The organism is Acidimicrobiales bacterium (assembly GCA_040219085.1).
In the GTDB taxonomy this organism is placed as follows: Bacteria; Actinomycetota; Acidimicrobiia; order Acidimicrobiales; family JAVJTC01; genus JAVJTC01.
In genome coordinates, this window is sequence record JAVJTC010000012.1 from 1 (window position 1) to 57,671 (window position 57,671).

The 57,671-nt window shown below is 69.8% G+C and carries 58 protein-coding genes and 1 pseudogene (1 of these 59 running past the window's edge); 16 read left to right on the plus strand and 43 right to left on the minus strand.

Translation table 11 applies throughout. The annotated features are described in order from the left end of the window. Window positions 1-162: 162 nt before the first annotated feature. Window positions 163-1,386 (minus strand): annotated as a pseudogene (locus RIE08_05520) (IS110 family transposase). Window positions 1,387-1,597: 211 nt separating this feature from the next. On the opposite strand from RIE08_05520, the gene RIE08_05525 reads away from it, so the two are divergent. Further along, complete coding sequence (locus RIE08_05525; GenBank protein MEQ8717052.1) at window positions 1,598-2,731, plus strand: IS630 family transposase; 1,134 nt, start codon at window positions 1,598-1,600, stop codon at window positions 2,729-2,731. 74 nt (window positions 2,732-2,805) lie between these two features. Here RIE08_05525 and ligA read toward each other — a convergent pair whose 3' ends face one another. Beyond that, a complete protein-coding gene (gene ligA, locus RIE08_05530) occupies window positions 2,806-4,875 on the minus strand; it encodes an NAD-dependent DNA ligase LigA (protein ID MEQ8717053.1) in 2,070 nt (689 codons plus the stop codon). Window positions 4,876-4,982: 107 nt separating this feature from the next. Between ligA and RIE08_05535 the strand changes: the two genes are divergently transcribed. Further along, window positions 4,983-5,879: a hypothetical protein gene (locus RIE08_05535; GenBank protein ID MEQ8717054.1), complete on the plus strand. Its 897-nt coding sequence runs from the start codon at window positions 4,983-4,985 to the stop codon at window positions 5,877-5,879. 45 nt (window positions 5,880-5,924) lie between these two features. Here the strand turns inward: RIE08_05535 and RIE08_05540 are convergent, their stop codons facing one another. From RIE08_05540 to RIE08_05555, 4 genes are read right to left on the minus strand one after another with little or no spacing between them, the layout of a single operon-like run. Next, window positions 5,925-7,508, minus strand: coding sequence for a hypothetical protein (locus RIE08_05540; GenBank protein MEQ8717055.1), 1,584 nt, complete (start codon window positions 7,506-7,508; stop codon window positions 5,925-5,927). A gap of 47 nt (window positions 7,509-7,555) precedes the next feature. Next, a complete protein-coding gene (gene mnmA / locus RIE08_05545) occupies window positions 7,556-8,590 on the minus strand; it encodes a tRNA 2-thiouridine(34) synthase MnmA (GenBank protein MEQ8717056.1) in 1,035 nt (344 codons plus the stop codon). 3 nt (window positions 8,591-8,593) lie between these two features. After that, complete coding sequence (locus RIE08_05550) at window positions 8,594-9,778, minus strand: cysteine desulfurase family protein (GenBank protein MEQ8717057.1); 1,185 nt, start codon at window positions 9,776-9,778, stop codon at window positions 8,594-8,596. Between the two features lie 9 nt (window positions 9,779-9,787). Then, entirely contained in the window at window positions 9,788-10,582 is a 795-nt protein-coding gene (locus RIE08_05555) for an RDD family protein (protein ID MEQ8717058.1), read from the minus strand. 100 nt (window positions 10,583-10,682) lie between these two features. On the opposite strand from RIE08_05555, the gene RIE08_05560 reads away from it, so the two are divergent. Next, entirely contained in the window at window positions 10,683-11,747 is a 1,065-nt protein-coding gene (locus RIE08_05560; protein ID MEQ8717059.1) for a stage II sporulation protein M, read from the plus strand. On the opposite strand, the gene RIE08_05565 is transcribed toward RIE08_05560, so the two are convergent. The 5 genes from RIE08_05565 to RIE08_05585 are packed head-to-tail and all read right to left on the minus strand — an operon-like array spanning window position 11,714 to window position 16,943. Continuing rightward, the gene (locus RIE08_05565; GenBank protein MEQ8717060.1) at window positions 11,714-13,027 is read right to left on the minus strand and encodes a DUF58 domain-containing protein; all 1,314 of its coding nucleotides are present in this window, start codon (window positions 13,025-13,027) and stop codon (window positions 11,714-11,716) included. The genes RIE08_05560 and RIE08_05565 overlap by 34 nt on opposite strands. Next, window positions 13,024-14,130, minus strand: coding sequence for a MoxR family ATPase (locus tag RIE08_05570; protein MEQ8717061.1), 1,107 nt, complete (start codon window positions 14,128-14,130; stop codon window positions 13,024-13,026). Before RIE08_05570 ends, RIE08_05565 begins: the two co-directional genes overlap by 4 nt. After that, the gene (locus tag RIE08_05575) at window positions 14,127-15,263 is read right to left on the minus strand and encodes a DUF4350 domain-containing protein (protein MEQ8717062.1); all 1,137 of its coding nucleotides are present in this window, start codon (window positions 15,261-15,263) and stop codon (window positions 14,127-14,129) included. Before RIE08_05575 ends, RIE08_05570 begins: the two co-directional genes overlap by 4 nt. Next, a complete protein-coding gene (locus RIE08_05580) occupies window positions 15,256-16,005 on the minus strand; it encodes a DUF4129 domain-containing protein (GenBank protein MEQ8717063.1) in 750 nt (249 codons plus the stop codon). The genes RIE08_05575 and RIE08_05580 overlap by 8 nt, the downstream gene beginning before the upstream one ends. Then, window positions 16,002-16,943 (minus strand): hypothetical protein, encoded by a 942-nt coding sequence (locus RIE08_05585; protein ID MEQ8717064.1) that lies wholly within the window; start codon window positions 16,941-16,943, stop codon window positions 16,002-16,004. Before RIE08_05585 ends, RIE08_05580 begins: the two co-directional genes overlap by 4 nt. A 91-nt stretch (window positions 16,944-17,034) precedes the next feature. Between RIE08_05585 and RIE08_05590 the strand changes: the two genes are divergently transcribed. Beyond that, the gene (locus RIE08_05590) at window positions 17,035-17,775 is read left to right on the plus strand and encodes a methyltransferase domain-containing protein (protein ID MEQ8717065.1); all 741 of its coding nucleotides are present in this window, start codon (window positions 17,035-17,037) and stop codon (window positions 17,773-17,775) included. Window positions 17,776-17,924: 149 nt separating this feature from the next. Here RIE08_05590 and RIE08_05595 read toward each other — a convergent pair whose 3' ends face one another. Next, a complete protein-coding gene (locus RIE08_05595; protein ID MEQ8717066.1) occupies window positions 17,925-18,533 on the minus strand; it encodes a hypothetical protein in 609 nt (202 codons plus the stop codon). Window positions 18,534-18,879: 346 nt separating this feature from the next. Here RIE08_05595 and RIE08_05600 point away from each other — a divergent pair, with 346 nt between their 5' ends. The 6 genes from RIE08_05600 to RIE08_05625 all read left to right on the plus strand — a co-directional run bounded on the left by RIE08_05600 (window position 18,880) and on the right by RIE08_05625 (window position 22,541). After that, complete coding sequence (locus tag RIE08_05600) at window positions 18,880-19,125, plus strand: ribbon-helix-helix protein, CopG family (GenBank protein ID MEQ8717067.1); 246 nt, start codon at window positions 18,880-18,882, stop codon at window positions 19,123-19,125. Further along, window positions 19,119-19,442, plus strand: a complete 324-nt coding sequence (locus tag RIE08_05605) for a type II toxin-antitoxin system PemK/MazF family toxin (protein MEQ8717068.1) — start codon at window positions 19,119-19,121, stop codon at window positions 19,440-19,442. The genes RIE08_05600 and RIE08_05605 overlap by 7 nt, the downstream gene beginning before the upstream one ends. Window positions 19,443-19,636: 194 nt before the next feature. Beyond that, a complete protein-coding gene (locus RIE08_05610; protein MEQ8717069.1) occupies window positions 19,637-20,416 on the plus strand; it encodes a TauD/TfdA family dioxygenase in 780 nt (259 codons plus the stop codon). Between the two features lie 69 nt (window positions 20,417-20,485). Continuing rightward, window positions 20,486-20,758 (plus strand): hypothetical protein, encoded by a 273-nt coding sequence (locus tag RIE08_05615; protein MEQ8717070.1) that lies wholly within the window; start codon window positions 20,486-20,488, stop codon window positions 20,756-20,758. A 107-nt stretch (window positions 20,759-20,865) separates the two neighbouring features. Continuing rightward, window positions 20,866-22,023, plus strand: a complete 1,158-nt coding sequence (locus tag RIE08_05620; protein MEQ8717071.1) for an RtcB family protein — start codon at window positions 20,866-20,868, stop codon at window positions 22,021-22,023. 65 nt (window positions 22,024-22,088) lie between these two features. Then, window positions 22,089-22,541 (plus strand): SRPBCC family protein, encoded by a 453-nt coding sequence (locus RIE08_05625; GenBank protein MEQ8717072.1) that lies wholly within the window; start codon window positions 22,089-22,091, stop codon window positions 22,539-22,541. 44 nt (window positions 22,542-22,585) lie between these two features. Here RIE08_05625 and RIE08_05630 read toward each other — a convergent pair whose 3' ends face one another. Further along, complete coding sequence (locus tag RIE08_05630; protein MEQ8717073.1) at window positions 22,586-23,464, minus strand: rhomboid family intramembrane serine protease; 879 nt, start codon at window positions 23,462-23,464, stop codon at window positions 22,586-22,588. Window positions 23,465-23,549: 85 nt separating this feature from the next. Between RIE08_05630 and RIE08_05635 the strand changes: the two genes are divergently transcribed. Beyond that, window positions 23,550-23,744: a hypothetical protein gene (locus RIE08_05635; GenBank protein ID MEQ8717074.1), complete on the plus strand. Its 195-nt coding sequence runs from the start codon at window positions 23,550-23,552 to the stop codon at window positions 23,742-23,744. 26 nt (window positions 23,745-23,770) lie between these two features. Here RIE08_05635 and murA read toward each other — a convergent pair whose 3' ends face one another. Beyond that, the gene (gene murA / locus RIE08_05640; GenBank protein ID MEQ8717075.1) at window positions 23,771-25,036 is read right to left on the minus strand and encodes a UDP-N-acetylglucosamine 1-carboxyvinyltransferase; all 1,266 of its coding nucleotides are present in this window, start codon (window positions 25,034-25,036) and stop codon (window positions 23,771-23,773) included. A gap of 80 nt (window positions 25,037-25,116) precedes the next feature. On the opposite strand from murA, the gene RIE08_05645 reads away from it, so the two are divergent. Beyond that, window positions 25,117-26,655: an MFS transporter gene (locus RIE08_05645; protein MEQ8717076.1), complete on the plus strand. Its 1,539-nt coding sequence runs from the start codon at window positions 25,117-25,119 to the stop codon at window positions 26,653-26,655. 33 nt (window positions 26,656-26,688) lie between these two features. Here the strand turns inward: RIE08_05645 and RIE08_05650 are convergent, their stop codons facing one another. Genes RIE08_05650 through RIE08_05660 form a run of 3 tightly spaced genes read right to left on the minus strand, consistent with a single transcriptional unit; the run spans window position 26,689 to window position 28,815 of the window. Continuing rightward, entirely contained in the window at window positions 26,689-27,255 is a 567-nt protein-coding gene (locus RIE08_05650; protein ID MEQ8717077.1) for a dienelactone hydrolase, read from the minus strand. Beyond that, window positions 27,252-27,977 (minus strand): hypothetical protein, encoded by a 726-nt coding sequence (locus RIE08_05655; protein MEQ8717078.1) that lies wholly within the window; start codon window positions 27,975-27,977, stop codon window positions 27,252-27,254. Before RIE08_05655 ends, RIE08_05650 begins: the two co-directional genes overlap by 4 nt. A gap of 37 nt (window positions 27,978-28,014) precedes the next feature. Continuing rightward, window positions 28,015-28,815, minus strand: a complete 801-nt coding sequence (locus tag RIE08_05660; GenBank protein ID MEQ8717079.1) for a hypothetical protein — start codon at window positions 28,813-28,815, stop codon at window positions 28,015-28,017. A gap of 57 nt (window positions 28,816-28,872) precedes the next feature. On the opposite strand from RIE08_05660, the gene glpX reads away from it, so the two are divergent. Continuing rightward, the gene (glpX, locus tag RIE08_05665) at window positions 28,873-29,865 is read left to right on the plus strand and encodes a class II fructose-bisphosphatase (protein MEQ8717080.1); all 993 of its coding nucleotides are present in this window, start codon (window positions 28,873-28,875) and stop codon (window positions 29,863-29,865) included. 18 nt (window positions 29,866-29,883) lie between these two features. On the opposite strand, the gene RIE08_05670 is transcribed toward glpX, so the two are convergent. Continuing rightward, a complete protein-coding gene (locus tag RIE08_05670) occupies window positions 29,884-31,404 on the minus strand; it encodes an alpha/beta fold hydrolase (GenBank protein ID MEQ8717081.1) in 1,521 nt (506 codons plus the stop codon). Continuing rightward, complete coding sequence (locus tag RIE08_05675; protein ID MEQ8717082.1) at window positions 31,401-32,189, minus strand: SDR family NAD(P)-dependent oxidoreductase; 789 nt, start codon at window positions 32,187-32,189, stop codon at window positions 31,401-31,403. The genes RIE08_05670 and RIE08_05675 overlap by 4 nt, the downstream gene beginning before the upstream one ends. 42 nt (window positions 32,190-32,231) lie before the next feature. Between RIE08_05675 and RIE08_05680 the strand changes: the two genes are divergently transcribed. After that, the gene (locus RIE08_05680; protein MEQ8717083.1) at window positions 32,232-33,035 is read left to right on the plus strand and encodes a polyphosphate kinase 2 family protein; all 804 of its coding nucleotides are present in this window, start codon (window positions 32,232-32,234) and stop codon (window positions 33,033-33,035) included. Window positions 33,036-33,041: 6 nt separating this feature from the next. On the opposite strand, the gene RIE08_05685 is transcribed toward RIE08_05680, so the two are convergent. The 24 genes from RIE08_05685 to RIE08_05800 form a co-directional block, all read right to left on the minus strand. Further along, window positions 33,042-33,503, minus strand: a complete 462-nt coding sequence (locus RIE08_05685) for a hypothetical protein (protein MEQ8717084.1) — start codon at window positions 33,501-33,503, stop codon at window positions 33,042-33,044. A gap of 67 nt (window positions 33,504-33,570) precedes the next feature. Further along, the gene (gene atpC / locus RIE08_05690) at window positions 33,571-33,978 is read right to left on the minus strand and encodes an ATP synthase F1 subunit epsilon (protein ID MEQ8717085.1); all 408 of its coding nucleotides are present in this window, start codon (window positions 33,976-33,978) and stop codon (window positions 33,571-33,573) included. Beyond that, the gene (gene atpD / locus RIE08_05695) at window positions 33,978-35,429 is read right to left on the minus strand and encodes a F0F1 ATP synthase subunit beta (protein ID MEQ8717086.1); all 1,452 of its coding nucleotides are present in this window, start codon (window positions 35,427-35,429) and stop codon (window positions 33,978-33,980) included. Before atpD ends, atpC begins: the two co-directional genes overlap by 1 nt. Window positions 35,430-35,466: 37 nt before the next feature. Continuing rightward, window positions 35,467-36,423, minus strand: coding sequence for a F0F1 ATP synthase subunit gamma (locus RIE08_05700; GenBank protein MEQ8717087.1), 957 nt, complete (start codon window positions 36,421-36,423; stop codon window positions 35,467-35,469). Next, entirely contained in the window at window positions 36,423-38,057 is a 1,635-nt protein-coding gene (gene atpA / locus RIE08_05705) for a F0F1 ATP synthase subunit alpha (protein MEQ8717088.1), read from the minus strand. Before atpA ends, RIE08_05700 begins: the two co-directional genes overlap by 1 nt. Before the next feature lie 12 nt (window positions 38,058-38,069). Further along, complete coding sequence (atpH, locus tag RIE08_05710) at window positions 38,070-38,591, minus strand: ATP synthase F1 subunit delta (protein MEQ8717089.1); 522 nt, start codon at window positions 38,589-38,591, stop codon at window positions 38,070-38,072. After that, window positions 38,588-39,115, minus strand: a complete 528-nt coding sequence (locus RIE08_05715; GenBank protein ID MEQ8717090.1) for a hypothetical protein — start codon at window positions 39,113-39,115, stop codon at window positions 38,588-38,590. Before RIE08_05715 ends, atpH begins: the two co-directional genes overlap by 4 nt. A gap of 2 nt (window positions 39,116-39,117) precedes the next feature. Then, on the minus strand, window positions 39,118-39,693 hold the full coding sequence (gene atpF, locus RIE08_05720) for a F0F1 ATP synthase subunit B (GenBank protein ID MEQ8717091.1): 576 nt from the start codon (window positions 39,691-39,693) through the stop codon (window positions 39,118-39,120). A gap of 43 nt (window positions 39,694-39,736) precedes the next feature. Continuing rightward, complete coding sequence (gene atpE, locus RIE08_05725; GenBank protein MEQ8717092.1) at window positions 39,737-39,964, minus strand: ATP synthase F0 subunit C; 228 nt, start codon at window positions 39,962-39,964, stop codon at window positions 39,737-39,739. A 142-nt stretch (window positions 39,965-40,106) separates the two neighbouring features. Continuing rightward, window positions 40,107-40,889: a F0F1 ATP synthase subunit A gene (atpB, locus tag RIE08_05730; protein ID MEQ8717093.1), complete on the minus strand. Its 783-nt coding sequence runs from the start codon at window positions 40,887-40,889 to the stop codon at window positions 40,107-40,109. Beyond that, window positions 40,886-41,374, minus strand: coding sequence for an ATP synthase subunit I (locus RIE08_05735; GenBank protein ID MEQ8717094.1), 489 nt, complete (start codon window positions 41,372-41,374; stop codon window positions 40,886-40,888). Before RIE08_05735 ends, atpB begins: the two co-directional genes overlap by 4 nt. Continuing rightward, window positions 41,371-41,640 (minus strand): AtpZ/AtpI family protein, encoded by a 270-nt coding sequence (locus RIE08_05740; protein MEQ8717095.1) that lies wholly within the window; start codon window positions 41,638-41,640, stop codon window positions 41,371-41,373. Before RIE08_05740 ends, RIE08_05735 begins: the two co-directional genes overlap by 4 nt. 129 nt (window positions 41,641-41,769) lie before the next feature. Further along, window positions 41,770-42,966 (minus strand): MraY family glycosyltransferase, encoded by a 1,197-nt coding sequence (locus RIE08_05745; GenBank protein MEQ8717096.1) that lies wholly within the window; start codon window positions 42,964-42,966, stop codon window positions 41,770-41,772. A 34-nt stretch (window positions 42,967-43,000) separates the two neighbouring features. After that, window positions 43,001-44,251 (minus strand): serine hydroxymethyltransferase, encoded by a 1,251-nt coding sequence (gene glyA / locus RIE08_05750; protein MEQ8717097.1) that lies wholly within the window; start codon window positions 44,249-44,251, stop codon window positions 43,001-43,003. Window positions 44,252-44,365: 114 nt separating this feature from the next. Beyond that, the gene (locus tag RIE08_05755; GenBank protein MEQ8717098.1) at window positions 44,366-44,899 is read right to left on the minus strand and encodes a hypothetical protein; all 534 of its coding nucleotides are present in this window, start codon (window positions 44,897-44,899) and stop codon (window positions 44,366-44,368) included. A gap of 29 nt (window positions 44,900-44,928) precedes the next feature. Then, window positions 44,929-45,552 carry an L-threonylcarbamoyladenylate synthase gene (locus tag RIE08_05760; GenBank protein ID MEQ8717099.1) on the minus strand — a complete coding sequence of 208 codons (624 nt, stop codon included), beginning with the start codon at window positions 45,550-45,552 and terminating at the stop codon, window positions 44,929-44,931. Then, on the minus strand, window positions 45,549-46,466 hold the full coding sequence (gene prmC, locus RIE08_05765; protein MEQ8717100.1) for a peptide chain release factor N(5)-glutamine methyltransferase: 918 nt from the start codon (window positions 46,464-46,466) through the stop codon (window positions 45,549-45,551). Before prmC ends, RIE08_05760 begins: the two co-directional genes overlap by 4 nt. Next, window positions 46,456-47,526 (minus strand): peptide chain release factor 1, encoded by a 1,071-nt coding sequence (gene prfA / locus RIE08_05770; protein MEQ8717101.1) that lies wholly within the window; start codon window positions 47,524-47,526, stop codon window positions 46,456-46,458. Before prfA ends, prmC begins: the two co-directional genes overlap by 11 nt. 25 nt (window positions 47,527-47,551) lie before the next feature. Then, a complete protein-coding gene (locus tag RIE08_05775) occupies window positions 47,552-48,577 on the minus strand; it encodes a hypothetical protein (GenBank protein ID MEQ8717102.1) in 1,026 nt (341 codons plus the stop codon). Window positions 48,578-48,600: 23 nt separating this feature from the next. Further along, on the minus strand, window positions 48,601-48,882 hold the full coding sequence (locus RIE08_05780; protein ID MEQ8717103.1) for a type B 50S ribosomal protein L31: 282 nt from the start codon (window positions 48,880-48,882) through the stop codon (window positions 48,601-48,603). A gap of 95 nt (window positions 48,883-48,977) precedes the next feature. Beyond that, entirely contained in the window at window positions 48,978-50,828 is a 1,851-nt protein-coding gene (rho, locus tag RIE08_05785; protein ID MEQ8717104.1) for a transcription termination factor Rho, read from the minus strand. Window positions 50,829-51,086: 258 nt separating this feature from the next. After that, window positions 51,087-52,229, minus strand: a complete 1,143-nt coding sequence (locus tag RIE08_05790; protein MEQ8717105.1) for a cofactor-independent phosphoglycerate mutase — start codon at window positions 52,227-52,229, stop codon at window positions 51,087-51,089. Window positions 52,230-52,328: 99 nt separating this feature from the next. Then, entirely contained in the window at window positions 52,329-53,723 is a 1,395-nt protein-coding gene (gene thrC, locus RIE08_05795) for a threonine synthase (protein ID MEQ8717106.1), read from the minus strand. Then, window positions 53,723-55,015 (minus strand): homoserine dehydrogenase, encoded by a 1,293-nt coding sequence (locus RIE08_05800; protein ID MEQ8717107.1) that lies wholly within the window; start codon window positions 55,013-55,015, stop codon window positions 53,723-53,725. Before RIE08_05800 ends, thrC begins: the two co-directional genes overlap by 1 nt. Window positions 55,016-55,084: 69 nt before the next feature. On the opposite strand from RIE08_05800, the gene RIE08_05805 reads away from it, so the two are divergent. Then, complete coding sequence (locus RIE08_05805) at window positions 55,085-55,399, plus strand: hypothetical protein (protein MEQ8717108.1); 315 nt, start codon at window positions 55,085-55,087, stop codon at window positions 55,397-55,399. Window position 55,400: 1 nt separating this feature from the next. Continuing rightward, window positions 55,401-57,671, plus strand: partial view of an FtsK/SpoIIIE domain-containing protein gene (locus tag RIE08_05810; protein ID MEQ8717109.1) — the 5' portion only. The gene runs 1,710 nt beyond the window's last position; only the first 2,271 of its 3,981 coding nucleotides appear in the window; it begins with the start codon at window positions 55,401-55,403; the stop codon falls past the right edge of the window.

The following is a 57,671-nucleotide window of genomic DNA, read 5'->3' on the forward strand; positions in this document are numbered from 1 at the left end:
GCGATCGACGAGTGGACCTCACACTGGAACGAGGACCCGCGACCGTTCGTGTGGACCAAGCCGGCCAACGACATCATCACCAAAGTCCGACGAGGCCGCGCCGCCCTGACCCACCAGACCAATTCCGCGACGGACCACTAGACACCCCAGGGTTGTAGTTCGTCAAGCGGCTATGGGGGTGTGTTGTTGTCGGTGGGCCCAGGCGGTGTGTTCGTTGTAGCGGGTCCGGCTGGCGAGGCAGCCGTGGAGGTAGCCGACGAGTCGGTTGCCGAGGGCTCGAAGGGCTTGGTGGTGGAGGTCGCCTGCGGCTCGTCGAGCGTCGTAGAAGTCGCGGCAGCCGGGGCTTGCTTGGAGTGAGCAGAAGGCCCATTGGTCGATGGCGTCGTAGAGGCGCCGGTTGCGGACGTGGCGGGCGAGCACGGCGCGTTTGCGGCCGGAGGCGACGGTGAGGGGTGACGTGCCGGGGTAGTTTCGGCGAGACTTGGCGTCGCCATAGCGGTCGGGGTCATCCCCGAACTCGCCGAGCACCCGGGCGCCGAGCACATCACCGAGTCCTGGCAGGGAGAGGTAGATGTCGGCGTCCGGGTGCTGTTCAAAACACGACGCGAGCTCGGTCTCGAGTTCCGCGATCGCGTGGTTGAGGCCGGCGATCACCTCGACGAGCGCTTTGGTCGTGGCGGCGAACGCGGCGGCGACAGGGCCAGGAGCGGCGAGTTGGGGGGATCGCAGCGCGGTTCGGATCTCGACGGCTCGGGTGTCGAGGTTGCGTTGGCGGCCACCCCGGCGCAGCACGGAGCGGATCTGCGCGATCGAGAGCTGTCGGGCCTGGTCGGGGTGCGGGGCCTTGGCCAGCACTGCCACAGCGTCGGGGTGGGCGAGATCGTCGAATGCGGCGAGCGCTGCGGGGAAGAACTCGCGCAGGTCGTTGCGGAGCCGGTTGGTGTGGCGGGTCCGGTCCCAGATCAGGTTCTGATGGGCCCGAGCCAGGACCTTGATGCCCGCGACATCTGCGGTGTCGCCGGCAACAGGGCGGTGGTTGTGGCGGTCGGTGCGAACCAGATCTGCCAGGACTTTGGCGTCACCGGGGTCGGACTTCGCTCCGGCCACGTTGTGGCGGTCCCGATAGCGGCTCACCGACAACGGGTTGATCGCATACACCTGATAGCCCGCTGCGATCAGGGCCTGGACTCACATGCCTCGCTCGGTCTCGATCCCTACGATCACCTCATAAGGATCCGAGGCGTGATCGGCGACCATGGCATGGAACCCGGCGATCCCATCGAGGCCCTCGGCCAGTCGCTTCCGGGCGAGCTGTTCGCCCGCCTCGTTCATGAGATGGACGTCGTGATGGGCCTCGGCCCAGTCGTCGCCCACGAACACGCTCATCGTGATGGCCTCCTCGAGTCGCTTCTCAAACGGGTGAGCCGGCGGGCGTCCCAGCGGCGACCTAATGGATCAGTGCTCAAAGCACGACACCCCATGAGCGCTTCACGGGCAACCCGAACCAACCGCCCGGGGCACGATCTAGTGCCGTGACCGGCAACGTCGGGGGTGGCGCGTCCACCACTTGAGTGTCGAAGTCGCGTTGGATGTGGGTATGGCTGAACGCGTCCGGGTTCGAGAGATCACCAACGATGAGGGGAATCGTCTGCTCAAGATCGTGCGGCGGAGTTCGGGCTCGATCGTGACGTGGCGAAGAGCCCAGGTCGTGTTGTGGTCGGCCCAGGGCATGGATGTCGGCCAGATCGCCCCGCTCGCGTTCACGTCCGAGGACCGGGTGCGTGAGGTGATCCACAACTTCAACGCGGATGGCTTCGACTCGCTGTACCCGAAGTACTCCGGCGGGCGTCCCCCGAAGTTCACCGCCGAGCACCGCTCGCAGATCAAGAAGATCGCGCTGGGCCGCCCCGGCGACTACGGACTGCCGTTCTCGACGTGGTCGCTCACCAAGCTGGCCGAGCACCTCGTCGCCAAGGGGGTGGTCGACGACATCAGCCATGAGGGCCTGCGGGTTCTGCTCCGAGAGGAGGGCGTGTCGTTTCAAGCGGTGAAGACGTGGAAGGAATCGAACGATCCGGACTTCGAAGCGAAGAAGAACCGGATCCTCGAGCTCTACGACATCGCCGACGGCAAGGCCGAGCCTGGGCCCGGTGATCCGCTGGTAGTGATCTGTTTCGACGAGTTCGGGCCTCTCAACCTTCAACCCCATCCCGGAAAGCAGTGGGCCGGCGTCGGCGGGAAAGCCGCGGACCCCGACCGGGCGCCGCGTCGTCGACGGCGCGCGACCTACAAGCGCCCCCATGGTGTGCGCCATCTGCTCGCTGCCTATGACCTCACCGCCGACAAGGTCTACGGCCACGTCAAGAAGAAGAAGGGCCGGACCGAGTTCTTGGCGTTCTGCCGCTACCTACGCCAGCTCTACCCACCCGAGGTGCGCATCGCCATCGTGCTCGACAACTTCTCCCCGCACCTGTCAACGAAGAAAGACCAGCGCGTCGGCGAGTGGGCAGCAGCGAACAACGTCGAGTTGGCCTACACGCCGCACTACGCGTCGTGGCTCAACCGCATCGAAGCCCAGTTCCAGGCGCTGCGCTATTTCTGCCTCGACGGCACCGACCACGGCTCGCACCGCGAGCAGGCCTCAATGATCCGCCGCTACATCATCTGGCGGAACCGCAACGCTCAGGACCGAGCACTACGAGAACTCGTCAACCGCGCAAACGTTGCCTGACACGGCACTAGCAGTGCCGCGCCGGTAGCCCGCCGATCACCGCGGTCCCTTCAAGCCGGCAACAGCCGACCCGGTCAGTCCTCGACCGGTCCGGTCACCGCCGAGTCCGGGATCTCACCGGTCTCGAGCAGCGCGTCGAAGTCCTGCGGTCCGATCCTCGGGATTGCGAGGTCCACCGCCTTGGTCAGCTTCGACGCCCCGGCGTTCTCGCCCACCACCACGACCGCCGTCTTCTTCGAGACGCTTCCCGGCGAGGTGCCTCCCCGTGCCTTTATTGCCGCCGTCACGTCGTCACGGGAGTAGCCGGGTACCCCGCCGGTGACGACGACCGCCATCCCCGCGAGGGTCTGGGGGACATCGGGCGCCTCGGGGCCCTCGAAGTTCACCCCCGCCTCCCGCAGCCGTTCCACGATGGCCCGGTTCTCCCCGTTGGCGAAGAAGGCGTGGACGGCTTCAGCGGTGGTGGGTCCGATGCCGTCCACCGCGGCGAGGTCCTCCACCGTGGCGTCGAGGATCCGGTCCAGGTGGCCGAAAGCCGAAGCGAGCACCTCCGAGCCGGCATCGCCGAGGTGGCGGATGTTCAGGCCGACGAGCAGGTTGGCGAGCGGCATGGACCGGGACGCGTCGATGGCGGCCGCGAGGTTCCTCACCGACACTTCGCCGTATCCCTCCACCTCCGCGAGTCGGTCGAAGTCGATCGAGTACAGGTCGGCGATGTCCGCGATGAGGCCGAGGTCCAGGAACTCCCGCACCCGGCGCTCGCCGAAGCCCTCGATGTCCATGGCGTTGCGTGCCGCGTAGTGCTCGATCCACCCGGCCAGCTGGAAAGGGCAGACCGGGTTCAGGCAGTAGTGGGCGGCGTCGCCCTCGTCCCGGGTGATGGGGTAGCTGAAATGGCACGGACAGGTCTCGGGGAACACCCACGGTTCCAGGCCCTCGGGCCGTTCGGACAGGACCGGGCCCAGCACCTCGGGGATCACGTCACCGGCCTTGCGGACGATGACCGTGTCGCCGGGACGGACGTCCTTGAGCGCCACCTGGTCTTCGTTGTGCAGAGTGGCCATCTGCACCGTCGAGCCGCCGACGAACACCGGCTCCAGCACGGCGAACGGCGTGGCCTTGCCCTTGCCGCCTATGGAGACGGAGATGTCACGCAGAAGCGTCGTGCGCTCCTCGGGCGGGAACTTGAAGGCGATCGCCCAGCGGGGGTGGTGCGTCGTGGAGCCGAGGTGGGACTGCAGCGCGAGGTCGTCCACCTTGACGACGACGCCGTCGGTCTCGTAGTCGTGGTCGTGGCGGGAGGTCTCCGCCGCGTTCACGTATTCGATGACCCCGGCGTGATCCGGGACCGTACGGACCTCGGGGTTGACGGGGAATCCGAGCGAGGCGAGGAACTCGAGCGTCTCGGAGTGCCGCTCGAACGCGGGTCCACCCTCCACCTGGCCGAGCTGGTAGGCCCACCACGTCAGTTGGCGGGACGCCGTCACCGTCGGATCCTTCTGCCGCAGTGATCCGGCCGCCGTGTTGCGGGGGTTGGCGTAGCGGTTCTGACCGGCCGCCTCCTGCGCGGCGTTGAGTTCCTCGAAGGCGGAGATGGGCATGTAGATCTCCCCCCGGACCTCGAGGACCGGCGGAGCGCCCTTCAGCTCCCGCGGCACGTCGGCGATGGTCGCGACGTTGCCCGTCACGTCCTCACCCACCCGTCCGTTACCGCGGGTGGCGGCCTGAACGAGTGTCCCGTCCTCGTAGCGGACCGAGATGGCGAGTCCGTCGAACTTCAGCTCGCAGACGAACGGGCCGGGGGCGGCGTCGTTCTCCATGCGCCGCGCGAGGCGCCCCATCCAGGCGTCGAGCTCCTCGAACTCGAAGGCCTTGTCGAGCGACATCATGGCGATGGCGTGCTCGACCGGGGCGAACGTGACAAGCGGTTCGCCGGCAACGCGCGCCGTTGGTGTGTCGGCGGTGACGAGCTCGGGATGGGCCGCCTCGAGCGCCTGGAGCTCCCGCAGCAGGGCGTCGTAGTCGGCGTCGGGAATCGTCGGCTCGTCTAGCTCGTAGTAGAGCCGGTCGTGATGTTCGATCAGCTCACGGAGCTGCGCGACACGGGCGACCGGATCGGTCTGGGCGCTGTCGGAGGTGGCCACCGGCGAGACCATACCGGCCCCCTGTGACGAGGTCTCCGCCGACCGGGGACGCCACCCCCGGGCCCGTTCGGTTGGCGGCCGCGTCGGGGGTCTGGGAACCTCGGGCCGTGTCGAAGACCCTGTCACCGTGGGCGCCGCGCGTCATGTCACCGTGGATCCTCCGTGTGCTGTGGCTGGCCGTCGGTGCGGTCGGCGCGCAGGCCGTGTCCGACGCCACCGACGGCACGGGCCGCGGGTGGGAACTGACGGTGACCATCGGCGCGCTCGCGCTGTGGGGCGTGGCGCTCGTGGCGATGCTGGTCCCGCTGCCGTCGACCCTGACGGTGACGCGCATCGTCGTGCCGGCCGGCGCCGTCGCGCTGGTCTGGGTCCTGGCGGCCGACGACACGTCGGTGTCGGGTGTGATCGCGCTCGCGTGCGCGGCCGGGGCTGCCGTCGTCGCCCTGACACCGCCGGTGGGCGACCGTTTCGTGGACGGGGCGAGCTACGGCGACGAGCGCCGGATGCCACTGCGTCCCCCGGCGGCCCTGATGCTCGGGCCGATCCCGCTGGCGTGGGCTGTCGCCGTGGCCGGGACGTGCGCCGGGCCGCTGCTCCTCGCCGACGAGCGCTGGGTCCTCGGCATCGCCGTCACCGCTGTGGGCCTGCCTGCCGCGGCGCTCGCCGCCCGGTCGCTGTACTTCCTCACCACGCGCGTCGTCGTCTTCGTCCCGAACGGCCTCGTTCTCGCTGACCGGTCGGTCCTCACCGACCCCGTCCTGTTCCACCGTTCACGGATCGCCATGCTGGGGCCGGCCCTGGCCGACACGGCCGCACAGGATCTGACCGGCGGTGCGCCGGGGCTCGCGCTCGAACTCGCGGCGTCGGAACCCACGGAGATGGCCCTGCGAACCGGACGCTCCGGCTCGGGCCGGACGCTGAGCGTGGACGCCATCCTGTTCGCCCCGACATCGCCGGGTGAAGTGCTCGCCGAGGCCCAGCGGCGGCGCATCCCCGTCGGCTGAGTCCGGGGCCGATCGGGCCTTCGCCGCGACGGCAAGCCGGGAACGTCAGCCGAGGCGGACTGCGCGCAGTTGCCGGTCGGGCCCGATCCAGGTCACCCACGAGGCTGTGCGGACGAAGCCGACGCCGTCGGGATCCAGTTCGCCCGCTTCGAGCTGAGCCCCCACCGCACCGGCCGGGATCTCTCCGAGAGCCGCGGTGCACGGGTAGACGGCGGGTGCGACGCGGTGCTCACGACGCGCCCCGTCGGCGGAGGTGACACGGACGACCGCGTCCGCTTCGTCACCCGCCACACACCACTCGAGGCGACCGGGCTGTTCGTCACGGACCTCGCCGGCGAAGAGGTCGATCACGATGCGGCCCCCGCCGACATCCACCGAGAACACTCCCTCCTCGACGAGCAGCACCCGTGCCCCGGGCGACAGGTCGTCGAACGGTGCGGTCGGGATCTCGGACACGACCTCGCCGGTTGCGAGGTCGACGAGGCGCACGGCGGTCGTCGGCGAGACCCGCCGGCCGGCGCCGATGGACCAGCCGCCGTCACATACCGCCACGGTCGACAGCCGCTCGTCGGCGTCGACCAGCAGGGACCGACACAGCGAACCTTCGACGACCCCCAGGGTCGAGCCGCGTGCGTCGACGATGGCCACCGCCCCCGCCGGATGGCTCTCGCCTTCGGCGTAGGGGACGAACGTCTCCCCTGCAGGCGGATCGGTCGGGCGGCGGGCCGCCACCCACAGAGCCCACGTGCCGTCCGCGCCCCGTGTGCCACGACGGGCGCGTGCCGGTGAGACATCGTCACGTCCGAACACTTCGGTGACGGTGGACTCCCAGACGACCGTCGAGCCGAAGTCCGCGGTGGCCATGACCGGGCCGCTGTAGCCGTCGGTCACGGTGTCGCCCATCGAGACGGCATCCGCGCCGGCGACGGCGACCGTGCGGAAGAGCCCGTCGGGGATGACCTCACCGGTCCCGGCGACCGGGTCGATGCGGGCGAGGTCCTTGCGGCCGCTCTCGTTCACGTCGATGCAGACCCGGTCTCCGCAGATGGTCGGCAACTCGATCGGGACGACGTCGAGGGGGACCTCCGTGATACCGAAGCCGTCGGATGCGTCGATCCCCACGAGCACGAGAGCCGGCTCGACGTCAGGATCCGGCGTCGGCTCGGGCGTGACGTCGGGTTCCTCCTCGCCGGGCAGCGGCTCGTCAGGGGCGCGGAACGTCTCGTCGACGATGACGTGGATCAGATTCTGTTCGGCCTGGTACGCGGGTGGCGGCAGGGGCAGGCTCCGCACGCGGGGAGGGACCTGGACGCTGCGACGCCAGTTGACACGCGCCTCGGCGAGATCGACCACCACCACCTGCACCGATCCGTCGGGTTCGACGGTGTGGTAGGCGACCAACTGGCCCCCGACGGGCACGATCTCGCTGTAGACGCGCGGCAGTCCGGCGAAGTCCGCGGCCTCCCACGGCCCGACCGTCGTCGTGGTGGACGGCGGCAGCGTGGTCGACGGGATGGGAGCCTCGTCGTCGTCGCCACCGGCGCTGGCCAGCGCCGCGAGAACGCCGATCACGATCGCTGTGATGGCACCCGCTGTCCACCGGCCCCGCCGGGGCGGCCCGGGTCGCATGCCCGGCTCCGTGTCCCCCCCGCCGTCACGGGGGGGTCCGTCCGCGTTCACGCGGGCGGACGCGCCGCGATCCCGCCGCCCACGACGACATCGCCGTCGTAGACCACGACGCTCTGCCCGGGCGCCACCCGGCGCTGAGGCCGGTCCCACACGACGCTGTCACCGTGCACCACGGCAGCGGCCGGGGTGCCGTGTGCGCTGGTCTGCACGGTGACGGGTCCGGCCGGCGCCTCGCCGGTCCAGGCGAAACCCTCGACCGGCGTGCGGTCGCAGAGAAGGTCCTCGCGACGGCCGACGGTGACCGTCGTGGTCGCCACGTCCACGTCGACGGCGAAGCGACGTTCGCCGTTGCCGCCGGTTCCCAGGCCGCGTCGCTGGCCGATCGTCACCAACTCGACGGCGTCGACGGCGCCGATCTCGTTGCCGGCGGTGTCGACCACCCGTCCCGGGGTCGGTGAGAACCGCTTGGCGAGGAAACCGTCACGCCCGACGGTGGATGCGACGAAACAGACGTCCTGGCTGTCGGGCTTGTCGGCGGTGCGCAGATCGAGTCGGGAGGCTTCGGCCCGCACGTCGTCCTTTGTCATGTCGCCGACGGGGAACTGCAGACGCGCCAGTTGCGCCGCGTCGAGCATCCACAGAACGTAGGACTGGTCCTTGGCGGCGTCCGCGCCGCGGGCGAGCCGTGGTCCGTCGGCCGTGTCCACGAGCCGGGCGTGGTGCCCGGTAGCCAACCGGTCGAAACCGAGCGCGACCGCGCGGGTCAGGAGGCGGTCGAACTTCAGATGCCGGTTGCACTCGACGCAGGGGTTCGGTGTCCGGCCTTCGCGGTGGGCCCGGACGTAGGGGCCGATCACGTCGCGTTCGAAGTCGTCCCCGAAGTTGAACACGTGGTGGTCGATACCGAGGTGGTCCGCGACACGGCGGGCGTCGGCCACGTCCGACGCGGAACAGCATCCGCTGTCGGACTCACCGCCCCACAGCTTCAGGGTCACGCCCGTGACGTCGTGGCCGGCCTCCACCGCACGCGCCGCGGCCGCCGAGGAATCGACACCACCGGACATCGCGACGAGAACTCTCACAGCTCAGACCTCGACGGGGCGGCGCAGGCGGGCGACGGCGTCGGGGATGACCGTGAGAGCGTGGTCGACATCGGCGTCGGTCGAACACCATCCCAGCGACAGTCGCAACGAGCCCGCAGCGGTGGCGCGGTCGTAGCCCATCGCGGCGAGGACGTGCGACGGATCCTGGGCTCCGCTCGTGCACGACGACGCGGCGGACGCACAGACCCCGTCGCCCTCCACCAGGAACAGCAGCGCTTCGCTCTCGATGCCCTCGATGCACAGATGACACGAGGCCGCGACCTTGCGTGACCGGTCGACGGTCCCGTCGGGTCGGGTCGTAACCCCGGTCTCGATGACGCCGTCGATCCGGGAGCGCAGGCCGTCCGCAAGCCGGTCCCGCAGGGCACCGACGCGGGCCACCGTCTCGGCGCGGGTGGCGACGGCCTCCTCGGCCGCGACACCGAGGCCGACGATGGCGGGAACGTTGTGGGTTCCGCTGCGCAGACCCCACTCCTGGCCGCCACCGACGATGCGCGGGGACACCCGCACCCCGCGGCGAACGACGAGCACGCCCGCTCCCTTGGGCCCGCCGAACTTGTGACCGGTGATCGAGATCAGGTCGGCCACCTCGGCGGCCGCGGCGACGTCCAGCCAGCAGAACGCCTGGACGGCATCGGTGTGCAGGACGGCATCGGTTGCCCGGCGACGGACGACCTCGGCGACGGCTTCGAGTGACTGAACGACGCCGGTCTCGTTGTTGGCGAGCATCACCGACACGAGCGCGACGTCAGAAGTGGACGCGAGGACCGAGTCCAGTTCGTCGAGATCGAGCGCCCCCGAGGCATCGACGCCGACGACACGTCCGCCGATCTGTTCCACGGGCTCGAGGACCGCGTGGTGCTCGACGGCGCTGCACACGGCCACACCGGCGCGCCGGGCCATGGTGCCGAAGACGGCGAGGTTGTCGGACTCTGTGCCCCCCGAGCAGAAGACGATCTCATCGGGCCGGGCGCCGAGCGCAGCCGCCACGCTGTCGCGGGCGTCGTCGACGGCGCGCCGGGCCTCGCGGGCGACGACGTGGCTCCCGGACGGGTTCCCGCACGCATCGCGCAGCCACGGAACCATCGCCTCGAACGCGGCTGGCCGCACCGGCGTCGACGCGGCGTGGTCGAGGTAGGCCGACAGGGCGGGAGCGGCACCATTCACGACTCAAGCCTACGGTCGGGTCGTCGTCTCGGTCGGCACCGGCGTGAGCGCCACGCCCGACGCCTGGCTGCGCTGGTAGGCGGCGGCGACCGACGTGAGGAACAGCTCACGGGAGGTCTGGCCGAGCGGCACCCGCAACTCCGCGGCGACGGCTTCGGAGATCCGCCCGGCGAGATGGTCCCGGGCACCGCTCTCGAGCGTGTCCCGGCGCAGCAGGAAGTTGCGTATCAGGACGTACTGGGCGGGGGTCAGCGCCGACACGTCGAGGCGGGCCACCCACTCGAACCAGCCGGCCGGTGGGTCGAACCGTTCCGAGGCGGTCCCCGTCGACGCCACGAGCCGCTCACGCAGGACGACGGTGCCCGCCGCCATGTCCCCCAGGCGTTGGCGACGGGTCGAGACCAGCGTCGCCACGATCGCCGTCGCACCGCCCGGCGGAATGATGAAGTCGACGAGGGTGAGGAGAGTCCGGATGACGGCGTGGCGCAGGGAGATCGGCCCGCCGTCGGTGGTGCGGACCCGCAACCCGAGGGCGGCCTTGCCGGGCGTGCGGCCCTGCCAGACCGTTTCGACCACGATCGGCAGGACGAACAGCACGACGAAGAAGCTGATGACGACGGTCACCACCAGGGGCGGCTCCGTGTCGACGAGGAGACCGACGGGAAGGATCGTCCCGGTCAGGATCACGGCCTGGATCAGACCGTCGATGATGCGGGCGAAGGCCCTGGACCCGACGTCGGCAGCCGCGAAGTCGAGAACCACCCCCTCGTCGGTGACGAGCCCACCGTGACCGCTGTCGCTCACCCGGGGAGTATCGCAGGGCGACCAGCCGCGCCGTGCCCGACACCGGACCGGACCAGGCTGCCACGGCCCGGGGTGACCCTGGGCGGTACGGTCTGCGGCGGTGGATCTCGACCGCTACATCGCCGATCGTGAGCCGCAGTGGGAGCGCCTGGCGGAACTCGCCCGGCACGCCCGGCGGGGGCGCACGCTGACCGTCGCCGAAGTCGACGAACTCGTCTCGCTGTACCGCCGCACATCCACCCACCTGTCCCACGTGCGCACCTGGTACGGCGACGCTGCGCTCGAGAGCAGGCTCACCCGGCTCGTCGCGGAGGCAAACGCGACGTTGACGGTGCGCTCCGGGGGCGGCGCCCGGGGCCTCGCGCAGTTCTTCACGGTCGCGTTCCCCGCGGCCGTGTGGTCGAGCCGACGCTTCGTCGGGATCTCCGCCCTTCTGGTGCTGGTGCCGGCCCTGGCGCTCGGTACCTGGATCGCCAACTCCGAGTCCGCGCTCGAGGCCACCGCCGACGAGGCCGTGCGTGAGGCCTACGTCACCGAGGACTTCGAGGAGTACTACTCGTCGGAACCGGCCGCGCAGTTCTCCACCGAGGTGCTCGTCAACAACATCCAGGTGTCGTTCCTCGCCTTCGCGCTCGGCATCGTTGCCTGCGTCGCGACCGGCTACGTCCTCGCGTTCAACGGCGCCAACATCGGCGTTGCCGCCGGGCTGTTCCATGCGGCGGGCGAACCGGGGAAGTTCTGGGGTCTGATCCTGCCCCACGGACTCCTCGAGATCACCGCCGTGATCGTCGCGGGCGCGGCGGGGCTGCGGATCGGCTGGGCCGTCATCGCGCCCGGGGACCGTCGGCGGGGAACCGCCGTGGCCGAGGAGGCACGGGTGGCGGTGACGATCGTGCTCGGCCTCGTCATCGCGTTCATCGTCGCCGGGGTGATCGAGGGTTTCGTCACGCCGTCGTCGCTGTCCACGTGGCAACGCGTCGGGATCGGCGTGGCCGCCGAGGCGGTCTTCGTCACGTGGGTCCTCGCCCGTGGCCCTGCTGCGGTTGCGGCAGGATGGTCGGGGCGCCTCGGCGAGACGGCCGAGGACCTCGCCGCCGGACCGGACGGCAGCGGCGACAGCGACGGCGACGCTCAGAGCCGGCCGGTGGCCTTGATCGCCAGATAGGACTCGACGATCTCGACGGCGAAGCGGTCGGGCGCGGCGTCGATCACCTCCACGCCGAGACCCTCGAGTCGGGCGGCCGACCGGTTGCGTGCGGCCAGCGCTCGCTCCCCGGCCACCCGTTGATGGAGGTCGGCGGCGGCATCGACCGAGCCGGTCGGCGACCCCGGGGCGACGGCCACCTCCCGTGTGGCGGCGACGACGAGCAGGTGGCGGCCCAGGACGGTCGGCAGCGCCGGCAGCAGCGAGTCCTCGACGGCCCCGTCGACGAGGTCGGTGAACAGGACCACGAGCGTGCGCCGATCCAACCGGGACAGGGCGCCACGGACGGCGCCGGCGTAGTCGCTCTCCACGAGCGCCGGTTCCAGATCGAAGAGCCCCTCGGTCACGGCCCGGACGTGAGCCGGGTCCGACGACGGCGCGACGACCCCCCGGATCCGCCGATCGAAGGTGACCAGACCCACGCGGTCGCCCAGGCGGGTGGCGAGGGTGCTCAGCGCGAGTACGCCTTCGATCGCGTGCTCGAGTCGTGGTGATCCGGCGACGGCGGTGGACATGACCCGGCCGGCGTCGAGCAGGCACACCACGCTCTGGTACTGCGGCGTGCGGTAGGTGCGCACGATCGGTCTGCCCCGCCGGGCGGTCGCCGACCAGTCGATGCGGCGGTACTCGTCTCCGGGGGTGTACTCACGCAGAGACTCGAACTCGGTCGCCCCGCCGATCACCACCGGACGCTTCTCCCCCAGTTCCATGCGTCGGGCGGCCGCGATCGCCTGTTCGACCATCGCCCGGTCCCGGAGTCGGGGAACCACCCGGATCTCGGCGGCGGCGCGGACGTTCCACTGTCGGCCGACGAGTCCGAGCGGCCCGGGGCAGCGGACGGCAATGGCCTCGAGGCGGTGGCGACCTCGCCGGTGCGGGCGGACCGGGAGCGTCACCGTGACCGTCGAGCGGGCCGGCACGGTCACCGAGATCCGTCGACGCGCGGCGGTGAACGACGGAGGGAGGGCGTCGGCGAACATGACCCGGACGGAACCTCCACCAGCGTTGGCGACCGTCCAGACCAGATCGGCGTCGGCGTCCACGGTGAGGGCTCCACCGGGTACCCGCCCGACCGTGATGCGGCGGGGGCCTGCCGACGCGACGAAGTCGCCGAGTGCGACCGTGACGAGAGCGCCGTTCACGAGGAGGATCCCCGCCACGAGCGAAACGGGCAGCACGAGCGCGACGCCCGCGGATACGAGCGCGACGAGCGCGAACCGGGCGGTGGGGACCGGTGTCAACGGGGCGTGGCCACCGACGCCAGGACGTTGTCGACTATGGCATCGGCGGTGACGCCGTCGAGGGCGGCGTCGGGCCGCAGCTGGAAGCGGTGACGCAGCGCGGGGCGTGCGACCGCCTTCACCTCGTCGGGGGTCACGAAGCCGCGCCCCGACAGCCACGCCCACGCCTTTGCGGCGTGCAGGACCGCCGTGGCGCCACGCGGGGACACGCCGACACGGACATGGGGATGGCCGCGGGTGGCCCGGACGACGTCGACGATGTAACCGATCACCTTCTCGTCGACGGCGATCTCGTCCACCTCCTCACGGGCGGCAGCCACGTGGTCGGCGGTGATCACGGCCCTCACCCCGGCGGTCGCCAGGTCATGGGGGTCGAGGCCCCGGTGGTGGCGGCCGACGATGTCGGCCTCCTCGCCACGGCCGGGGTAGTCCATCGTCAACTTGAAAACGAAGCGATCCAGTTGCGCCTCGGGCAGCGGGTAGGTGCCCTCGAACTCGATCGGGTTCTGGGTGGCGACGACGAAGAACGGCCGCGGCAACGCCCGCGCCGCACCCTCGACGGTCACCTGGTTCTCCTCCATGGCCTCCAGCAGCGCCGCCTGAGTCTTGGGTGGTGTGCGGTTGATCTCGTCGGCGAGCACCACGTTGGCGAACACCGGTCCTTCGCGGAAACGGAAGGTTGCGTCGCGGGCGTCGAAGACAGACTGCCCGACGACGTCGCTGGGCATGAGGTCGGGGGTGAACTGGATCCGGGAGTAGCGCAGGTCCAACGCCGCCGCCATGGTCTTGACGATCAACGTCTTGGCGACGCCGGGCACGCCCTCGACGAGGACGTGACCCCCGGCGAGCAGCCCGGTCACGAGTCCCGAGACGACGGCGTCCTGGCCGACGATCGCCTTCGCGATCTCGGCCCGGGCAGCCGCGAACCCCTCCCGTGCCGGCGATGCCGGAGGTACCGACGCGGACGTCGCGGAAGGCGGAGCGGGTGCCGAGGCCGGGGGTGGCGGAGCCGGGGCCGGTGGAGGGGGCGCCGGGGCGGGGGGCGGTGGCAGTGGCCGGCCCGTCGCGTCGGCACCGTCGGGCGGCGGCGGAAGATCTGTCACGATCGCGGGTCCTTGTCGTGGTCGGGTGGTTCGGCGGACGGGTTCCGGCTCGGGGCGAACTCCGCACCGTCGGTCGCTGCGACGGGAACGGCCAGCATGGCGTCACGCAGGCGGTCGAGGTCCGCGGCGAGGGCGACGAGACCGTCGTCGTCGGCGACCGGGCGGGAAAAGAGTTCATCCACGTCGTCACGGTCGAATCCGTGTTGCCGGGCCAATGCGGGGGCGAGGCGGGGGTCGACACCGATATCGGCGATGGTGCGCTCCCTGAGTTCCGCGGCGAGAGCGTCGACGGCGACCGTGCGCCCGAGGAGCCGGCCGGTCGATCGGACGAGGGCGGCTCCGTCGGCGACCACGGGCCGGGTCTCGTCCACGACGGCGCCGAGGCGACGACCCCTCGCCCAGGCGAAGAGCACGAAGGCCACACCGAGTTGGATGACCGCAAGCCACACGGGGTCGGCCACGAGGTCGAGCAGGCCGCGGTCGCCGCTACCGACTGCACCCCGTGCGATCACCACGCTGCCACCGTCGACGGGCGCGAGCAGCGCGAGCACGAGCGCGGCGTTGTCGGCCTCGGCAATCCGGGCGTTGATGAACGGGCCCGGGTCGGCGATTGCGACGACGGTGCCGTCTCCCCAGTCGGTCGCGACGAGCCAGGCGGCGTCGCCGTCGCCGAAACAGCTCCGGTTGCCGGCGGCGACCTCGTAGCGGCCCACGGTGTCAGCGGAGATCGTGGTCAGGGCGTCGAGAGCGCCCACGTCACAGGTTCCACGCCCGGGAGTCAGGTCGAATTCGAGGATGCGGGAGGCGGGCTCCGGCGCGAGCGGGCTCGACGCATCGGCCACGACCAGGGTTCCCCCGTCTGCGACCCAGTCACGCACCTCGGCACGCTGGTCGCCGGTGAGGCGGTCACGGAACACGGCCACGACGGTCGTGTCGTCGCGGGGGCCGATCGACTCGTCGACCTCGCCGTCGGCGGTCTCGACGAGACGGACCAGGGCACGCAACCCCGCAGGTCCGGTGCCGTCGGGATCGAGCACTCCCCCGTCGTCGTCCTGACCGGCGATGGCAGCGAGAACGAGCGCTACAACGAGGACGAAGCCCCCGATGATCACGAGTGGGCGCCGTTCACGCATCGGTCGGCTCCCCGCCGCCTGACGAGTGGGCGAGCGACCTGTGCCCGGCACCGGACCTCACGGCTCGTGCCACCTCGGCACTTCGCGAGGCCTGCTCCTCGTCGGCGGTGCGGCCGGCGTACCAGACGGCCTCGAAGGACTCCGCGAGAGCCGAGAAGTCGCCGGAGAGTTGTTCGGCGTCACCCGCAGGGTCGGCGCGCAGGGCAGCCATGGCACGTCGCTGCTCGCCCGCGGTGACCCCGGGCCGCTCGCGCACGAGGCCGGCCCCGGCCAGGCTGCCTGCGCCCGCGCGGTAGTCCGCCCTCACTGCGTCGCCCCAGCGGCATTCGCGACGTGCCCGCTCGGCTTCGGCCCACCAGTCCACGTCACGCTCCTGGGTGGCGGTCACCACCGCGGACGGTTCGACCGGGCGGTTCGGAGCACGGCGGGCCACACGGACGCGCCGCCGGAAGGACCACACGGCGAGGACGACGAGACCGACGAGCGCCGCCAGGACCAGCAGGCCGAGAACCGTCTGGCCTCCTTCGGCCCCGAGGCCCTCGGCCAGGTCACCGAGCCGGGCGCCGATCCAGTCCAGTATCCGCTCCGGGACGGTGCGGGAGTCGCTGAACTCCGAGGACGCCAGGATGTCGGCCGCGCGGTCCCGGGCGGTGTCGGGATCCCTTCCGGGGCCGGGCTCGGGCAGGACCGCCGCGTCGATGCGCAGCGCCGCGAGCGCACCGGTGAGCGCGCCGACGCTCACGGGGTGGGCCGCGCGGCGAAGACCTCGGCGACGCGCATCTCCACGTCCATGCCCTCGCGTCGGATCCGAAGGTCGAAGTACATGACGACAGCCGTCGCCGCGACGAACGATGTCGTCAGCAGGCTCGTGATGATCCCGGCGATGGCCGAGATGATCCAGCCGACGTCGAAGCCGACGAACAGGCCCACGGCGACAGGCAGCACGGGCAGGACCCACCCGAGCACCGTCGCGACCGTCGCGACGGCGAGCACCCGCCACAGCGTGGGGAAGAAGCGGCTCGAAACGAGTCGGAAGGACCGCCCCACGGCCTTCAGCGGGCCGATGCGTTCGACGGCGATGGCGGGCGCCACGACGGCGGTGAAAGCCATCATCACGGGCACGCCGACCCAGACGGCGAGGATCCCGGCCGCCTGGAGGACATGGGCGACGAACCAGCCTGCGAACAGTGGCCAGCTGCGTCGGAACGTCGCGCCCAGGGCACTGGCGGCGCCGCACCGACCCGGGTCGTGCCACCAGACCACGACGTGGGCCACGGCCGCCGCGACGAAGGGGAGGACGATCGAGTCGACCAGCAGCGCCACCATGACGAGCGCCGTGGACCCCCCGGAGTCGTCGACCGAGTCGGGATCCTCGAAGAGGTCCACCAGCGTGGACCCCCCGAGAAGGTCCCTGCTGTACCACGCGATGAGGAGTTGACCGGGCACGACGAAGACAATGGCGATCGCGGCGAAGGTCTTCGGGCGGGCCCGGATCAGATCGAAGGCCGTGTCGAGGACGTCGGCGAGGGAGAGGGGGCGCAGCGGGATGGGGAAGGCCGCCGGCTCCTCGTCGGGCCCGGTCCGCGGCTTCGCATCGCTGCGCGTCGGCTGCATGGGTACGGGTCCCGCAGTGGGGCCCGGGCCGGCAGCCGCATCGGGAGACGCCCACGGTTCGGTCATCAGTGCCATTCTGCTTCGGGAAACACCGCGACGGCGACGACCGTTGCGTTTCGGAGTCGGCATCAGGGCACACGATCGGAGTCGAGAGGCCATGGAGGGGTACGGACCGGGGACCTACGGGCGCTCCTTCGCGGACGTCTACGACGACTGGTACGGCAACGTGTCCGACGTCGCCGCGACCATCCGTATGGTGACGGCGCTGGCCGGGGGCGGTCCCGTCGTGGAGATGGGAGTCGGCACGGGGCGCCTCGCGAAGCCGCTCGCTGCGGCGGGACTGAGTGTCCACGGCCTCGACACGTCACCCGAGATGCTCGCTCGCCTCTCGACGTCGGCCGGCGCCGACCGACCGACGGCCGTCCTGGCGGACATGACGGCGCCGCCGTACCGCGCCGGCACGGCACGCGTCGTCCTGTTCGCCTACAACACGCTGTTGAACCTGCTCGACCTCGCAGACCAGCGGCGCGCACTCGCCGCCGCCGCGGAGCTGCTCGGGCCCGACGGTGTCGTGGTCGTCGAGGCGTTTCTCCCCGCGGACCCCGGCGACGCGCCCTCGGGCGACCTGTCCGTGCGGTCCGTGACCGTCGACCGGGTCGAGTTGCACGTCACCCGCACGGACCCGACGACGCGCACAGTGGCCGGCCAGATCGTCGAGATCACCGAGGCCGGCGGCGTCCGGCTACGCCCGTGGGCGCTGCGCGCCACCACGCCCGCCGAACTCGACCGGATCGCAGGAGAAACCGGCCTCACGCTGGTGAGTCGCCACGGCGGTTGGGACGACGAACTGCTCGACGACGACGCCACCCGCCATGTCTCCGCCTACCGTCGCGCCTGACTGCGACCGCACAACTCCCCGGGGTCAGTTCTCGGACACCTTGGCCATGCGGTGACCAAAGGGGACTTCGTCGAGTACCCCCTGACAGTCGTCACCGACAGCCGGAGCGATGCGGCAGAGCCGCGAGGACTCGCGGCGGACTCGGTACGTCAATCGTCGTCGAGCGGGTAGCTCGAGATCGGTGGAAGCGGCGGCAGGGCCATGGCGTCTGCTAGGAGAAGTGCCTCCTCGTCAGCCTGTTGTGCGCCGTGCTCAGCCAGCGAGGCCTGAGGGCCCCAGGGACGCTGCTCGGTCGGGCGGCAGGTAAACGGGCGAGCGACGCAATCGACCGCGATTAGGTCGTATCGGCCGAAGTCGTCGAAGCCGATGTGGAAGTGGCGGAGGACCTCGGCGGGCCGTCGGTCGCCGAACACCGGCCGCCAGCTTTCCGGATCCTGGTAGCCCGCGGAGAATTCGCCAACCAGTGACGACTCATCGAGAACACTGAGCGCGAAGTGCGTATGTGCCGCCCCGCTGAGCGCCACTTCGGCTGGATCGGCCGCCCAAGAGCTTGTGAACAAGATCTGCACGACCCACCTGAAGTCCAACCGAACGGCCTGGCGATCAGACAGCTCAGATGTCGGGTAGGCCATCACAACTGAGGCCATCCCCCCTTCGAACACCCCCCGGTTGATGACAACCGGTGTGACTGACGAATGGGTAGTTGGGGTACCGGCCACCGTCGCCCACTCCCTGAGCCTTCGCGGCGGAATCAGCATGACGGAAGTGTACGTGAATCCGAAACTGTACTCCTGAATTCGAATGGAGCGACCGACGTCCGGTCAACCGTCGCCGTCGTCACCCCCACAGGCGGGCAGGTCGCCACGAGTCCTCCTGTCCCGAACGGGCCGGGGGCTGTCACGCGGGTTCGGTGTGCGTCGTCACACGGTGTCCGCACATCTACGTCGACGCGCCCGCGGACTGCCCACCTCGTAGCCCTACCGGCATCTTGTAGGCATTGGTTCACCTCAGATATCGCCGCTCGTTCGGGGACGCTGGCGGCAGGTTGACGACCCGCGAAGGTCACGACACCCCATCGATGACCATATGCTTTACCATATGGTCATGGGTAGAAGAGAAGTTCTCGTGCAACTCGACGACGAACTTGTCGAACGTTTGGACCGCCTCGCGCAAGCAGAGCACACCAGCAGGTCCGAACTGCTCCGACGAGGTGCATCCGCAGTGATCGCGGCAGCGGAGCAGCTCGACGCCGACCGGACCCTCCAGGAGGCGTACCGGCGCGTGCCGCAGGATCCAGCGCTCGTCGCTTCGGCGCGTCGCCTCGCGGCCGAGACCGCACCTGAGTGGTAGCCCGCGGCGACATCGTCTGGGCCGACCTCGGCGAGCCAGCAGGCCGACGCCCTGTCTGCGTGCTCAACCGCGACCCGGCGATCGAAGTGCTCACCGCACTCACGTGCGCTCCGATCACCCGAACCATCCGCGGTATCACGTCGGAGGTGGGGGTCGGCCCGGACGAAGGACTCCCTCAGGTCAGCGCGATCAACTGCGACAACCTCGTCACTGTCCCGATCGCTGCGCTCGATCAGGAGGCAGTCGGCTGCCTCGATCTCGACGGACGGATCCGACTCGACGCTGCTCTCCGCTACGCGCTCGCCATCGAGTACTGACGGAGCCGACTGGACGTCACCCAGGTCCTGCCGCCAGGAGACTGCTGGAAACGCTGATGAACGAAGAAGGCCAGAGCGCGTGAACGGGCAACTGCGGGGAGCCGGGTACTGTCGAATCTTCGAGTCGCCGAGCACAGCAAGGACCGCCGACGATGCCCAGCGCAGATGCGACGTCGAGGATCACGATCCGGCCGATGACCCGGCGCATCGGTGCAGAGATCTTCGACGTCGATCTCAACGAGCCGACCGACAGTGACATCGAGAGCATCAACGGCGCCCTCGCCGAGCACCAGGTCGTGTTCTTCCGTGACCAGCCGCTCTCACACGCTGCGCTCATCGAGCTGGGCAGACGGTTCGGGCCACTCGCCCCTCACAGCGGCGTCCCGGGCATGGCCGAGTTCCCCGAGATCGTCGAGATCCACGCGGACGAGCACTCCCCTCCGCGTGCCGGGGAGGACTGGCACTCCGACGTCAGCTGCGACCCGTCACCGCCTATGGGGAGCATCCTGTACCTGCACACCGTTCCCGAGGGCGGGGGCGACACCCTCTTCACGAGCATGTACGCCGCCTACGACGCGCTGTCCGACCGGATGAAGACCTACCTCGAAGGCCTGCGGGCGACCCACGACGGCAACCCCGTGTACAAGGCGATCTTTCCGGACGTCGACAAGACCTATCCCTGCACCGACCATCCCGTCGTCCGCACCCACCCGGTCACCGGACGCAAGGCGCTGTTCGTCAACCCGCCCTACACGACACACATCGACGGACTGCCCGCCGCCGAGAGCGCGGCGGTTCTCCAGTTCCTCTACCGGCACTGCACCAACCCGAACTTCCAGGTCCGCTTCCGGTGGGAGCCTCACTCGGTGGCCTTCTGGGACAACCGCTGCACCATGCACATGGCCGTCTTCGACTATCCCCCGGAGACCAGGTCCGGATATCGCGTGACGATCGCGGGCGAAGTCCCGGTCTGACGGCACGCCGGCCCGTCCGCAGCCGATCGGTCGATTTGGCGGCCCGACCCAAGTTCCTGGAGGCCTGAGATGCCCAAGTCGATCCAAGAGATCCTCGACCACGCCGATGAACTCGCGCAGCGATTCGAGGACTACGAGCCCACCTCCGACGACGAGCGGCCGGTGGAGGAGTACCTCCTCGAACGGGCCGCCCTGGCCCGCGCCCGGGGCGAGCGTCAGATCGTCGACGCAGTCACCGCCGCCCGCGCCAAGGGCGTCCCGTGGCAGCGAATCGGTGAACTCCTCGGCACATCTGCCCAGGCCGCCCAACAGCGATACGAGGCTGTCGTCGACGCAGGCTGACATCGCTCACCCGGCAGCGATCGGGCGCGACCAGTCGCGAAACCCGCTGGCCGGACCGGCGGGGAGGGCCTTGACTGGAGCCTCCACGCACGAGGAGACACCCCCCGATGGAACGGGTCACCGACAAGCTCACCAACTGGGCGAGCGAGATCGACGAGAAGGCCATGCAGCAGGCGCTGCGCTCGTCACGCATGCCCTTCGTCGACCACGTCGCCGTCATGCCCGACGCCCACTGGGGCATGGGAGCCACCGTCGGCTCGGTGATCGCCACCCGCGGGGCGATCATGCCCGCGGCGGTCGGCGTCGACATCGGCTGCGGGATGATCGCCCACGAGCTCGCCATCGGCGCCGACCAGCTCCCCGACGACCTGGACGGCTTCATGCCCGCCGTCTCACGCTCCATCCCCGCCGGCGTCGGGCGCGGTCACCGTCGCGTCCACCGCGACGCCGAGGACTGGTTCGGCGCCAACCGGGACCGCTTCGCCACCGAACTGAACGACAAGATGTGCCGCAAGCTGCTCGGCCAGTACGGCTCGCTCGGCTCCGGGAACCATTTCTTCGAGATCTGCCTCGACGAGAACGACCGCGTCTGGTTCGTCCTGCACTCGGGCTCGCGGGGCATCGGCAACATGTTGGCGATGGGTCACATCCGCTCGGCGAAGCAGGCGATGAAAGACCGTCACATCCACCTCGAGGACGCGGATCTCGCCTACCTCGAGGAGAACGACGACGCCTTCGTCGCGTACGTGGCCGACATGACGGCCTGCCAGGACTACGCAATGGCCAACCGCATCAAGATGATGGATTCGGTCGTGCGCGCGTGGCGTGACGTCCATCCCTACGAGGGTGGGCGCACCGTCAACTGCCACCACAACTTCACCCAGCGCGAGGACCACGGCCACGGCGAGGTCTGGATCACCCGCAAGGGTGCGATCTCGGCGCGCGCCGGCGAATTGGGTGTCGTGCCCGGCTCGATGGGCACCCGGTCCTACATCGTCGAGGGTCTCGGCTCGCCCGACAGCTTCCAGTCGTCGTCGCACGGGGCCGGTCGGACCATGTCGCGCGGCCAGGCGAAGAGGACCTTCTCGGTCGAGGACCTGACCGCGGCGATGGAGGGGCGGGTCTGGAACGCCGACAAGGCCCAGTCCCTCGTCGACGAGATCCCCGGCGCCTACAAGGACATCGACAGGGTGATGGCCGACCAGAGCGACCTGACGCGTCCCGTCCACACGCTGCGCCAGATCCTCAACTACAAGGGCACCTGACGGCGCCGGGGCGGGCCACCCGCCCCGGCCTCACGCCGACGGACCGCGCACCGTACGATCAGGCCATGCCCGGAATCGACATCTCCGTCACCATCGGCGCCACACCGACCGAAGTCTGGTCCGTCGTCGAAGACGTCGCCGGCCACGTCGAGTGGATGGCCGACGCCACCGAGATCAGGTTCCTCACCGACGAACGCTCCGGCGTGGGCGTGCGCTTCGAGTGCGACACGAAGGTCGGCCCGCTCACCACGACCGACGTCATGGAGATCACCGAGTGGGAGCCCGAACAGTCCATGGGCGTGCGCCACTCCGGCGCGGTGACCGGCGAAGGACGCTTCGAGCTCGAAGCCGTCGAACCCGACCACACGATCTTCCGGTGGTCAGAGGACCTGTCGTTCCCCTGGTACTTCGGCGGTCCGCTCGGCGAGTTCGCCGCCAAGCCCGTCCTGGAGTGGGTGTGGCGCCGGAACCTGACCCGCCTCGCCGGCATCGTCGAAGAGCGCTTCCCCCGCGCCTGAAGCCCGGACCAGCAGCGGACGGCCGCACGGTTGGAGACGCAGGGCTAGAAGAGCGGGTCCATCCAGCGCGTCGAGGCCCACAGGCTGCCGATGATCCCGATGGCGGCCACGCACCCGATCGCCGCCCACCCGACCCCCTTCGAACCAGGCCGCACCTTCCCGGGCCACCCGAAGATCGCCACGCCGATGATGAAGCCGCCGACGAGACCGCCGAGGTGCCCGCCGAGCGAGATCGAGCGTACGCCGATGGAGATGATCACGTTCACGAGGATCAGCGCGCCGATCCCCGACTGCCAGACGTTCATCCCGTTGCTGCGCTGCGCGGCGAGCACGGCGCCCATGAGCCCGAACACCGCCCCCGACGCCCCCACGGTCAGACCGAAGGGCTCGTCGATCAGCGCACCGAAGGCACCGGCGGTCAGGGCGGCGCCGTAGAGGCCGAGGAAGCGCAGACGACCGAGCCCCTGCTCGAGCGAACGGCCCAGTTGCCACAGCAGGAACATGTTGAAGCCGATGTGGACGAGGCCCCGGTGCAGGAACGCGCTGGTGAAGATCCGGTACCACTCGCCGTCCTGATCGACGAAGAACCCACTGAGACCGCCGTCGAACGTCAGATCGCCCACGCCGCCGCCGCCGAACAAGCCGGCCCCCGTCGCCACGTCGATGACGAAGACGATCACGTTTATCGCGATTATCGCCTCGGTGACCACTGCCCGGTTGCGGGCGAGAGCGAAGATCTCCCGACCCTTCAGCGAGGTCTGACTGTGCGTGCGGGTGCAGTCGGGGCAGTGGAACCCCACCGACGCGGTGCGCATGCAGTCCGGGCAGATGGTCCGCCCACAACGTTGGCAGCGCACGCCGGCCGGGCGGCCCGGGTGGCGATAGCAGACGGTCTCGTCGGTACCGTCGATCTGTCCGGTCACGGGTGCTCACGGTACCGGGCCGGCCACGCCTGTCGGAACCGGGCCGCGAGTCGTCGCGGGGCCGGCGGGCTGCGATACTCCAGGCGTGCCGGCCACCGCATCCGATGTCGCAGCGACGGTCGTTCTCGCCCACCAGGGCGGCTGGGACGAGATCCTCTTCGTCGCCGTACCCCTCGCCGTGTTCGCAGTGGTGCTCGCAGTGGCCAATTCACGGGCGAAGCGTCGGTCGGCCGACCGTGACGGCGGACCCCGCGCCGGGGACTCCTCGTCGACGTCGTGAACCTGCGACGCCGTGGCGCGCCTGCGTCAGCGGCGTTCGATGTCGCAGCCGAGACCGGCGAGTTTGCCGACCAGGTCCTCGTATCCACGGTCGATGTGGTCGACCCCGGACAGGACCGTCTCCCCCTCCGCGGCCAGGCCGGCCACGACGAGCGCCGCGCCCGCCCGGATGTCAGGCGCCCGCACCGGGGCGCCGGAGAGGCTCGGCCGGCCCCGCACGACCGCATGCTGGGAGTCCGTGCGGATGTCGGCACCCATGCGGACGAGCTCGTCGATGTAGCGGAACCGCCCGGCGAAGAGGTTCTCGGTGACGATGCCCACCCCGTCGGCAACCGACAGCATCGCCACGAACAGCGGCTTCGTGTCGGTGGCCACCCCGGGGTACGGCAGGGTGGAGACGTCGATCGAGCGGAGCCGGTCCGGGCCGCGCATCGCCCAGATACCACCCGGCGCGGGCGACGTACGCACGCCCATCTCCCCGAGTTTCTGACAGAACATGTGCATGTGGTCGGGCCGGGCGTCGTCGATGGTGATCTCGCCGCCTGCGACCGCCACCGCCGCCAGGTACGTCGCCGCCTCGATCCGGTCCGGGATGACCGTGTGGTCCACTGCCCGGAGTTCGTCCACGCCCTCGACCGTGATCGTCGAGGTGCCCGCGCCGAGGATCTGCGCGCCCATCCGGTTACAGAACGCGGCCAGGTCCGCTATCTCGGGTTCCCGGGCGGCGTTCTCGATGGTCGTGGTCCCCTTCGCGAGAACGGCGGCCATCATCACGTTCTCGGTGGCGGTCACGGACGGAAAGTCGAACACGACCTCGGCGCCGACGAGACCGTCGGCACGGGCGATGATCTCGCCGTGACGGATCTCGATGTCAGCCCCGAGCGCCTCGAGTCCCCGCAGGTGCATGTCCACCGGACGCGGACCGAAGTCGTCCCCGCCCGGCAGCGCGACACGCGCCTCACCGAACCGGGCCACGAGCGGTCCGAGGACGACGATCGAGGCCCGCATCCGCTCGACCAGCTCGTAGGGCGCAACCGGGTCGTGGGCGTCGGGGCTGATCACCGCGACCTCGTGGGGGGCCGGTCGTTCGCAGCGCGCGCCCATCGCCGTGAGGAGATCACACATCCAGCCGACGTCGGAGATGGCCGGCACGTTGCGAAGCGTGAAGCGGCCCGAGGCGAGGGTCGTGGCGGCCATCAACTTGAGCACGCTGTTCTTCGCGCCGGCGACCCGCACCGAACCCGACAGTGGTCCCGAACCCCTCACGAGGATCCGACTCTCGCTCTCGGTCACGGCCACCTCCCCTCGCCGGCGAATGCAGGGCATCCAAGTATGGACCCGGCCACCCCGACGCGCAGAGCACCCCGGGCGTCGTGGCCCGCCTGACCGCCGTCCACGTCGTCGACGACGGGGGCCTCGCCCGTCTGGCCGAGCCCCGCAGCGACCTGCTCATCGAGGCCGCCGACGCGCAGGGCAGGGCCTTCACGGCCGCCGTGGGACCCTTCACCAGCTACGAGCGCCACCTGGACGTGGCCGACGGCCCCGACGGCAGCCACACGGTGACCGAGACGACCGAGTTCCGCCTCGCGGTGCCGGTGTGGCGCGTCGCGCTCACGCCCCTCGTGAAACGCCGTCTGCGTCACCGCCACGACGCCATGCCCTGGTGGGCGCCTCCCGACCACCTCGACACCCGCGCCGCCCACGGCCTCGGCGTGCTCTGCCTGCTCTCGCTCGTCACCGGCTACCTCGGGACCCTGCTGAGCCAGACCATCGCGTTCGCCGTCGACGAGTTCGAGGCGAGCGACAGCGCCCAGGGGGCGACGCTCGCCGCGGTGCGGATCGGGATCGTCATCTCGGTCGTGCTCGTCGCATTGGCGGACCGGCGGGGCCGCCGCAAGATCCTCGTCGCCACGACCGTGGCGGCGTGCGTCGTCTCGTCCACCGCCGCTCTCAGCGTGGACCTCTGGAGCTACGGGACGAGCCAGGCCGTCGCCCGTGGCCTGTCCACCGCCATGGCCCTGCTGATCGGGGTCATCGCCGCCGAGGAGACCCCGGCGGGCTCACGGGCCTACGCCGCCTCGGTCCTCACGCTGTCCGCCGCGCTGGGGTCGGGCATGGTGGTGTGGTTCCTCCCCCTCACCGACCTGGGGGTGCGGGCGTGGCGACTGCTGTACCTGCTGCCGCTGGCGATCATGCCGTTCGCCTGGGCATGGGCACGGTGGCTCCCCGAGACCCGACGATTCGAGATACAGGCCACCGCGGTCCGTGCCAAACGGCGGTTCACCGAAGGCGTCGACCGGGGCCGATTCATCCTGCTCGCGGTCAGCGCCTTCCTCATCGCGGCGTTCGCCGCCCCCGCATCACAGTTCCAGAACGACTTCCTCAAGGACGAGCGCGGCTTCTCCGGGGCACGAATCAGTGCGTTCCAACTCATCACGAACACACCCGCCGGGATCGGCGTGTTCGTCGCCGGCCGGTTCGCCGACACCCGCGGCCGCAAGGTCGTGGCAACCATCGGCCTCATCGGCGGCGCCGCGTTCACGATCGGCCGCTACGGCGACAGCGGATGGCCGATGTGGATGTGGGGAACGCTCGCGACGATCATCGGATCCGCGACCATCCCCGCTCTCGGGGTCTACGGACCGGAACTGTTCGGCACCGCCAACCGGGGCGGGGCGAACGGGATGCTCGGCGCGATCGGCGTCGTCGGCTCCAGCCTCGGGTTACTGATCGTCGGCTTCCTCTCCGACGAGCTCGGCGGCTTCGGCCCGACCTTCGCGATCATGGCGATCGGCCCGCTCATCGTGGCGGTGCTCGTCATCGTCGCCTTCCCCGAGACGGCTCGTCGTGAACTCGAGGACCTCAACCCCGGTGATGCCGCCGGACCCACCGCGGACCCCACGCCATCGTGAGCTGATCCACGCCGCAGCGCAGGGCTCCGCCGCTCAGAAGGTGGTGTCGACCCACTCCGCGACGATCGTCGCGATCTCGGCGTCGACCGACGGTTTCGGGTCGTGGTTGCCTGCGACGAAACTCAACGTCACCTCACCCGGAATGGCCGCCACGTGGTGGGCGAACTCGTCGGGGGTGCCGAAGGGGTCCCGCTCCCCTGAGATGAACAGGCACGGCACCTCGAGCGCTCCGAAGTGACCCACCCGCAGCTTCTCGGGCTTGCCGGGCGGATGCAGCGGATAGCTCAACAGCACCAGTCCCGCGGCCGGCAGACCCTCGGCCACCGCCATCGAACACATCCGACCCCCGAAGGAGCGTCCACCCAGGAGGATGGCCCCGGCGTCGACACCGAGTCGATCCGCGAGGGCGTGCGCCTCGGCGTCGATGAACGGCAGGATCTTCGGGGCGCGGTCCGGAGCACGTCGACCCTCGCGCCTGTAGGGGAAGTCGACCCGCTCGACGGGTATCCCGAGCGCCTCGTCCACAGCGACGAGTCCGTGATGGGTGCGATCGCCACCGGCCCCGTGGGTCAGGAGCAGACCCGCGGCCGAGCGGGTCACGCGAGCAGGATCCGGCGGGCCTCGGATAGCTCGGCGATGCGCTCCGCCGCCCCTTCGGAGGTGCCGCCCTGGTCCGGATGGGCGTCACGCAACAGCCGCCGGAACTGCGCCTGCACGCTCTCGCGGTCCACCGGGCCCTTCTGCTCGGCGACAGGCAGGTCGTCGAACCCGAGCACCGTCATCGCCCAGGTCCGGGGATCCCCGATGGCCGCCAGGGTCGCACCCGACATCCCACGGCTCGCCACGATGAACTCCAGCAGTTCGACATCGCTCCCGACACCTCCCCACCGCATGGCTCGCCGCATGGTCTCGATGACGACCTTGCGGGGGCCACGGGGCATCTCGGCCGCGGCGTACACGGCCGCCAGCACGTGCTGAGCGGGACGTGCGTCCTCGCCTTCGGTGCGTAGGCGGAGACGGTCGCCTTCGAGGCGGACGAGTCGGTGCCGGGTCCGGCCGAGGCCGACGATGTCGGCCTGGAACCGGTGACGCAGACGGGGCTGGGTGATCCGGAAGCCCCGCTCGACCTCGACGAGGAGTTCACGGAGGTCCTCGCGCTCCTCGTCGTCCATCCACGCGGAATAGCGACCCACGATGGCGGCGAGGAGGATCCCACCGGAGCCGGGAGGATCGTCGACGGGAAGGTGACGCTCACCGAGCGCGACCCGGCGCGTCGGGGCGACCGGGCGCGAGTGCCGGACTTCCAGTTCAGCGAGCACCACGAAGAGAATCTACCGGCGCCGACTCACCGAAGATAAGTCAGACGAGAACGTGGAGGCGGTCGCGCAGAGCGGCGGCCTTCTCGAGGAGTTCGTCGTCGTCACCCTCACGGTCCGCGAGCAGATCACGCAGCTCGCCGCACATGGCGAGCAGCCCGCGCCAGTCGGCCGTCTCGAACCCGAACGGGAGGCGTAGTTGCTCGGCCAACTCGACATGGTCGAGGAAGGAACGCACGACCCGGGCGTCTCCTGCGCCGCGGCGCAACTTGTCGACGATCAGGAACATCTCGGTGATGACGGTGTGCGCGTCCACACCGTCCACGCCCGGACCGAACTGGTCGGCCGTCTCGTCGAGGCGGTCGAACACCGCCTCGGCACCCTCCTCGTCGCTCGAGAGGACGACGAGCTCCCCGTCCGCGGTGAAGTCGTGGGCGATCCCCGCGGCGCCCAGCGCGTGGGTGAGTCTCGTCAGCTGCTCGTCGTCGTACTCCTCGAGTTCGTAGACGGTCTTCTCCGCGTCGGGGTCGAGCGTCGGCGCAGCCGCCTCCTCCACCTGGTCCACGAGTTCGTCGACAGCATCCTCATCGGCCTCGCGGACGATCAGCGACGCACCCTGCCAGGCGTGCATCACGTCGGCGCCGGTGAGAAGGCTCTCGAGCATGACCCGTGACTCCGCCGCCCACTCGTGCAGGTCGTAGGCCAGTTGCTCCTCGTCCTCGGTACCGACCGTGGTCACGTCCGTGGGGGGATGGTCCACCGTCGGCACGGCGCACTCGACACATACGAGGACGTCCTCGTTGTATTCCGCACCGCACTGGAAACACCACGCTCCGGTTGTCACGACGTCCATCCTCGCATGGATTTCGGACGGACCGTCCAAGGGCGTACTGTCAGTCACATGAGCGAAAAAGAATCGCCCGACCGGAACCTCGCGATGGAGCTGGTGCGGGTCACCGAGGCGGCGGCCCTCGCTGCTTCCCGCTGGATGGGTCGGGGCGACAAGGAAGGCGCCGACGGTGCCGCCGTCGACGCCATGCGCATCGTGCTCGACAGCGTCCCGATGGACGGCATCGTCGTCATCGGTGAGGGCGAGAAGGACGACGCTCCCATGCTGTACAACGGCGAGTCGATCGGCGACGGGTCACCACCGATGTGCGACATCGCCGTGGACCCGATCGACGGCACGACGCTGACCTCGCTCGGCCGGTCCAATGCGCTGGCCGTGATCGCCGTGTCGGACCGCGGTTCGATGTTCGACCCGGGGCCGTGCGTGTACATGGAGAAGATCGCCGTGGGTCCGAGCGCCGCCGGCGCGATCGACATCGAGAAGTCGCCGGCGGAGAACCTTCGCCGGGTCGCCGAGGCCAAGGGCGAACAGGTCAACGACCTCACCGCGGTCATCTTGGACAGGGACCGTCACGGCGAGTTGATCTCCGAGGTGCGCGACACCGGTGCTCGGATCCGCCTCATCTCCGACGGCGACGTCGCCGGTGCCATCTCGACCGCCTGGAGCGACTCGGGCGCCGACATCCTCTTCGGCATCGGCGGAACCCCCGAGGGGGTCATCGCCGCAGCGGCGCTCAAGTGCATGGGCGGCGACATCCAGGGTCGCCTGTGGCCCCGCAACGAGACCGAGCGCGAGGCGATGGACTCCGCCGGCTACACCTACGGCCAGGTGCTCCGCATCGACGATCTCGTCAATACCGACAACTGCTTCTTCGCCGCCACCGGGATCACAGACGGCGAGCTCCTCAAGGGCGTCCACTACTTCCCGGGCGGAGCGTCGACCCAGTCGCTCGTCATGCGATCCAAGTCGGGAACGGTGCGCCTCGTCAACGCCCACCACCGCCTCGACAAGCTCGACCGGTACTCGGCGGTCCCCTTCAGCTGAGCCGCCGTCCCCAGCGGCTCAGTCCGTGACGAAACGCACCGCATCCGCGGCTGCGACGCAGGCGAGATCCAAGATGGCCGTCGGCTCGTCGAGGAACGCCAACATGATCGACAGGCTGCACACGTCGTTCACCGCGAGTCCGTGACCACGGGCGGGCATCTCGACGACGGTGGACCGGGTAAGGGTCTCCGCGGCCCGCCGCGTCCAGGCCGGAGGCGTCACCGGGTCGAACCGACCGGTCACCAGAAGGGTCGGGACGTCGCTGACGACGGGCAGGTCCTCGCTCTCCTCGGAGGCATCCAGTGGCCAGGCTGCGCAGTCCTCGAAGAAGTCGCCGGTGTCGAACGCCGCGATGAAACCGGGGTCCCGACCCGCCAGCCCGTCTGTCACGGTCTGCGGCTCGGCGAACGGCACGTCGTCGCTGCACACGACGGCCTCGTAGAGCGCCTCTGAGAAGACGAGGGTGTTCGGATCACGGCCGTCGACGAAGCGCTGCACCAACTCGACGAGGTCGCCGTCGGCGGCCCGCTCGATCAGTAGCGGCAACCGCCCCAGAGCAGATGTGTCGTACATCGCGTCGAAGAGAACGCCGTAGAACGCAGCGGCGTCGACGAGCACGTCGACGCCCTCCCCCGTACCGGGTCGCACGACGCTCACCGACACCGGGTCCGCGGCGAGCCGGTCGGCAGCGGCACGGATGAGCGTTCGCACGTCGCCGAAGCGACCCGCACAGGCGCTGTCGGCCGAACAGGCCGATGCCAACTCGGTGAAGGCCCGGGTGGCATTGACCGGTAGTTCTGCCAGGAAGTCGACGTCGGGCGGCAGCGTGGCGTCGAGCACCACCGACCGGACCCCTGTGGGATAGTCCCGTAGGACGGCCAGCGCGACCCAGGTCCCGTAGCTCGAACCCCACAGGTTCCATTCGTCGTAACCGAGTGCAGCGCGGACGGAGGCGACATCGGCGGCCGCGGCCGCTGTGTCGAAGGCGTCGAGGTCCACGCCGGCAGCGACGAGGCGGTCCTGACACTCTTCGAGGAGAGCCGCGTAGCGGTCGTCGTCCTCGCTCCCCCCGGCCGGCAGCGACAACAGCTCGGCGAACGCCGAGTCGATCTCCGGGCAGTCCAGAGACGGCTCCGAGATCCCTGACCCGCGCAGGTCGATCGCGACGACGTCGAAGGGGAACCCTCTGAACGCTGCGGCGAGGTGGACGATCCCGCCACCGGGCCCACCGTTGAGGAAGACGACCGGGGAGTCCACGACGGTGTCGTCGTTGTCGATCACCGCCACCGCCAACTCCACCCGTCCCTGCCCCGGGTTCTCGCGGTCCAACGGGACCGTCACGGTGAGGCACCTCACGCCGGGGACGGCGGCCTCGGGCGGGCAGTCCCGGTCCGAGGCTGTGCCATCGCCGCCGGAGGCTGTGCCGTCGCCGCGGGAGGCTGTGCCGTCGCCGCCGGAGGCTGTGCCGTCGCCGCCGGTGCAGGCCGAAACCGCGAGGGCGGCCGCCACGACGACCGCCACGAAGGTCCGGGCGATCAACGCCGCTTGCGGTTGACGGTCGCCGCCGCCCGTCGGCTGATCGCCCGCGGTGTCATGTCCGTCAGTGACGACACGACCCGGTTCACGAACCCCGGCGTGTGGACGACCCTGTGAGCGGCTGTCGCCTCGATGATCGAAGCGGCCACGACGTCAGCGTCCATCCACGCCCGGTCGGGCAGCAGGGCGACGTGGTGGGATCCTCCGACGCGCTCGTGGAGTTCCGTGCGCACCAGCCCGGGCATGATCGTCGTCAACGAGACATCGCTGCCCCGCAATTCCTCGGCGACCGCCTGCCCGAAACTCGACACGAACGCCTTGCTCGCCCCGTAGACGGCCTCGTGGGCCAGCGGCTGGTTCCCCGCGATCGACGAGATCAGCACGACTGCTCCCCCACCGCGGCGTCGCATCGCTGTGACGGCGGCATGGGTGAGCTCGACCACGGCGACGACGTTGAGCTCGATCATCGACCTCAGAGTGGCCGGATCCTGATCGACGAGGTCACCGAACTGCCACACGCCTGCATTGGCGATGGCGAGGTCCACTGCACGCTCGTCGGCGGCCAGCCGCGCCGCGACGAGGGCACGGCCGTCGGTGGTCGTGAGATCGGCCGGCAGCACCTCGACGGCACCCGGTCCGGCCTCGCCCGAGAGTCGCTCGAGCCGTGCGACGTCACGGGCGACAGCGACGACGTCCACGCCGTCGGCTGCGAGCCGCCGGGCGAGCGCGTCACCGAGGCCACTCGAGGCACCGGTGACGAGCGCGTTGGACCATGGACGGGTATTCATGGCCACGACGCTAGCGGTGCCGGAGACGTGCCAAGGTTTCGTATGGACATCTCCAACTACCACGTACCCCCGGGCGACGTCGTCGACCTGTCACGCTGGGACACCCGCGACGACGGCGGCATCGACAAGGGCGCCGGCAAGGCCCGGGCCGACGAGCTCAACTCGGAGCTCGAGGAGCTCCAGGAGATCCTGTGGGCGCAGGGCCGCCATCGGCTGCTCGTCGTCCTGCAGGCCACCGACACCGGCGGCAAGGACTCGACGATCGGTCACGTGTTCGAAGGCGTGAACCCCTCGGGGGTGTCGGTGGCCGCGTTCAAGAAGCCCTCCGAGGTGGAACTCGCACACGACTACCTGTGGCGGGTCCATCCCCACGTCCCCGGCGACGGCGAGATCGTGATCTTCAACCGGTCGCACTACGAGGACGTTCTCGTCGTGCGCGTGCACGGCCTCGTCCCCGAATCGCAGTGGCGGCGCCGCTACCGCCACATCCGGGAGTTCGAGCGGATGCTCGTCGAAGAGGGAACGACCATCATCAAGGTGTTCCTGCACCTCTCCAAGGACGAACAACGCGAACGCCTCCAGGACCGCATCGACCAACCCCACAAGAACTGGAAGTTCAATCCGGGGGACCTCGCCGAACGCGAGCGTTGGGACGACTACCAGGCGGCCTTCGCCGAGATGCTGGGGCAGACCTCCACGACCTGGGCCCCGTGGTACGTGGTTCCGGCGGACCGCAAGTGGTTCCGCAACCTCGTGATCTCGACGATCCTGGTGGAGGCGCTACGGGGGCTCGAGCCGACATGGCCCGAGCCCCCGTCAGACATCAGCGGAATCGTCGTCGAGTGAGTGGAGTCAGGTGTCCTGGATGCCCTGGCACAGGGTCCCCGAGAACGAGAACCAGGCCATGCCGAGCGACTGGCTCGCGATCCCGTTGAACGACATCGACCCGGCCAGCCCGAACTCCACCGTCACCGTGGAGTTGAACCTCACCAGGCCACCGAAGAGCGGCGTCTGGTAGGACGTCTCGACGATGTCGACGTCGTTGCCCCACGACGGCGACGACCAGAGCTGCAACAGCGTTGCCGGGTTACCGGGGACCGTGATGGCGGTCGAGTCGATGTTCACCCTGATCCAGTGCCCGTCCCACAGGGCAACGCCCGTACCGTTTCCGTCGGCTCCGTCGTCGAAGTCGAGGGTCATGAAGCCCGCGATTCTCGTCTCGCACGTCGGAACCGCGCCTGCGGGCGCCGATGACACGGCCAGAGCACCGAATGCCATGAGAAGCGCGACCAGCATTGCTGTGAGCTTTTTCATCAGGGATCCTATCGGAGAGGGTGTAGACGCACGATAGGGCAACCCAGCGGCCAGGTTCCAGTGTCGGTCAGTGCGCGGCACCCGAAACGGTCTCGGCGACCTGGATGCGTACCTGCGCCCGACGCCGGGCCGCTTTCGCCTTGACATCCGAGGAATCGGACGCGAGGGCCGCTTCAGCGCGGCCGAGCGCGGCCTGCGCACGGGCCACGTCGATGTCCTCGGCCATCTCGGCGATGTCAGACAGGACCGTCACGTGATCGGCCGACACCTCGACGAAACCGGAGTGCACGGCGACCTCACGGGTCGTGCCGTCACTCAGGTTGATCTTGAGACGCTCGGGCGTGAGCACACCCACGAACGGGATGTGCCCCGGCTGGAAGCCGATGTCGCCGTTCGTGGTCCGTGCGATCACCATGTCGGCCTCGCCGGAGAAGACGAGCCGCTCCGGCGACACGAGCTGGACGTCGAAAGGCACTACGCCGCGCCCTTGGAGATCTCGGCCGCCTTGCGCTCGGCCTCTTCGGCGCCGCCGACCATGAAGAACGCCTGCTCGGGCAGGTGGTCGAGATCGCCACGAACGAGCGCCTCGAAGCTGTCCACGGTGTCGGCGACGGAGGTGAACACACCGGTCTGACCGGTGAACACCTCGGCGACGAACATGGGCTGGGAGAGGAACCGCTGCACCTTGCGGGCCCGGCTGACCGTGACCCTGTCCTCCTCGGAGAGCTCGTCGAGACCGAGGATGGCGATGATGTCCTGGAGTTCCTTGTAGCGCTGCAGGATCTCCTGGACCCGTCGGGCGACGTCGTAGTGACGCTCGCCGACGACCTCGGGCGTGAGGATCGTCGAGGTCGACGCCAGTGGGTCCACCGCCGGGTAGATGCCGAGGGCCGCGATGTCACGGCTCAGCTCGGTCGTGCCGTCGAAGTGCGTGAACGAGGTGAACGGTGCCGGATCGGTGTAGTCATCGGCGGGTACGTACACGGCCTGCAGCGACGTGATGGACTTACCCCGGGTCGAGGTGATCCGCTCCTGGAGTTCGCCCATCTCGTCGGCGAGCGTGGGCTGGTATCCCACGGCGGAAGGCATGCGGCCCAGCAGGGTGGACACCTCGGAGCCGGCCTGGACGAAGCGGAAGATGTTGTCGATGAACAACAGGACGTCCTGGTTCTGGACGTCGCGGAAGTATTCGGCCATGGTCACGCCGGCGAGACCGACACGCAGACGCACACCCGGCGGCTCGTCCATCTGGCCGAACACGAGAGCGGCCTTGTCGAGAACCGATCCGCCGTCACCCATCTGGGTCTCGGCCATCTCGATGAAGAGGTCGGTTCCCTCACGGGTGCGCTCACCCACACCGGCGAACACCGACACACCACCGTGCTGGGTGGCCACCCGGGTGATCATCTCCTGGATGAGAACGGTCTTGCCGACCCCGGCACCACCGAACAGGCCGATCTTGCCGCCGTCCTTGTAGGGGGTGAGGAGGTCGATGACCTTGATACCGGTCTCGAACATGTTGGTGGACGGCTCGAGGTTCTCGAACAGCGGCGCCGACCGGTGGATGTCCCAGCGGGTCTCGATGTCGAGCGTGTCGGTGGGCACGTCGAGGCTTTCGCCCAGCACGTTCCACACGTGGCCGAGCGTGACGTCGCCCACGGGGACCTGCAGGCCGTGGCCGAGGTTCTTCACCGGAGCCCCGCGCTGGAGGCCGTCGGTCGGCTTCATGGCGATCGCGCGCACCCGGCTGTGGCCGATCTGCTGCGCGACCTCACCGGTGATCACCGTCGTGACGCCGTCGATCAGCGTCTCGAAGGTGAGAGCCGTGTTGATCTCGGGGATGGCGTCGGGCGGGAACTCGGCGTCGATCACCGGTCCGGCGATCGAGACGACCCGGCCGTCCTTGAGGGTGCTGGTGTCGCTCACGGGGTTGTTCTCCTCGGGCAGTGCGAAACGGGGTCGGTCACGAGGCCTGCTCGGCCCATTCGGTCACGGCGGTGAGTCCGATTTCCTCGGGGTCACGGCCGGCGGCCCGCAGAGCCTCGGCGCCGCCGACGATCTCCATGATCTCGGTGGTGATGGCATCCTGGCGGGCACGGTTCAGCGCACGGCGGAGCTTCGTGATGAGCTCCTCCGCGTTGTCCGTCGCGGCCTTCATGGCGCGCTGACGATTGGCGTGTTCGGAGGCCGCAGCGTCGAGCAGGGCCGAGAACAGCCGTGACTCGACGTAGCGCGGCAGCAGCGAGGTCAACACGCCCTCGGGCGAGGGTTCGAACTCGAACGAGGCGGTCGCCTCGGCGTCGCCGCCGCCGACACTCGCGATCACCTCGATCGACTCGAGCGGGAGGAACCGACGCACCGCGACCTTCTGGGACCCGATGGAGATGAACTCCATGTAGGTCAAGATGACCTGGTCGATGTCGCCGCCCATGAACCGCTCCGTGAGAGTGTCGGCGATCTCCCGGGCGTCGTCGTAGTGGGGCGTGTCGGAGATGTCCGCGTACTCGGCGTCGATCCGGTAGTTACGGAACCGGAAGTAGTCCTGGGCCTTCTTTCCGATCAGGACGAGCGAGTAGTCACGGCCCTTGTTCTGGTTGGCCATGAGCTCGCGCTCGGCGGCCCGGATGACCGAGCTGTTGTAGGGACCCGCGAGACCGCGATCCGAGCTGATGACGACGTAGGCGACCTTGCGGATCTCGTCGGGTGTGGTCAGCAGCGGATGGTCCACACCCGCGCCGGCAGCGGCCAGGTCCTCGATCACCTTCGTGATCCACCTGGCGTAGGGACGCGCCTCGTTGGCACGCTGCTGGGCCTTCACGACCCGGGTGGCCGCGATGAGCTCCATGGCACGCGTGATCTTCTTCGTCGACTGGACCGAGGAGATCCGTCGACGCAGAGTGCGTTCGGCGCCACCGGGCACTAGCTGTCGTCCTCGCCGTCGTCGCGCGAGATGTCCTCTTCGGGCAGCGTGGTGTCGGCGTCGACGACCGCTGCGTGGGCCTCACCGACGGCGGTCGGCTCCGGCTCGTCGCCCGTCTCGGCCACCGTCGGCTCGAAGGACTCCTCGAAGGACTTCAGGATCTCCGTCAGCGCGGCCTCGTCGACCTCGCCGGTGTCGACGATGGACCGCAGGAAATCGCTGTGACGCGACCGCACCCGGTCCAGCAGTTCGGTCTCGAACCGGCGGACGTCGGCCACCGAGATGGCGTCGAGATGGCCGCGGGTCCCGGCGAACAACGAGACGACCTGCTCCTCGACGGGCATCGGGGAGTTGATGCCCTGCTTGAGGAGTTCGGTGAGGCGGTAGCCACGGTCCAGCTGGGCCTGGGACACGGCGTCCAACTCGGAGCCGAACGCCGCGAACGATTCGAGCTCACGGAACTGCTGGAGATCCGCCTTGAGCGTGCCGACAGCCTTCTTCATGGCCTTGATCTGTGCGGCCGAACCGACGCGGGAGACCGAGATACCCACGTCCACAGCGGGACGGATACCGGACTTGAAGAGGTCGTCCTGGAGGTAGATCTGGCCGTCGGTGATCGAGATCACGTTGGTCGGGATGTACGCCGAGACGTCGCCCGCCTTCGTCTCGATGACCGGCAGGGCCGTCAACGAGCCGGCGCCGAGGTCGTCGCTGAGCTTGGCCGCACGCTCGAGGAGACGGCTGTGCAGGTAGAAGACGTCGCCGGGGTAGGCCTCACGCCCGGGCGGGCGGCGCAGCAGCAGCGCCATCTGCCGGTAGGCCTCGGCCTGCTTGGAGAGGTCGTCGTAGATGGCCAGGGCGTGACCGCCGTTGTCCATCCAGTGCTGACCCATGGCGCACCCGGCGTAGGGGGCGAGGTACTTGAACGGTGCGGGATCCGACGCCGAGGCGACGACCACGACCGTGTACTCCATGGCCCCGAACTCCTCGAGCACCGACACGGCCTGGGCCACCGTCGAGGCCTTCTGGCCGATGGCGACGTAGACGCACTTCACGCCCTGACCGCGCTGGTTGAGGATCGTGTCGAGCGCGATGGTCGTCTTGCCCGTCTTGCGGTCGCCGATGATCAGCTCGCGCTGACCACGGCCGACGGGGATGAGCGAGTCGATCGACTTGATGCCGGTCTGCATCGGCTCGTGCACGGGCTTGCGGCCGATGATGCCCGGCGCCTGGATCTCCATGCGGCGGGTCTCGGTGGTGCCCAGCGGGCCCTTGCCGTCGATCGGTTCACCGAGCGCGTTGACGACGCGACCGAGCAGGGCGTCGCCGACGGGAACCGAGAGGATGTCGCCGGTGGCACGCACCGACTGTCCCTCTTCGATCTCGTCGACGGCGCCGAGAACGACGGCGCCGATCGAATCCTCGTCGAGGTTGAGCGCGAGACCGATGGTCCCGCCCTCGAACTCGAGCATCTCGTTGACGGCCGCGTTGGGGAGGCCGCCGACGCGGGCGATGCCGTCACCGACCTCGAGGATGCGGCCGACCTGGGTCTGTTCGACACTCGGCGTGAACCCTTCGAGATTGCGCTGAAGGGCGGCGGCGATGTCGGCGGTGTTGATGGTGAGCTCTGCCATTGGGTTCCTCGGCTAGAAGGCTTCGCGCAGCTTGGACAGACGGGACCGGACCGAACCGTCGATGACGGTGTCGCCGATCGTTGTGACCACACCGCCCACGACCGAGGGGTCGATGACGACCTTCACCTCGATCTGGCGGCCGGTCGATGCCGACAGTGCGTCGGCGAGACGGGAGATCTGATCGTCGCTCATGGCGACGGCTGAACGCACGATGGCGACCTCGCGGCTCTTCTCGGCAGCGGCGAGGTCGACCAGGGACTGACCGATCTCGGTCAGGTCTCCCGCACGGCCCGCGGCGACGACCATCGACACCAACCCCACGGTCGTGTCCGTCGCCCGGTTACGCAGGAGATCCTCGACGATCTGGGAGCGGCGCTCGGCCGGGAGTGCCCGGTCCACGAGGGCGGCGCGCAGCTCGTCGCTGCCCGCCAGCGCCCGCGAGAACCTGAAGACCTCGTCGGCGACCTCGTCGACATTGCCCTCGGCGCGGGCCACGGCGAGCATCGCCGCGGCGTACCCCTCGACGCGGCTCATCGCATGGCTCCCAGCTGCTGGATGTACTGCTCGACGAGGGCCTGCTGTGAGGCGTCGTCGAGATTCTCACGCACGACCGCCTCGGCCGCGCGCACGGCCTGCTCGGCCGCCACGGCCTGCAGGTCGGAGGACGCATGGGCACCGACCGCAGCGAGATCAGCCTCTCCGCGGGCCCGCAGGTCCGCGACTTCGGCGTCGGCGGCGGCGATCAGGTCCGCCTTGACGCGTTCGGCCGTGGCCCTGCCCTCGGCGAGAATGCGCTCACGTTCGGCCTCGGCCGACGCGAGACGCTCACGCAGGGCGGAAACCTCGGCCTCGGCCTCGAGCCGGGTCCCTTCGGCCGCGGAGAGTTCCTCCGCGACCGTCTCGGTGCGCTTGCGCATGGCCCGGCGAATGACCGGGCCCAGCTTCCAGGCGCCGAGAATGAACACCACGGCGAAGGCACCGAAGCCCCACCAGAATTCATTGACGTCGCCGGGAATGAACTTCCCGTTCGGGCCCTCGGCGGCGAGGATCCACAACATGTTCAGCTCCTGTCCGCGAGTGTCTGTTCGACGATGGCGGCGTATGTCGCCTCGTCCAGTGGTCTGTCGAGGACCCGGGCGGCCGCACCGACGGCCAGGGTGGTCACCTGGGGCCGCAGAGATGCCAGCGCCGTGTCCCGGGCCGAGTGGATCTCCTCGTCGAGCGCCAGACGCTGCCGTGTGATCTCGGCTTCGACGGCGTGTACCTGCTCGCGACGGTAGGCCTCGGCCTCCTCGCGGGCGGTGGCGACCATCTCGTCGGCGCTCTGGCGCGCCTTCGCGAGGGCCTCGCGGTACTCCTGTTCGACCCTGACGAGCTCCGCCCGGGCGGTGTCGGCCGCATCGGCGTCCTCAGCCAGCTTGGCCGCACGTGCCTCGCGGACCCGCAACAGCGGACCCAGCAGGACATGGCGCATCAGGATCCACAGGACGATGAAGAAGATCGCCGGCCAGATGATCTCGTGGATCTCCGGGATGACCGGGTTGACCGTCTCCTCGCTCTCGGCCTCGGTCCCTGCCTCTACGGCCAGTTCGAGATCGAGATCGAGATCGAGAGTGATCAGCTCCTCTGCCGACACGTCAGCTCCTCGTCAGTGGTTCGGGGGGTTTCCGGGCCGTCGCTCAGACGAACTTCAACATGATGAAGACGACGAAGCCGATGAGGGCGAGCGCCTCGGTGAACGCGATACCGAGGAACATCGTCGTCTGCAGCTGGCCCGATGCCTCGGGCTGGCGGGCCATGGCCTGGACGGACTGGCCGACCAGGTAGCCGATGCCGATGGCGGCGCCGAAGGCTGCAAGGCCGTAGGCGTAACCGGCGGTGCCGGCGGCCTCGACGTCCTGGGCGATGTCGTTGAACGACTCCGCCTCGCCTTCTTGGGCGAGTTCCAGGGCCTGGGCTGCGTAGGTCGCAAGCAAGCTCATTGCTCTCTCCTGAATGGGGTTGGTTGGTTCTCGTTGGAGACTGGTTGGTGACTGCGGTGTGGCTGGATCAGTGATCCGGGTGCAACGCGCCGCCGATGTAGACGGCGGCGAGCAGAGCGAAGACGAACGCCTGGATGAAGCTCACGCCCACCTCGAATGCGGTGAACATGACGAGGCCGGGGAACGTGAAGACCTCGAGGACCCACAGCGGGACCCCACCTAGGAACGTGCTCGAACTCCAGACCGAGATGCACAGCACGCCGAAGGTCACCAGCAGAATGTGGCCCGCCAACATGTTGGCGAACAGACGCAGTGCGTGGCTGAAGGGCCGGATGATGAACACCGAGAAGAGCTCGATGACCCCGACGAGGGGCCGGATGGCGAGCGGCACGTAGGACGGCCAGATCACGGCCTTGAACCAGCCGAGGCCGTGATGGCGGGCCGCCACGCCGATCCACATGAAGAATGCCACGAGCGCCACCACCAGCGGCGGGCCCATGCGGCCGTTCAGGGGCATCTGGAAGAACGGGATGACCTCGAAGAGGTTGCCCACGAAGATGAATGTGAAGAACGACAGCAGCAGCGGAAGGTAGGGCTCGTAGCCGTGGCCGATGCCCGGCCGTGCGATCTGGTTCTCCATGAAGGTGACGGTGCCCTCGGCGACCGTCTGCATACCTCGGGGCACCAGCGACGCCCGACGACCGGCGACGAAGAACAACAGCGCCGGCGCGACCATCGCGATCAACGCCGCGAGCGCGATCTTGTTGAAGGCGATGATGCCGTCGCCGAACAGCGCCGGCCATTCGACGAGGTTCTCGATGGGGGGGAACTCGACCGCGGACAGGATCACGGCTGTACCGACTCCTTGGTTACGAGAGACGAGGGACCGGACGCACGGGGGTGGTCCGGCTTGAGACCGGGGTAGGCGAGCGTGGCGGAGACGTAGCGAAGCTCCCACACGAGCAGACCCAGGTGGGCCACCACGAGGGCGATGCCGAGAGGGACCAGATCGATCCATCCGGCGTCCTTCACCGCGAACACCGCGACGAACAGGATGCCCATTCGGATCAGGAAACCGAACATGGCGGCACCCATCAACATCGCGACCGAGATCCGGGCCGCTGTGGCGAGCAGGTAGGCGGACAGCGCGAAGTTGCCCAGGACGATCGCGATCGCATAGGCGACCGACGTGGCACCGTCGGTCCCCCAGATGAGCGCGCCAAGACCGACGACGACCGGAGCGGCCATGGCGCCGCGCCGCAACATGTCACGCCCGACCTCGAGAACCGGGGACGGACCGTCGTAGCTCAGGGTGTGGGCGTCGACGCCAGTCATGTCGCGACCTCACCGGCGCCGGCAGAGCCGACGTGGGGGACGGCGTGGCGTTGCATCTCGGCGCGGTAGCGGTAGTACAGGCCGGTGGCCGAACCGGCGAAGCCGACGAATCCGAGGACGGTCGTCAGGAGCGGAAACAGACCGAAGGCGCCGTCGAGAGCCCATCCGAGGAGGGCGACGACGACCGCGGCGAGGACCATCTCGAACGAACCGCTGCTACGAGCGGTCGCTCCCTGGGTCAACTCGCGACGCTGCGAAAGATCCACTTCAGTCCTCTGAACGCGGCTGTCGGGATCTGATTTCCCGACTGTTAGCACTCTGTTCGACCGGCCGCGCTCGTGAATGCGTTCGCAAAGTTAGAAGGTGGCCGCCCAAGACGCAACCTGACCGGGACTTCACGTCGCCGTCTCTTCACGATCGGTGGCTCGAACCCGTGTCAGCGCACGGCCGGCCGGGTGCACCTCGAGCAGTTCCTCGACCCGCCGGCGGTGACGGCGGCGCCGGACTCCGGGGGCGAAGACCGTGTACAGGGCGAGCGCGAGCCCGCCCAGCGCGAAGACCGCGATGAGTACTCCCCGACCCGTGTAGGTGGGGACGAGCACGGTGACCGACAGCAGCGCCGTCCACAGCCACAGGATCAGGACGCTGCGCCGCTGTCCGTGACCGAGCGCGAGGAGACGGTGGTGCAGGTGGCCCTTGTCCGGCGTCGTGATCGACGACCGCTGACTGGCGCGGCGCACGATCGCGAAGGCCGTGTCGACGATGGGGACACCGAGGATGAACAGTGGGATGAAGATGGGGGCGAAGAAGAAGTAGGTCTGACCGGTGAACTCCTCGCCCGTTCGCCCACCGACCGAGATCGTCGACGCAGCGAGCAGTAGACCGAGCAGGAGCGCGCCGCCGTCACCCATGAAGATCCGCGCGGGGTGGAAGTTGTGGGGCAGGAACCCTACGCAGGCACCCGCGGCGATGATCGCGAGCAGCGGGCCCGGTGAGCTGGCCTCCAGCACGTCCTCGTTCACGAGCTCGATCCCGTAGAAGAAGATGGCGCCGGCGCCGATCGCGACGATTCCCGCCGCCAGGCCGTCGAGGCCGTCGATCAGGTTGATCGCGTTCGCCATCCCGATCACCCACACGACGGTCAGTACCGCCGACAGGTCCGGCGACAGTACGAAGACGTCGAGCAGCGGGATGCGCAGCACCAGCAGGCTCAGCCCGCTCAACGACAGGATCGACCCCGCCACGATCATTCCGGCGAGCTTGGCCGGCGCCGTCACGTCCCGGAGGTCGTCGACGACGCCGACCATCCAGATGACGGTGACCGCGAGGACGACGCCGACCATCTCGGAGGTCGCGGCGAACACGTCGTCGAAGTCACCGAGGCGCCAGGCGACGCCCATCGCGACGAGCACCCCTACGAGCATCGCCGCGCCACCCAGCGTCGGCGTGCGCCGGTCGTGGACCCGCCGGGCGTCGGGAGCGACGACCGCCCCGATCATGAAGGCGACCCGTCGTACGAGCGGCGTCGCGACCAGAGTCGTACCGGCCGCCACCGCGAAGACGATCGCGTAGGCCGACCAGTGTGGGTTCATGCCCGATCGACGCCGGCGGGGAACCGGTCCGGGGTCATGGGAGGTCGGGGTAGGGCGTGAAGCCCGCGCAGAGCTCGGCGACGTCGGCGCGCACCGCAGCCAGCGCGGTCTCGTCGTCGCGCTCGCGCAGAGCACGGCCGATCAGCGCCGCGATGCGGGCCATCTCCGCAGGTCCCATCCCCTGGGTCGTCGTCGCCGGCGTGCCGAGCCGCAGGCCGCTCGTGACGAACGGCGAACGCGGGTCGTCGGGGATCGTGTTGCGGTTGACCGTGATCCCCGCGACGTCGAGAACCTCCTGCGCGACCTTGCCGGTCAGGTCCCCGTCGAAGGAACGCAGGTCCACGAGGACGAGGTGGTTGTCACTGCCACCGGCGACGAGGCGGAACCCCTCCGCGGCCAACGCCTCGCACAGGGCCGCCGTGTTCGTCACGATCGCGGCCGCGTAGACGCCGAACTCCGGTGTGGCCGCTTCGGCGAACGCCACCGCCTTGGCCGCGACGACGTGTTCGAGCGGTCCCCCCTGCTGGCCCGGGAAAACCGCGCGGTCGATGTCCTTCGCGAGCTCCGCGGTCGACAGGATGCAGCCGCCACGCGGACCACGCAGCGTCTTGTGGGTGGTGAACGTGACGACATCGGCGTGGGGCACGGGGTTGGGGTGCACCCCTCCGGCGATCAGACCCGCGATGTGGGCCGCGTCGAAGAGGAAACGGGCACCGACCTCGTCGGCGATCTCGCGGAACGGCACCGGGTCGATGATGCGCGAGTACGCCGTGGCACCAGCCACGACGAGCGCCGGCCGCTCGGCGCGCACGACGTCACGCAACTGGTCCAGGTCGATTCGTTCGTCGCCGGCGGTCACCCCGTAGGGGACGAACCGGTAGAGAATGCCGCTCGCGTTGACCGGCGAGCCGTGGGTGAGGTGCCCGCCGTGGTCGAGACTCAGGCCGACGACGGTGTCCCCCGGCTCGAGCAGCGCCTGGTACACGGCCATGTTGGCGTTGGCCCCCGAGTGGGGCTGGACGTTGGCGTGTTCCGCGCCGAACAGCGCCTTCACCCGCTCACGCGCCAGATCCTCGGCCTCGTCGATGTGGACGTTGCCGCCGTAGTAGCGGCGACCCGGGTAGCCCTCGGCGTACTTGTTCGTGAGGACCGAGCCCGTGGCGGCCATCACCGCGGGGGAGGTGAAGTTCTCCGAGGCGATCAGCTGAAGTGTCGTGTTCTGGCGCTCGACCTCGCGCCGGATGATCGTGAAGACGTCGTCGTCGCCGACCGTCGGCCAGGGCATGGTCATCCTTCCCGGAGGTGGGTTCCCGCGCGACGCGGGCGTGGCACCGACGTTACCGGCCCGGTCCCCCGGGTGGCAGACCATCGCGCGCTGCGACGGGGCGGCGCCGATGCGTCATGTGACGGGGTCCCACATCAGCGTGACCAGTCGGGTCGTCAGATCCAGGACCTGATCGGCGACTCTGCGGTGCACCTTCGACGCCCGCCCGTGGGGGTCCTCGACATCGTCGAGCGACAGAGGCGCCTGCCGGTGGGGCGCCAACAGCGACAACCAGTCCTGCACCGGCGCACCCCGCCTTCCGCCGTGCTCCTCACCCAGGCGTACGAGCTCGCCGAACCCCCAGATCCGGTCCCGGGCGCCGGGTGACATGACGACCGCCTCGCGGACGTGGCGGCCGGTCATGGCGAGAACGAGATCGGCCCCGTCGAGAGCGGGAACCGAGATGGACTGGCTGCGGTGCCCGGTGATGTCGAGCCCGTGACGGCGCATCGCCTCGATCGTGTCCGGCGGCGAAGGGAGGCCGGCCTTCGCGAACCCGACGGAACGCACGTCCCCCGCGATCGAGTGTTCCTCGAGCGCACGCCGCAGGAACGCCTCGGCCATGGCTGACCGACAGATGTTGCCGCTACACACGAAGAGAACTCGCACCCGTCGGATCCTACGGGCCGCGCGGGGACCTAGGAACCTGCGGCCGCCACCACCGCCTGCAGCCTCGCGCCGTCGATCGGACCGTCCCTGAGAACCTCGACAGCCGGGCTCGGGCCCGCAAGCACCCGCACCACCGTCGACGCTCCCCCCGACAGACGGCCCCCGTCGACGACGAGCAGTTCCGGGTCACCGAATGCAGCTTCGACGCCGGCGGCGTCCACCGGCGTCGGCTCCCCGTGGAGGTTGGCGCTCGTGGTGGGCAGCGGTCCGACCTCCGCGGCGATCGAGCGCACCAGGCTGGCAGCCGGACACCGCACGCCGACCGTGTCGTCGTCGGAGACCATCGCCCGCAGCCGGGAAGGTCGGGCCACCACGACGATCGTGAGGGGACCCGGCCAGAAGGCCTCTGCCAGCGCGCGTTCCGCCGAAGACGGTTCCGCCGCGAGATCGTCGAGGTCCCCGGGCCCCCCGACCAGCAGCGGAATGGCCCGCGAAGCCGGTCGGCGTTTCAGGTCCCGCAGGTGCTCGACACCGTCGACGAGGGCCGCGACCCCGTAGACCGTGTCGGTGGGCACCACGACGGGTCGACCCTCCCTCAGTCGCGCGACGACCGCTGCGAAGGTCCCGGGTTCCCCGGCGGCAAGGACGGTCACGGGCGCGGGGCGGTCGCGTACAGGAACCGGTCACGACCCGCGAGGTCGCGCCGGACCTCGACCGCCGAGAAACCGGCGGACTCCGCGAGCCGTACTGCCGTAGCGAGCTGACCGTCGCCCAACTCGAGAACGACCGCGCCGTCGGGGGCGAGCCAGCGTGGGGCGGCGGTGAGGATCTCCCGCGCGGCGTCGAGCCCGTCGGGACCACCGCGCAGTGCCCGGTGCGGCTCGTGGTCCTCTACGACGGGATCGAGGACCTCGTCGTCGGGCACGTAGGGCGGATTCGACACCACCACGTCCAGGCCCCCCCTGGTGGCGGGGTCGAGAGCCTCGAACCAGGAGCCGGATCGGATCTCGACGCGCGTGGCCGGGCGGCCGAGGCCGGTCAGGTTCGCGCGGGCGACGGCAACGGCACTCTCGTCGACATCGGTCAGCACCACGCGGGTGGACTCGCGCTCCACGGCGACTGCGAGACCGACCGCCCCCGATCCCGTGCCGAGGTCCACCACCGACACCGCGTCGGCACGCCGCGCCCGCAGGCGGTCCACCGCCTCCAGCGCGATGTCGACGAGTTGTTCGGTCTCGGGACGCGGGATCAGGACCCGGCCGTCGACCATCAGATCGAGGGTCCGGAAGGCCCAGCGGCCCAGCACGTACTGCAGTGGCTCGCCTGCGGCGCGGCGCGCCACCATCGTGTCGAGCCGGGCGACTCCGCCCACCGTCGCAGGCGTCTCGGGTGCGGCGGCGAGCTCGGCGGGCGACATGCCCGAGGCGGCTTCGACGATCCAGCGGGCCTCGCTGGCCGCGTTGGCCACGTCGGCGTGCGTCAACCTCGCGACGGTCTCGGCGGACAGGGCCGACCACGCGACGGTGCCGTCGTCGCCGTCGGGCCCCGCCGTCGTTTCAGTCGCCACCGGACTCGGCGAGCTGGGCCTCGCGCTCGTGGCGGGCGAGCTCGTCCACGACGTCACCGAGGTCCCCGGCCAGGATCTTGTCGAGCTTGTAGAGGGTGAGCCCGATGCGGTGGTCGGTCACCCGGTTCTCCTTGTAGTTGTACGTCCGGATCTTCTCGGACCGGCCGCCCCCACCGATCTGGCCGCGCCGCTGGTCCGAGAGTTCGGCCGCCCGACGCTCCTCCTCGGCCTGCAGGAGCCGGGCCCTCAACACACGCATCGCCTTCTGGCGGTTCTGCAGCTGGCTCTTCTCGTCCTGCATGGACACCACGATCCCCGTCGGCTTGTGCGTGATGCGGACCGCCGAGTCGGTCGTGTTCACCGACTGCCCCCCCGGCCCCGAAGACCGGTAGACATCGACCTCGAGATCGGCCTCGTCGACGGACACGTCGACCTCGTCGGCCTCGGGGAGAACGGTGACCGTCGCCGATGACGTGTGGATCCGCCCCTGGGACTCGGTGACGGGGACACGCTGCACACGGTGCGGGCCGCCTTCGTGCTTGAGGCGGGACCAGACGCCGTCGCCCTTGACCATGAACGTGATCTCGGAGTAGCCGCCCATGTCCGACGGTCGTGCCTCGAGTAGCTCGGTGCCCCACTTCCGGGCGGAGGCGTAGGCCTGGTACATCTCGTAGAGATCACGGGCGAAGAGGTTCGCCTCCTCCCCGCCCTCGGCCCCACGGATCTCGACGATCACGTTCTTGTCGTCGTTGGGATCACGGGGGATCAGCAGTTCGTCGAGCCTGGCGGAGAGCTCGGCCTCGATGCGTTCGGCGTTGTCGATCTCGCCGCGCAGCATCTCACGGTCCTCGGCCCCGACGTCGCCCATCATCTCCCGGGCGGCCTCGGCGTCCCCGCGGGCCTCCGATATCTCCGCCATGACGCCGACGATCTCGCTCAGTTCCTTGTGCCGACGGGCTACGACCGCGTAGGCCTTCGGATCCCGGGGGAGGTCCGGATCCGACAGGCGCGCCGTGACATCGTCGAGTTCGGCGACGAGATCGGGGCGGTCGGACGACATCAACGGCAGCGTACCGACGACGCCCTCACACCACCTGCGACCACTCGCCCTCGAGGGCGACGAGCGCGGTCGGCACCGCGAGTCTCGTGGCGGCGCGCCCTATGGCCGGATGCATGTCGCGGCGCGGCAACACGAGCAGCGCGCGCTCCGCCCGGTGGGTGGCGAGGAGATCCGAGGCGATCGGCACCATCTCGAGGTCGACACCGACCGAGAAGACAGCGAGGACCGACGCCGCGGATTCGTCGCGGCCGAGCGCGGCAGCGGGCGCGTGCTCGTTCAATCCACCACGGGGATCGGGCAGGGGTACCGGCTCGAGCGAACGCACGCCGACGAGATGGGGCGACGCGAGCGCGGAGGCGCGCAACCAGCGCGGTCGGACCAGTCGGTTGGCCATGTGGGGGTCGGCCCCCGGTCCACGGTGCGATGCGATGCGGTCGCGCACCGCGACGAGGTCTGCGACGAGGCGGTCGGGGTCGGCGATGCCGTCGAGAGTGCGGTCGGCGTGCAGCGCCGAGAACGCCCCCTGGTCGAATACACCCACTCCGATCAGGAGGTGGGGTCGGGGGTCGCCCGCGACGATCCGCGCGATCTCCAGGCCCTTCACCTCGCCGGTGACGACGCCGTACTCGGTGACGACGTCGAGTCCGGCGGCGCGCAGGGCGGCGACCAGTTCGGGGGCATCGGGCGGATCCGGAGCGGGCACGACGGGGGCAGCCTCGGCGGCGACGAGCGAGCGGCCGCTGATCTGCCAGACCCGCACGACCGGATCGAGGCCGCGGACGCGCCGCGCGATGAGCGCGGCCTCGTCGGTGACGACGTCGAATTCACGGTCAGCTGCGACGGAGTCCACCCACGCCAACACGGCGCCGAGGCGTCCCGCGTCCACAGGGAGAACCCACAGGTCACGATCGCCCACCAGGGCCACCCCACCCGCGAACGTGACGAGTTCACGGGGCGTTTCGGGCGCGTGCGCGGCGACGAGGGCGTTGAGGCGGGTCGCGTCGAGGGCGCGGCGACGTTCGGGGTCGAGCGTCGGTTTCGTCGTGGACACCGGCTGGCCGGTGGAGCGGTCGCTCAGCTCGCGTCTTCGGCGGCGGCCTTCTTGGACCGCCTACGGCGTCCGTAGCGCTTTTCGAAGCGCTCGACGCGACCGGCGGTGTCGACGATCGACATCTTGCCGGTGAAGAAGGGGTGGCTGGCCGCGGTGACGTCCATCTTCGCGAGGGGGTAGGTCTCGCCGTCCTCCCACTCGACGGTCTCGCTCGTGGAGATCGTCGAGGAGACGATGAACGACGTGCCGGCGTTGGTGTCCTGGAAGACGACCGGGCGGTACTCGGGATGGATGTCGGGCTTCATCTTCTTCTCACTGTGTCGTCGTGGTCCGCCCCGTGGCGGTGACCGTCGGGCATGGTACCGGGGCTGCGGCCCTCTCCGGCGGGGCGCGGGGTGCTTCAGGCTCCCATGGGCCCCTTGGCGACCTCTTCGAGGAAGGCGTCGTTGGTCGGGAAGGTCTTCAGCCGGTCGATGAGCAGCTCGAGGCCGGCGGCACCTCCGCCACCCCCGTCGTTGGCCAGCCCCGACAGCACACGACGCAACTTCCACACCTGCTGGAGCTGACGGCGCTCGAAGAGGAGTTCCTCGTGGCGGGTCGACGAGGCGTCGACGTCGATGGCCGGGTAGACGCGCCGTTCGGCGGTCTTGCGGTCCAGTCGGAGCTCCATGTTGCCGGTGCCCTTGAACTCCTCGAAGATCACCTCGTCCATCTTCGAACCGGTCTCGACGAGCGCCGTCGCGAGGATGGTCAACGAGCCGCCCTCTTCGACGTTTCGGGCCGCACCGAAGAACCGCTTCGGCGGATACAGCGCTCCGGAGTCCACACCACCGGACATGATCCGGCCCGTGGCGGGAGCTGCGAGGTTGTACGCGCGGGCGAGACGGGTGATCCCGTCGAGCACGATGACCACGTCCCTACCGGTCTCGACCAGACGCTTCGCCCGTTCGATGGTGAGCTCCGCGACCTGGGTGTGCTCCTCGGAGGGGCGGTCGAAGGTGGAGGCGACGCACTCCCCGCGGATCAGCCAGCGACGCATGTCGGTGACCTCTTCGGGCCGCTCGTCGACGAGCAGCACGATCACCTTGCAGTCGGGATCGTTCGTCTCGATGGAGCGGACGATCTCCTTGACTATCGTCGTCTTGCCGGCCTTGGGCGGCGACACGATCAGACCACGCTGGCCCTTGCCGATGGGCGCGATGAGATCGATGATCCGCGCCGTCATGTTCATCGGGTCGTCGACGCGTTCGAGGCTCAGCTTCTCGTCCGGGAACAGCGGTGTGAGGTCCTCGAAGCGGGGACGCTCGCGCGCCTTGTCGGGCTGGTCGTCGTTGACGGCGTCGATCCGCATGAGAGCCGGGTTCTTCTCGTTGCGGTTGGCGGGCCGTGACGCGCCCTTGAGGTGGTCGCCACGGCGCAGGCCGAACTGGCGCACCTGCTTGGCCGAGACGTAGACGTCGTCCTTGGACGGCAGGTAGGTCTTGACCCGCAGGAACCCGTAGCCCTCGTCGCGCAGGTCCAGATGGCCCTGCACGTCGACGGGGTCACCCTGGAACTGCTCGTCGTTGCTGCGCTCGCGGTCCCGCCCGCGACGGCGACGTCGACGGTTGCCCTGACCGCTCTGGTCGTCGTCGTCACGGTTCCGGTTGTCGTTGTTGCGGCCCTGGTTGTCGTTGTTGCGGCCCTGACCACCACGGTCACGGTTGTCGTTGCTGCGACCCTGACCACCGCGGTTGTCGTTGCTACGACCCTGACCACCACGGTCACGCTTCGAACGGTCGTCACCGCCACCGGAGTCATCGGACTTCGACGAATCCTTCGCGCCACCGGAGTCATCGGACTTCGACGAATCCTTCGCACCACCGGAGTCATCGGACTTCGACGAATCCTTCGCACCACCGGAGTCATCGGACTTCGACGAATCCTTCGCGCCACCGGAGTCATCGGACTTCGACGAATCCTTCGCGCCACCGGAGTCATCGGAACCGTCGGACGTGTCGGAACCACTGCGACCGGACGCCTCGGACGAACCGTTGCCCGAAGCCGCTGCGTCGGAACCGGAACGGTCCGCACCGGCCTCGTCGGAACCGTTGGGCTTCACGCCTGCGAGCTCGAGGATGAGATCGACGATCTCACCCTTGCGGGCCCTGGACGCCGGCTTGCCCCCCATCGCAGCAGCGATGGTCTGGAGCTCACCTCTGTCCTTGGATTCGAGTGTCGCGCGCGACAACTGCGTGGACTCTGCGCTCACCACGACCTCATTTCAAAGGGTGCGCATGGATGTCGCCGTCTGGCTGACCGAGAAGAAAGGACACGCTTCCGGCCGGACCGGGAAAGGAGCCGCCGAGCGAGAAGAAGATTCGCTTCACACCGCGGCTTCCGCCAGCGGTTCCCCTGAGACGACACGGTGATGGTACTCAACCCGACGCGGGGCCACAACCCGACGCGGACCATGACCGGACCCGGAGGTCCCACCCGAGGTGGGGCCGGGACCCGCCGAAGTTTCGGGTCAGCGCCCCAGTAGGGCGTCGATGAGCTCGTGGCCCACGACCACCGGTGCCGATGCGACGCCGGCCTCGGTGTAGATGCCACCCGGCCCGTCCACCTCGCTGTCCACGAGCAGGTACGGGACGGGATCCGCGGTGTGCGTCTTGAGCGCCAGCGGCGTCGCGTGGTCCGGCAGCAACAGCATCCGCCACGGGCCCATCGCATCGAGACCACTCACCAGATCGGCAAGGATCCGACTGTCCCAGTTCTCGAGCGCGCGGACCTTCTCCTCGACGTCGCCGGCGTGCCCCGCCTCGTCGGAGGCTTCCACGTGGATCACGAACAGGTCTGCACCGGCGGCGAGCCCGGCGAGCGCAGCGTCGCGCTTGCCTTCGTAGTTCGTGTCGTACCAGCCGGTGGCACCTTCGACCTCGACGACGTCCATGCCGGTGAGGACGCCGAGACCGCGCACGAGGTCCACGGCTGTCACCAGACCGGCGGAACAGCCGGTCCGTTCCCGGAAGCTCGGCATCTCCGGGCGACGGCCCTGACCCCACAACCAGATCTGGTTCGCCGCGATGTCGAAGTCGGCGAGCACGTCGCGCGAGGCCTCCATCAGTGTGCGCAACCTCGCGCCGGCGGGACCGTCGGGCCACACGAGCGCTCGGTCGGAGATGTCGTGCGGTGGCGTGCACTCGGCGTCGGCCCAGTCGGCCGGCGCGACCATCGCGTGTCGGTACTGAACCCCGGGGTGGAACGCCACCTCGCCGCCCAGCTCGCGCTCGAGCGCGGCGATGGCGTCGGCCGCGCTCGCCGAGTCCGGGTGCCCACCGGCGAAGTCGACCATCGTCTCGTCGGCGCCGACGGTGACAAGGTTGCAACGGAAGGCGACGTCGTCGCCTTCGAGTTCGATACCGAGTGCGGCGGCCTCGATCGACGCGCGACCGGTGTGGTGGATCCGCGGGTCGTAGCCGAGTATCGACATGTTGCCGACGTCGCTGCCGGGCGGGAGTCCCGGCGGGATCACAGCGGCGCGACCCGTCGTCCCCCGAGCCGCCAGTGCGTCGAGCACCGGCGTGGCCGCCGCCTCGAGCGGGGTCCTGCCGTCGAGTGCGGGCACAGGCTCGTCGGCGCAGCCGTCGGGGACACAGATGACGTATTTCACGCCGCCGAGTCTGCCATCGGTGCGGGCCGCTGCCTCACTCCCCGACCTGGACCTGACGGGTTCGGGCCGATCAGAGCAGGTGGGTCACCCCCACGGGGGTCACTGTACGCGTGTGCGGGCCCGCACGAAGTCCTCGACGACGGCGAGGTCCGCGGGCAGTTCCGTGACGATCTCCGGGCGTTCGAACAGGTCGGCGAGCCTCTCGGGCAGAGCCGGTCGTCGCCCTGTCGCCTTCTCGACGGCATCGCCGAACTTGGCCGGGTGGGCGGTGGCCGCCACGACGACGGGGGTCCCAGTCGGCGAGCCGACAGCGCGGGCCGCGGCGATGCCGACCGCCGTGTGCGGGTCGACGGTCATGCCGGTGCTGGCGTGCACGTCGGCGATCGTCGACAGAGTCTGCTCGTCGTCGACCCGGGCCGCCGACCACGTCTCGCCGAGCGTGGCGAGCGATTCGGGCGCCAACGACATCTCGCCGTCCTCGCGGAAACGCAGCATCGCATCGGCCAGCGCCGCACCGTCACGACCGCCGACCTCGAACAGGAGGCGTTCGAGGTTGGACGACACCTGGATGTCCATGGCGGGCGAGAGCGTCGCCGTGACCTCACGGATCTCCATCGTCCCGGTCGTGAAGAGCCGGGTGAGGATGTCGTTGTGGTTCGACGCGACGACGAGCCGGTTGACCGGAAGCCCCATGCTGCGCGCGCCGTGCGCAGCGAAGACGTTGCCGAAGTTGCCGGTGGGAACGGCGAAGGTCAACGGCGAGCGCCGGCCCACGAGCCGCTCGGAGGCCACGACGAAGTAGACGGTCTGGGCCATCACCCGGGCCCAGTTGATCGAGTTCACCGCCGAGAGTCGACACGACCGTCGGAACGCCTCGTCGGCGAACATCGCCTTCACGAGGTCCTGGCAGTCGTCGAAGGTTCCGTCGACAGCGATGTTGAAGACGTTGTCGGCGTCGACAGTGGTCATCTGGCGCCGCTGGACGTCCGACACGCGACCTCTCGGATGCATGATGAACACGTCCATGGCCTCGCGGTCACGGCACGCCTCGATGGCGGCCGAGCCGGTGTCCCCCGAGGTCGCGCCGACGATCGTCACACGTTCGCCGCGTCGTCCGAGCTCGAAATCGAAGAGACGCCCCAGAAGCTGGAGGGCGACGTCCTTGAAGGCGAGCGTGGGCCCGTGGAACAGCTCCAGGATCCAGGTGGTGTCGTCGAGTTGGACCAGCGGCGTCACCTCCGGGTGGTCGAAGGTGGCATAGGCCTCGGCGGCGAGGCCGCGGAGCTCGTCGGGGTTGAGCGATCCGGCCACGAAGGGCGCCATGACGTCCACGGCGATGTCCACGTAGCTGCGGCTCGAACCCGTCTCCGTAGGAGCCGCGAGCGCCGGCCACTGCTCGGGGACGTACAGCCCCCCGTCACTGGCCAGCCCGGTCAGAAGGGTGTCGGAGAAACCGAGCGCCGGCGCGCTGCCCCGCGTGGAGACGTAGCGCATCAGTCTCCGCCGACCACGCGGACCAGGCTGCCCACGGAGACGACGCCGTCGGTCTCACGTAGCTGCGCCAGCGTGGCCTGGATGTCACGCTCGAGGGCGCTGTGGGTGATGAACACCAGTCGTGCCCCGTTCTCGTCGACCTCGTCCTGCTCCATCGACCGGATCGACACGGCATGGTCGCCGAACACCCCGGCGACGGTCGCGAGGACCCCGGGGCGGTCCTTCACGGTCATGCGGATGTAGTACGGTGAAACGGATTCGTCGATGCTGCGCACCTTCGCGCGGTGCAGTCGTCCCAGACCCCGCGACGTCCCGGCACGCAGGTTGCGGGCGGCGTCGACGACGTCGCCGAGCACGGCGCTGGCCGTCGGGAGCCCGCCTGCACCGCGGCCGTAGAACATCAGCTCGCCGGCCGCGCCACCCTCGACGAAGACCGCGTTGAACGACTCCCGCACCGATGCCAGGGGGTGGTCGACCGGCACCATCGACGGATGAACCCGCACCGAGACCTCCGGCGGATCGCCCTCGCTGCGCTCGACGATGGCCAACAACTTGATGACGTGTCCCAGCCGGGCCGCCATCGAGATGTCGACGGCGTCGACTCCCGAGATCCCCTCGGCGTGCACGTCGCCGGCGACGACGACGCCCCCGAAGGCGACGGTCGCCATGATCGCCGCCTTGGCTGCGGCGTCGTGACCTTCGACGTCGGCGGTCGGGTCCCGCTCGGCGAATCCCAGCGTCTGTGCCTCGGCCAGGGCTTCCGCATACGCGGATCCGGATTCGGTCATGCGCGACAGGATGAAGTTCGTCGTGCCGTTGACGATTCCCATCATGCGCTCGACGGGTTCCCCGGCGAGCGAGTTCCGCAGGGCCCGCACGAGGGGGATCGCTCCGCCGACCGCTGCCTCGAAGAGAAGGTCCACCCCGGCGTCGGCTGCCTCTGCGTAGAGCTCGGCGCCGTGATTCGCGAGCAGCTCCTTGTTGGCGGTCACGACGGGCTTCCCCGCCTTCAGCGCCGTCGCGACCAGCTCACGGGCCGGCTCCACCCCACCCATGAGTTCCACCACCACGTCCACATCGGGTGAGGTGACCACCGCCCGCGGGTCCGCAGTCAACACGTCGGCCCCGACGGTCACGGCCCTCTCCCGTGCGAGGGAGCGGACGGCGACGGCCTCGACGGTGATGTCCAGATCGAGGCGCGATGCGATGTCGACGCGCCGCTGCGCGACCAGGTCGACGAAGGCGGCGCCGACGTTGCCACAGCCGAGGACGCCGAGACGAATGGGATGCATGCGCACAAGCTACCCGGCCGTTTCCCGCGGGCGGTTTGCAGTTCAGTAGTTTTCGATTACTTTCATGTCATGCTGATCCACTCGACGTGGGATCCCGTGGCGGACGAGGCCCTCCGCCGGGCTCTGACCTGCAGGAACCTGGCGGCGGATCTCGAACGTGAGGTGACGGGGCTGCGCGGCGCTCTCACCGCCCTCGAGAACCGCCACATGACCACGACGTGGGCGTCGGCGTCGGCGGCCGCCAGCCGCGGACGTCTGGCCGACCACGTCGCGGAACTCGATGCGATCGTGGCCGCGGTGTCGGGTCTCGCGGCAGACCTGGACCACCACGCGAACGAGGCCGACGCGGCCGCGGCCAACTGGGCGGACCCGGGGTCGTTCTGACATGAGGATTCTCGTACGCACGGACAGCACCGACCACGTCGTCGAGGTCACCGGCGACACCACGCAGGCGACGGTCGGAGACCTCCTCGACCGCCTGGGAATCCCGGCGGACCAGGTCACGATCGATGACGGACCACCGGTCGACCGCGACGCCGTCCTGCGCTCCCTCGTCGCGGGCGCAGCCGTCGACACCCGGGCGCGACACCCTCGCATCGACGGATCACCCCACGCTGGGTGCGACGCAACCGCGACCTTCGACCTGGTCGTGAGCCGGGGGCCCGATGCCGGCACGCGGATCCCCGTCGCGGCCGGCCGGGGCGTGGTCATCGGCCGAGACCCGTCATGTGATCTCGTCGTGAGCGCGCCCGACGTGTCGCGACGGCACTGTCGCATCGTCGCTCCCGACCCGGACGCGACGACACCGGCCCCGTTGGAGGATCTGGGCGCGGTCATGGCGACTGTGGCGACACCCACCGGGCGCGCCGGGTCCGGCCGGGATCCCATCATCACGGTCGACCTCGGCTGCGGGCGCGTGATCCTCATCACGCGCCGGTCGCAGCGGTCGACCCCGCCGGTGCCCGACGCCGTGGGACGGATCCCCCGGCCGCTGGGACCCGGCCGTGCCGCCGGTCCCCCCTCGGCACTGCCTCTCCACGCCGACCCCGGCGACGATGGCGACGGCCGACGCAGGGCCACCTGGGCCGGTGTCGTCGCCTCACTCGTCGTCGGCGCCGTGCTGGCGATCTTCGTGTCGCCGATGATGGCCCTCTTCGCCCTCTTCGCCCCGGCGATGGCGCTCGCGACCTGGGTCGAGAACCGCCAACGCGGCCGTGCCGACACGCGGCGCGTCGGTCGCCTCCGCAGAGCCGCCCACCAGAGCTTCGCCGCCACCGCGGCGCGGGCCCACCGCGCGGAGATGCTCCGGCGACGCCGGGGCAGCGAGGTCCCGGACGTCCTCGCCGAGATCACCGCGGGTGGGCCCACGATGTGGGCTGCGTCCTGCCTCGCCGAGGCGCGAATCGCCGTCGGCTGGGGGAACGAGCCATGGATACCCGACGTGATCGCCCCCAGGGGAGCGGAGCCGCTGCGCGGCGGCGACGAGGTGATCGACGGACTCGGGCCCCTGCGGGACGTCCCCACGGCCATCGACCTCGGGGCGGGACCGGTGGCGGTCGTGGGCCCCGCAGAACTCGCCCGGCGCGTTCTGCGCTGGATCGTCATCCAGGCGGCTGCGTCCGTCGGGCCCGATCAGCTCCGGATCGCCGTCCCCCACAGGTCGGAGTGGACGTGGGCCCGCTGGCTACCTCACACCGGGACCGGCCGCCACGGGGAGTCACCGGTTCTGCGCCTCGTCGACCACACCGGGCACGGAGGGGACCCGGGGGGCCGTGGCCCGACCCGACCGGCGGACGCGACGGTGGTCGCGTCGGAGTCGACGGTCGGTCTGCCCGCTGACTGCACGACGATCGTCACGATCCTCGACGGACGAGGCGTGGCGCGCGTCGACGAGGCCGACCGGACGCGTTGGACGGTCGTCGACGGACTCGGCCGGGCGACGGCAGGCGACGCCGCCCGCTCGATGGCGAGGTGGCTCGTTGACGCCGACGTCACAGCCGAGCCGCCTGCCACCGTCGAACCCTGCGACCTCGGCCTACCGGAAGCCGACCGCGACGCGGTCCTCGCGACCTGGTCGGCTGGCACGTCGCCCGCGCCGCGCGTCCCATTCGGCCACGACGGAACAGAGGTGGTCGTTCTCGACCTCGACCGCGACGGCCCGCACGTCCTCGTGACCGGGACCACCGGCTCGGGCAAGAGCGGGCTCCTGCGGATGCTCGTCGCCGGACTCGCGGCGACCCACCCTCCCGACACCGTGACCTTCGCACTGCTGGACTTCAAGGGCGGCTCGACCTTCGACGACCTGGTGCCTCTCCCCCACGTCGGTTCGGTGATCACCGACCTGGACGGCACGGGTGCCGACCGGGCGTTCCGGTGTCTCACCGCGGAGATCCGCCGTCGCGAGGAGGTGCTGCGGAGCGCAGGGCGGCGGGACATGCGCGACCTGCCCAGCGGCGTCGAACCACGACTCGTCGTCGTCATGGACGAGCTCGCGACGCTCCTCGAGAACCATCCCGACTTCGGCGCCCGGCTGGTCGACATCGCACGCCGCGGGCGGAGTCTCGGCATCCACCTGATCCTGTCCACCCAGCGCGCCGCCGGGGTCATCGCCCCGGCGGTGCGCGCCAACGTCGCCGCACGCATGACCCTGCGGGTG

What these genes read in the sequence shown, in the direction of transcription:
- RIE08_05800 (MEQ8717107.1), bottom strand. Translation starts at nt 55,015, where the DNA reads ATGCATCCCATTCGTCTCGGCGTCCTCGGCTGTGGCAACGTCGGCGCC.
- RIE08_05735 (MEQ8717094.1), bottom strand. Translation starts at nt 41,374, where the DNA reads ATGACTGGCGTCGACGCCCACACCCTGAGCTACGACGGTCCGTCCCCG.
- RIE08_05610 (MEQ8717069.1), top strand. Translation starts at nt 19,637, where the DNA reads ATGACCCGGCGCATCGGTGCAGAGATCTTCGACGTCGATCTCAACGAG.
- RIE08_05525 (MEQ8717052.1), top strand. Translation starts at nt 1,598, where the DNA reads ATGGCTGAACGCGTCCGGGTTCGAGAGATCACCAACGATGAGGGGAAT.
- RIE08_05685 (MEQ8717084.1), bottom strand. Translation starts at nt 33,503, where the DNA reads ATGAAAAAGCTCACAGCAATGCTGGTCGCGCTTCTCATGGCATTCGGT.
- RIE08_05745 (MEQ8717096.1), bottom strand. Translation starts at nt 42,966, where the DNA reads ATGAACCCACACTGGTCGGCCTACGCGATCGTCTTCGCGGTGGCGGCC.
- RIE08_05680 (MEQ8717083.1), top strand. Translation starts at nt 32,232, where the DNA reads ATGGACATCTCCAACTACCACGTACCCCCGGGCGACGTCGTCGACCTG.
- prfA (MEQ8717101.1), bottom strand. Translation starts at nt 47,526, where the DNA reads ATGTCGTCCGACCGCCCCGATCTCGTCGCCGAACTCGACGATGTCACG.
- atpH (MEQ8717089.1), bottom strand. Translation starts at nt 38,591, where the DNA reads ATGAGCCGCGTCGAGGGGTACGCCGCGGCGATGCTCGCCGTGGCCCGC.
- RIE08_05575 (MEQ8717062.1), bottom strand. Translation starts at nt 15,263, where the DNA reads ATGCGTGAACGGCGCCCACTCGTGATCATCGGGGGCTTCGTCCTCGTT.
- RIE08_05715 (MEQ8717090.1), bottom strand. Translation starts at nt 39,115, where the DNA reads ATGTTGTGGATCCTCGCCGCCGAGGGCCCGAACGGGAAGTTCATTCCC.
- RIE08_05620 (MEQ8717071.1), top strand. Translation starts at nt 20,866, where the DNA reads ATGGAACGGGTCACCGACAAGCTCACCAACTGGGCGAGCGAGATCGAC.
- RIE08_05615 (MEQ8717070.1), top strand. Translation starts at nt 20,486, where the DNA reads ATGCCCAAGTCGATCCAAGAGATCCTCGACCACGCCGATGAACTCGCG.
- RIE08_05595 (MEQ8717066.1), bottom strand. Translation starts at nt 18,533, where the DNA reads ATGCTGATTCCGCCGCGAAGGCTCAGGGAGTGGGCGACGGTGGCCGGT.
- RIE08_05805 (MEQ8717108.1), top strand. Translation starts at nt 55,085, where the DNA reads ATGCTGATCCACTCGACGTGGGATCCCGTGGCGGACGAGGCCCTCCGC.
- RIE08_05600 (MEQ8717067.1), top strand. Translation starts at nt 18,880, where the DNA reads ATGGGTAGAAGAGAAGTTCTCGTGCAACTCGACGACGAACTTGTCGAA.
- RIE08_05590 (MEQ8717065.1), top strand. Translation starts at nt 17,035, where the DNA reads ATGGAGGGGTACGGACCGGGGACCTACGGGCGCTCCTTCGCGGACGTC.
- thrC (MEQ8717106.1), bottom strand. Translation starts at nt 53,723, where the DNA reads ATGCGCTACGTCTCCACGCGGGGCAGCGCGCCGGCGCTCGGTTTCTCC.
- RIE08_05585 (MEQ8717064.1), bottom strand. Translation starts at nt 16,943, where the DNA reads ATGACCGAACCGTGGGCGTCTCCCGATGCGGCTGCCGGCCCGGGCCCC.
- RIE08_05540 (MEQ8717055.1), bottom strand. Translation starts at nt 7,508, where the DNA reads ATGCGACCCGGGCCGCCCCGGCGGGGCCGGTGGACAGCGGGTGCCATC.
- glyA (MEQ8717097.1), bottom strand. Translation starts at nt 44,251, where the DNA reads ATGCCCTGGCCGACGGTCGGCGACGACGACGTCTTCACGATCATCCGG.
- RIE08_05675 (MEQ8717082.1), bottom strand. Translation starts at nt 32,189, where the DNA reads ATGAATACCCGTCCATGGTCCAACGCGCTCGTCACCGGTGCCTCGAGT.
- atpA (MEQ8717088.1), bottom strand. Translation starts at nt 38,057, where the DNA reads ATGGCAGAGCTCACCATCAACACCGCCGACATCGCCGCCGCCCTTCAG.
- RIE08_05625 (MEQ8717072.1), top strand. Translation starts at nt 22,089, where the DNA reads ATGCCCGGAATCGACATCTCCGTCACCATCGGCGCCACACCGACCGAA.
- RIE08_05780 (MEQ8717103.1), bottom strand. Translation starts at nt 48,882, where the DNA reads ATGAAGCCCGACATCCATCCCGAGTACCGCCCGGTCGTCTTCCAGGAC.
- glpX (MEQ8717080.1), top strand. Translation starts at nt 28,873, where the DNA reads ATGAGCGAAAAAGAATCGCCCGACCGGAACCTCGCGATGGAGCTGGTG.